Source organism: Kibdelosporangium aridum, from assembly GCF_900176515.1.
GTDB classification, from domain to species: Bacteria; Actinomycetota; Actinomycetes; order Mycobacteriales; family Pseudonocardiaceae; genus Kibdelosporangium; species Kibdelosporangium aridum.
Genome location: NZ_FWXV01000004.1, coordinates 115,344 through 171,450 on the forward strand (window position 1 = coordinate 115,344; position 56,107 = coordinate 171,450).

The window sequence follows — 56,107 nt, forward strand, 5'->3', positions numbered from 1 at the left end:
ACGCGGCGCGGGATCGGCGGCAAGGACCTCGGCAAGGTCGCGGGCCTTGGCATGCTGGGGATGTTCGGCTACAACTCGTTCTTCTTCCTCGCGCTCTCGCTCGCACCTTCCGCGGACGGCAGCGTGATCGTGCCGGTGACGGCGCCAGTGATCACGGTTGCCGTGACCGCCCTGCTTGGACGTCGGAAGCTGACGGTCAGGTCGATCACGGGGCTGGCCGTCGCGGTGGCCGGAGCGACGGTGTTCTTCGTCGGAATTCCTGGCGGTGGAACCGCTCGGCTGGCCGGTGACCTGCTGTTTCTCGGCGCTGCTGGGTGCTGGGCGGCGTACACGATCTGTGGCGCGCCTCTGCTGAGCCGGTTGCCCGCGTTCACGGTCACGACCTTCGCCACGACAGCGGGCGCGTTGGCGTTGGCTGTGGTCGCGGTGCCGTTCTTCGGTGACGTTCAGTGGTCCGCTTTGGACGCTGGATTCTGGCTCAACCAGGCGTACTTGGCTGTCTTGCCGACCGCGTTGGCGTACGTCATGTACTACGAGGCCGTTAGGAAGGTCGGCCCGGCCATGGCGTCGTCGGCGATGTTCCTGGTGCCGGTGTTCGGGTTGCTCGGGGCGTGGGCCGTGCTCGGCGAGTCGATCACGCCAGTGCAGGCGATCGGCGCCGCGGGCATGCTCGTGGGTGCGTTCCTGGCGACTGTGGCCACGTCTCGAACTGCTACTCCGCAGCTTGTGCCCGGCGGATCGCCGCGGTGATCCGCTCGACATCGGATCGTTCGGCTTTTGGCAACGGCGCACCGGCGGCTTCCCGTGCCGCGGCCGCCTTGTCCAGCAGCTCTGCCGCCCGCGCGGGTGAACCATCGAGTGCGTACGCGCCCGCGAGACCTTCGAGGGCGAGCGCCACCGCGCGGGCGTCGCCGGTTTTCTCGGCCTCCGCCAAGGATTTCCGGTGCAGGTCCATGGCTTTGCCCGCGTCGCCTTGCAACTCGGCGATGAAGCCGAGTTCGGCGAGGATCAACGCGTCGCCGGGCGTGTAGTCGGCTTGACGGTGCCAGTCGAGCACGTTTTGGAAATGCGTCTCGGCGATGTCCAGCTTGCCTTCCCGGCGGGCACCCAACGCCAACCCGAGTTCCGCGTGCACCACGCCAGGCTCGTACGAATGCTCGGCGGCCAGGCGCATCGCGCGTTCGTGCAAGTCCCATGCGCCGCGATAGTCGCCAGCGAGCAGCCGGAGACGGCCGAGACCGGTGAGCCGCTCGGCAACGTCCGTCCACAGGCCGAGGTCCTCAGCGAGTCGCAGGCCTTCGGTGTGTAACTGCTCGGCACGCTCGTAATCCCCGGTGATCTCGGCTAGCGACGCCAGCGGGGAGACCACCTGCGACTGGCCCCACTTGTCGCCGATTTGCTCGAGCAGCCGGACACTTCGCCGCCCAGCTTCCTCCACAGTGGACAGATCGCCGCGAAGCAGGGCCTGGTCGGCCCGGACGCCGAGGGCGACGGCCTCGCCCCATGGATCGTCCTTGAACCCGGCGAGGGCACGGGCGATGAGGTCCTCGCTCGCGGTCAGCTCACCGGCAGTGAAGAGCGCGTATCCCAGGAACCACTCGGCGCGGTGCAGGCCTTCCTCGGGGCCTTCGTAAGCACGCAACGCGGCTTCGCACGCGGTGACTCGGTCGGTCCCTTGCCCGGCGAGCAGATCCAAGCCCAGCTGCCAGATCCTGGACTGGGCACGCAAATGGGGGGACCCACCCAACGCGAGCGCGGAGTTCAGCGCACGGGTGGACTCAGCGCGCCTGCCCCGAAGGAACCAGTACCCGGTGAGCGCGTTGGCCAGACGCAACGCGGGATCGGCGTCACCGAACCGGATCATGGTGTCCAACGCGGCACGCAAGTTGGCCGATTCACGGTCCAATGTGGTGATCCATTGCTGCTGGCCGGGCCCATACAGCTGGTCACGCGCATCTTCAGCCAACCGGAGGTACCAGTCCTGGTGGCGTTGGCGGATTTCCCGCTCCTCGCCTGCCGCGGCGAGACGTTCGAGGCTGTACTGCGCAACGGACTCGAGCAACCGATACCGCGGCGACGGATCATGTGTCACCACGACAAGGCTGCGTTGCGTCAACGTCGTGAGCTGGTCAAGGACGTCCAGGCCGCTCACTGCCTCAGCCGCCGCCAACGTGCATCCCTCGACGTGCACGGAAAGCCTGCGCAGGACGGTCTGCTCCTGCTCGGAGAGCAGGCCCCAACTCCAGTCGAGGACCGCCCGCAGTGTGCGTTGACGAGGCGGCGCATCGCGGTAGCCATCGGTCAGCAAGCGGAACCGATCGTCAAGCCTGGCAACCAATTCGGCAACGCCCAGCGCAGGAACGCGGGACGCGGCCAGTTCCAACGCAAGCGGGATACCGTCCAGCCGCTTGCACAGCTCGGCCACCAAAGGGTCGTCGGAAAGGGTGTGTCCCAAAGCCTTCACGCGCTCGCGCAGCAACTGAACGGCATCAGGCTCGTCAAGCGGTGGCACGGGATAGCGCACTTCACCGGGCAGGCCCAGCGGTTCCTGGCTCGTTGCCAGCACACGCACACCCGGAGCAGCACGCAACAACCATGACACCAACTCCGCGGCCTCGGCAACCACGTGCTCACAGTTGTCCAGGACAAGCAGGAGTTGCTTGTCCCGCAACGCTGTCAGCACCAAGTCAGCCGGGGCGAGCTCCTGATACTCCCGCACGCCCAGCGCGACGAGCACTGCCTCGGCAACCGAGCCCGCCGCGGCCAACTCGACGAGCCAAACGCCGTCGGGAAGGCTCACCCGCCTTGCGGTCGCGAGCGCCAGCCGTGTCTTGCCAACGCCCCCAGAGCCAGTCAAGGTGACAAGTCGTTGGGACGCAAGCAATGTGCCCACGTCGTCGATCGCGGCGGCGCGGCCGACCAGCTCGGACACCTCGGCGGGCAAGTTGGTGCGGGCTCGGGTCAGGCCGGTGTCCTGGCGCAGGATCTGCTGGTGTAACTGAACGACCTCACGCCCGGGATCGATACCCAGCTCGTCCCGGAGCAACGACGAGAGCTCACGGAAGCTCGCCAGCGCCTCACTTTGCCGCCCAGCCCGGTACAACGCCCGCATGTGGACGGCCCGCAGCCGTTCCCGCAACGGGTGCGCGGCCACCAGTTCGGCCAGTTCGCCCAGATCCCAGTCGTCGAGCGCTTCCAGACGGTCCTCGATCGCGACCAGGCGCTGTTCGGTCAGCCGCGTGATCGCGGGCTGTGCGAACGCGGCGTCCGCGAAGTCGGCGTAGGCCGGCCCACGCCAGAGAGCAAGCGCTTGCTCCAGCAGGTCCACCCGCCGGGCCGGGTCTGCGGCGGCCTGCCTGGTCAACGCCACGAACTCGGCCGCGTCCACGTCCTGAGCGAGCAGCCGATATCCGGCGGGAGTGGACTCGACGAGCGTCCGGTCACCCAGGGCGGACCGCAGTTGAGCGACGCGGACCTGCAGCGCGGCGGCGGGATCACGCGGCGGCCGGGCACCCCAGATGTCCTCGATCAGCCGGTCGGCCGAGACCGGCTCTCCGGCGTGAACCAGCAGGTCGGCGAGGAGAACTCGGACGGCTGTGCGGGTGACTGTGACCGGCTCGCCGTGCGCGGTGTGCACGGTGAGCGGCCCGAGCACGCCGAATCGCATACCTTCGAGAATAGTTTGGTAAGCCCTTGGTAGGCCGTGACGCACACGCTTGCGCCCATGCAAACAACCGTGTCCCGGGCAGGTGCCCGGGAGTGGATCGGCCTCGCTGTGCTGGCCCTGCCAACGCTGTTGCTCGCGATGGACGCGACCGTGCTGTACCTCGCGGTCCCGCATCTGGCCGCCGACCTGCGGCCGACCGACACCGAACTGCTCTGGATCGTGGACAGCTACGGCTTCATGGTCGCCGGGTTCCTGATCACCATGGGCACGCTGGGGGACCGGATCGGCAGGCGGAAACTGCTGATGATCGGCGCCGCCGCGTTCGCCGTGGCGTCGGCACTCGCCGCGTTCGCGCCGGACCCGCTGCTGCTGATCCTCGCGAGGGGGCTGCTGGGTGTCGCCGGTGCCACGCTCGGCCCGTCGACGTTGGCCCTGATCAGCACGATGTTCCCGCCAGGCCAGCGTGCGTTCGCGATCGGCCTGTGGGCCACGTGTTTCTCGGCCGGGATCGCGCTCGGTCCGATCGTCGGCGGGCTGCTGCTGGAGTGGTTCTGGTGGGGATCGGTGTTCCTGCTGGCCGTGCCGTTCATGGCGGTGCTGCTGCTGGCCGGGCCCTTCCTGCTGCCGGAGTTCCGGGACACCGAGGCCGGGAAGCTGGATCTGACCAGCGTGTTCCTGTCGTTGGCCACGGTGTTGCCGGTGATCTACGGCATCAAGCAGCACGGCAGCTTCACGATCGTGGCCGGCCTGGTGTTCGGGGTGTTGTTCGTGCGGCGGCAACGCAAACTCGCCGATCCGTTGCTGGATCTGCGGATGTTCGCCAGCCGGTCGTTCAGCGTCGCGCTGATGGTCCAGGTGTTCACGATGACCACGATCGGCGGCATCTACCTGTTCGTCACCCAGTACCTGCAGCTGGTGCAGGACTTCACGTCATTGGTCGCGGGGCTGTGGCTGATGCCTTCGGCGGTGGTGCTGGTGATCAGCTCGTTGGTCACGCCGAAGCTGGCTGAACGGCTGTCGCCCGCGAAGGTCGTCGGCGCCGCGCTGGCAGTGGCCGCGATCGGGTACGCGGTGCTGGCGGCGGCTGATGGACTTGCCATGGTCGTGGTCGGTTTTTCCTTGCTGTACCTGGGAACCGGACCGGTTATGGCGTTGGGCACCGACCTGGTGATCGGGACGGCGCCTGTCGGGAAAGCCGGGTCGGCGGCCGCGATGTCGGAGACCGCGATGGAATTCGGTATCGCGTTCGGTGTCGGCGTGCTCGGTGTCGTCGGCACGGCCGTTGCCACGAACGGGCAGCCGTTGCTGGAGAGCGCACCCGCTGAATTCACTTCGGGTCTCAACGTGGTGGCACTACTGTGCGCGGTGATCACCGCGGTGCTGTCGGTGCTTGTGTTCCGGCTACTCAAGGGGAGATGACATGGCCAGGCAGAACGTCTCGTCCGGTGGGTCGTTCGAACCGGTCTACGGCTACTGCCGGGCGGTCCGGGTCGGCAACCAGATCCACGTGTCCGGGACGTGCGCGCGTGACCCGCATCTGGACGGGACGGACGCCTACCAGCAAGCCAAGAACATCCTCGAGATCATCGAGGCGGCGCTGCAGGAGGCAGGGTCCAGCCGTGCGGCCGTCGTGCGGACCGTGGCGTATGTGACGGACATCAACGACAAGATGCTCGTGGCCAAGGCGCACAGCGAGGTCTTCGGCGATGTGCTGCCCGCTGGAACGTTGGTCGAGGTTTCGGCGTTGGTCGACCCGCGGATGAAGGTCGAGATCGAGGCGTACGCGATCGAAGAGTGACCGCAGACCCATCGGGTGTCACCCAATAGGATGCGGCGATGCGATTGGGGCAGATCACGTGTCCGTCCGGCCATCTGGTCGTCGCTGACGGGGGTTACCTGGGGGCATGGTCCGGCGAGCGCTCGCCTGCCGACATCGACCCGGTGCTGCTCAACATCGACGACCCGCAGCTGATCAGGGAGATCTCCGGCGCGGTCGACTTCGACATCGTCGGGCCGGACGCGCAAGCGGCGGCGCGGGCGTACGACCGGCAGTCGGGGACTTCGCTGTACGACATCCCGATGTCGCACGTGCACGAGATGCCGCGGGACTTCTCGGTGTTCTGTCATGAGCAGGGGTTTCAGGCCCGGGCCGAGGCTCTCGCGGAGCGTGTGCCGCATCGGGAACGCGTTCGACGCTGCGTGACCAGAGGTGACGGCGAGTTCATCATGTTCGGCGTTCCTGTGGTGGCCGTCGGCGGCTTGCCCACGGACCGTGTTCTACCGGTCGAAGGGACGCAGCGCGACTACGGCGAGCACGGTGTGCGGCTGCAGGACATCTCCGTGCGAGTCAGCGACGAGCCCGTGACGCGCAGCGAGTTGCTCGGTCGCGTCGGCGTGGACTGGGCGCGGCTGTCGTTCGCTGACGCGGATGCGTTGAGCGCGTGGCGTCACTTGAAGCCGGTCGACGGCAAGGCCGATGTGGCGTTCTGGGGCCGTGACGCGGACGAAGCGGCCGAGGTGCACCAAGCCGGCAAGCTGCCGGAGGGCGTTTACGGCTGGGAGAACCTCGGGCTGGAAGAGGCGATCGAGCGGTACGAGGCGGTCGAGTCGTGGCAGGAAGCCAACGACAAGCGGATGGCGCTGGACTTCCGGCCGCATTCGCACCACTGGCAGGTCATGCGGGACGTCCGGGCCGCCGAGACCGACTCCGGTGAGATCGAGGTCGGCGGCGCGCGGATCGTGTTCGCGATGACGAGCTGGGGTGACGGGTTCTTTCCGACCTACGCCGACTACGCGGACGACAAACTCGTGGCCGTCCGGACTGTCCTGGACATCCACGTCAAGCAGCCTGACTAGGCTGACCAGTGTGATCGACCGGATCGCGGACCTGAGGGCCAAGGCGAGGCGCGCCACGAGCGTGCTCTGGCTTGCCATGCTGGTCTTCGGGTTCGCGATCATCGGCGAAGGCCTGCTGGTGCTGGTCTTGTGGGGCGTCGGCGAGCCTGCCATCGGCCCGTTCGTGTTCAGTGACTTCTACTGGCCTGTTGTCGTGCCGTTGTGCCTGGCCATTCTGGTCCACAAGGGACGGCGGAAGGCCGCTGAAGTCGGCGCGACCTATCGGTACATGCGGGTGGCTGTCGCGATCGCTGTCGTGATGTGCGTGGCCGCGGTTGTGCCGTTGGTCGCGCTTGCGGTCGATCAGCGGGTGTCCTGGATGCTGCCAGGTGGAGATCCGGGTGCTGTGCCCAGATGTGTTCTGGCCGTTGGCCTTCTCGTGTTGGCATCGTTGGAGCGCAGGTGGGGCGCGGCTTTCGTGACTGTTGTCGTGTCCGTGCTGATCGGTGGACTGTGGTTCACGACAGGGATGCTGAACGTTGTGGGGACCAAGGCCGAGTTGTTGCCGTTGTTCGCTTCGGTCGTGGCAGCCCACCTGGTTGTGCCTGGTCTGATGCTGCTGTCTTCGCGTGAGGTGGCGACGTGAACCTGACCGGCGACCTCGACGATGCTGTGCACCAACGCATCCGTCTCGGCATGCTCGCCGTGCTGCGTGAGGTCGGCCGGGCGGACTTCTCGTTCCTGCGTGACACCCTCGAACTCACCGACGGTGTGGTGCACCGGCACCTGAAGGTGTTGGCGGACGCCGGGTTCATCGAGATCGAGAAGGGCTACGAAGGCCGCCGTCCCCGCACGTGGGCGAAGCTGACCAGTGCGGGAAAGACGGCTCTGGACAAGGAAATCGCCGCCCTCAAACGGATCGTGGCACACGTCGAACGGGTCGCCGAGGCCTGATCACATCTCGCGCAGCACGTTCGTGGCGCAATGCAGACCGCCACCACCGGCCAGGTGGTGTGTGCGCCAGTGGTCGACGAATCCAACCTCGTAACCGGCTTTCCGGTACGCCTTGGTGATCGCGTCCCGGAGCGCCGAGTTGTGCGGATCTGGTGCGAGGTAACGGTGTCGGTCCAGCACGATGCCGTTCACCGCAGTCGGCACAAGCCCACCCATGCCCGCCCGGGCGATCGAGGGCTCGACTTCCGGGATGTGCTCGAACAGCGCGGGAATCCTGATCACGTCGGTGACACCGGTTTCCCGTCGCAGTGCAGCGAGATTCTCCTCGATCCGGCGAGCGGCGATCTCGTTGGCCTCGGTGTGTTCGGCCAGCACCTGAGCCACTGTGGGCGACTCACGGATGAACTCCAGCTTCGCCCAGTCGAGGAAGATCGGTTCGCCCGGCCGGAAACCGTCGACCAGCTTGGCATCACCAGGCATGCCCTTGAGCACTTCGAGGCCTGCCATGGGATCGGCAACGGCCATCCGCCAGCCGCCTGGCTTGGGCAGGAACTGGACGAACTCGTCGACATGCGCGTTGGCCAGCCAGGACGTGTCGATCAGCAGCGGGTCGTCGAACAGTTCGGTGTTCGGCGGTTCGTCCGGCCGCTTTCCCATGACCACACGGCCTTCCGGGCGCCCGGGATACGGCGGGATGGTCTCGATGTTGCCGCCCGCGTTGACACTCGTGCCCGGCCCAGCCATCCGCACGGTGCCGATATCAGGGCCGATATCGGGGCCGCGCAGGAAATCCTCGTTCGCCAGTGGCGTGCGGATGATGACGCGCATCCGTTGGTTTCCGGCGGTCACGTAAGCCGGTTCCATTACGTCCTGCGTCCAGATGTCGGCCGTCTTCACTCGCCTTACCGGCACCGGGCTGGATTCTTCGAGTTGTTTCAGAAAGCCGGGTTTGGCCGCACGCCTGAGCTTCAACAGCTCACCGACGATGCCTTCGCCCTCGGTCGGCGTGGCGAGGTCGTCGGTCACCAGGACTTCCTGTGCCTTCTGCAGGTGCGTATGGGTTCTGAGTGGCGCGATCCGCAACGGTACGACCTGGTTGCCGACCTTCACCTCGATCCGGCTGGGCTTCACCTCGGTCGCCTCAATGCCGACCGTGCCACGGACTCGGTCACCGGGGCGTACCAGCTGCCAATCGTTGCCGTGTTTGACGAAGGCACGCGCCGGGCCGGTGATTGAGATTCGAGCGCTGTACGGAATTCGGATCGTGGTCAGGTCTTCGGCGTCACGAATGCCGTTCACTACTTCGTCTGTGCTGTCGTTGCACGTCAGGGCGGCACAACGGCGCCCGTCGTCGTCGATGTTGGGTAACACCACTCCGCCCCGTGCGACTTCCACCCCTGTGTGCGGCGCGACGACCACGCTCGCCATGACCGCGAGAGCTCCCCAGAACATGCCTCTCCTTCAAAATCGAGAGTACTTCAAGAATTGAAGTTACCATGATCCAGGTAGGCGTGGAGCTCGGCAGCGGCGGCGAGCATGGCCCGGCCTCGCGAGGTGAGCCGGCCGTGCCAGTCCGCCAAAGTGGCCTGGAGCGGCTCGATCCCGCCCGCGCTGCGGACCTGGTCGAGCACGTCGGCGATCTGGGTCAGCAGGTAGCCGCCGCGGCGGAGTTGATGCGCCAGTTGGGCATCCCGCACGTCAGCGGCGGTGTACACCCGGTACCCGGTCTTGGGGTCACGCCGTGGCACGAGGACGCCCGCCCGCTCCCATTTGCGCAGTGTGGCGGGGCGGACCTTGAGCTGATGGGCAAGCGCGCCGACCGAGGCCACTTTGGACTCCGACGGCGGAGTCAGGTTCCTGAGCGCGTTCTCCACCGCGGCAAGGGTTTGCCGGTCTTTTCGGAGCAGGTCGTGGCTGTCGTCGATGATCGCGAGGGCGTTGTCGACCGCGCCGTCGTTCACGGCCTGCATGATCAGGGTCGCGGTCTGGTGGCCGTGTGCCGGGATCAGGGCCAGGAAGGTGCTCAACGCCTTCGCGTGCAGGTCCGTGTACGTGCGATAGCCGCTGGGCGTGCGATCCGCGGGCGGCAGGATGCCCGCCTCTTCATAGTTGCGGATCGCCTGGGTGGACAGGCCGTGCTGCCTGGCCAAGTCAATGGGCCTGCTCATGGCGTTGAGACTTTTCCTTGATTTTCTGGCTTCATCTTGGGCAAAGGTTTCATCGTCGGTTCAACGATACGGTAAAAGGCATGATTGTTCAGGAAATCGGAGTGGCACTGGGTGAGAAGGTCGGGCCCGCGATGGACGCTTTCCTGGGGTCGCTGCCCGGCAGTCCGCTGATCTTGGGATTGGGTGAGCCCACGCACCACGTGGAGCCCTTCCCGTTGCTGCGCAACCAGATCTTCCAGCACCTCGTGGAACACCACGGCTATCGGTCGATCGCGATCGAGAGCGACTGTCTGGCCGGCCTGGTCGTCAACTCCTATGTCGTGGACGGCATCGGGTCGTTCGACGACGTGATGCGCGACGGCTTCAGCCATGGCTTCGGTGATTTCGAATCGTCCCGTGCACTGGTGAAGTGGATGCGCGAGTACAACGAGAACCACGACGAGCCGATCAGGTTCTTCGGGTTCGACGGACCGTTCGAGGTCGCTTATGCCCACAGCCCGCGGCAGGCGATCACCGAGCTGAACTCCTACCTCGGTTCGCCGTACACAGTGGACTCGCTGATTGCCGAGGACGAGCGCTGGACCAATCCCGACGTCATCATGGATCCGACGAAATCAGTCGGCTCGTCGGAAGAAGTGAAGCAGCTCAGGCTGATCGTCGACGACTTGCGCGGCTTGCTCACCGCGCAAACCCCGCGCCTGATCGCGGACTCACGTGACGATTGGTGGCGTGCCCGGTTGTACGGCCGGACTGCCACCGCGTTGCTGCGCTACCACGAAGGAATGGCCGTCGACTCTCCTGACCGGATCTCACACCTGCTGGGTATCCGGGACGCGTTGATGGCGGAGAACCTCAAGGCCATCGCTGAATATGGCAAGACCTTCGTCTTCGCCCACAACGGACACCTGCAGCGGCCAGTAGCCTCCATGAACTTCGCCGGTGCGCACCAGGAGTGGTGGGGTGCGGGTGCGATCGTCAGCGCCGAACTCGGGGAGCAGTACGCGTTCATCGCCTCGGCGCTCGGTACCGCACCGAACCCCAACGTCGGCGCACCGGAGCCGGGCACCCTTGAAGGGGTGCTGGACACGTTGCCGGGCGACTACCTGCTGAACTCGGCGGACATCGACACCACCGGTCTCAAGCCGCGCACAACCGACAACTTCGCTTACGCCCCACTGGATCCCGCCCATATCGAGCACACCGACGGGATCGTCTTCCTCAAGACTGTTCCGCAGCTGTACGGCTAGGCATCAGCAGCAAAGCGATGACACTGAGCGCGGCGACGACGATCAACGCGGCGAAAACGTTGTGAGTCGCGTCGTACAGCGCACCGCGCACGAACGTGGCAACCGGGGAATCGTCGTGTGAGCCGAGGACAAGGCTGGTCGCGTCCAGGCTGTCTGGCAGCTGCCCGGCAACGTCGGCAGGAGGGGTGGCGAAGCGGTTGGCGAGGGTGGCGTTGGCGATCGCGCCGAACACAGCCACGCCAACCGCGCTGCCGAGCGAACGGGCGAACATGTTGGTACCCGTGGCCACGCCACGACGTTCCCAACCTACGGACGACTGCACGGCGATCACTGAAGGACTGGACGTCAAACCGAGGCCCACGCCCATGATGAACGCGGCCGCGGCGGCCTGCCAGATCGCGGTGCCGGGAGTGAGCAGGGAAGTCAGCCAGGCTCCGGCGACCACGAACACCGCGCCGATCAAAGCCGTGTTGCGCAACCCGATCCGCATGTACGCGTGACCTGACATCGTCGCCGCGATCGGCCAGCCGATAGTCATCGCCGCCAAGGTGAAACCGGCGACCAGTGCGCCCGTGCCGAGCACACCCTCGACGAATGTGGGCAGGTAGGAGCTGAGGCCCATCATCATCGCGCCGACGATCAACGCCATCAGGTTGCCGCCGATGAGCGTGCGGCTGCGGAACACCCACAGCGGCAGCACGGGTTCTTCCGCTTTGCGTTCAGCGAAACCGAATGCGATCAGCACGGCCGCCCCGGCCGCGAAGATCAGCACACTGGGCGACGAGTCCCATGCCCAGGCGACGCCGCCTTCGAGCAGGCCAAGCAGGACCAACGACAGGCCGATGGTCAGCAGGGCCGAACCGAGGTAGTCGATCTTGTGCTTGGCCTTGCTGATGTCCTCGGTGAACTTGCGCATCAGCACCAGCACCGCGAAGGCGCCGATCGGCAGGTTGATGAAGAAGATCCAGCGCCACGACACGTATTCGGCGAACAGGCCGCCCAGCGCGGGCCCGATCAGCGACGACATGCCCCACACACTGGTCACGTAGCCCTGCACCCTGGCGCGTTCCTCCAGAGAGTAGAGATCACCCAGCATCGTCATGCTGATCGGCTGGACCGCGCCCGCGCCAATGCCTTGGATGGCCCGCGCGGCGATCAGCACCGGCATGCTCCACGCGATCCCGCACAGCACCGAGCCGATCAGGAAGACCGCGATCCCGAAGAGCAACACCGGTTTACGGCCGAACAGGTCGGCGAATTTTCCGTACAGCGGGACGGTGACGGCCTGGGTAAGCAGATAAATCGAGAAAAGCCAGGGAAACTGCGAGAAGCCACCCAAATCGGCCACAACGGACGGAACAGCGGTCGCGATGATCGTGCTGTCCAACGCGACGAGTGCGGTGGCCAGCATGATCGACCCGAGTACCGGGCCTCGCTCGGAACGCAGTCCGACCGCTGCGCGGGTGACCTCAGCCATGTATTTCCTCCCAGTAGCCCGACAACCATCATCTACCTGGAGTAATTCCAGTCGGAGTGTGAACTTGGTTACTTGCTTAGGTCAAGCAATTTTGGAGCCGGGATCGCTGTCCGGCGAGGACGAGCGCAAGGAGAGGTAGCACCGCGAGAGTGGGTCCGAGGACTGTGAGTCACTCGGCCCGCAACAGCGGAAAGTGGTCGTCGACGTGCTGCGGCAGATGGCAGGCATGATCGCCAAATGGGCCGAGATCCCGACCAAGTAAGGTGACGGCCACACCGACGACGAGGGGGAGCGCCGATGTTCGACTTCACCGCCCAAGCTGTGGACCCGAGCAAGGAAAGCCCAGTCTTCCCCAGCACGTTGCCCGTGGAGGTCCCGCTCGGCATCGCGCTGTTCATCATCCTGTACGTGTTCATCGCCAAGGTCGTCGTGCCGCGGTTCGAGAAGCTCTACACCGAGCGGCAGAACCGCATCGAGGGCCGGATCGACGAAGCCGAGTCGCTGCAGGCGCAGGCGCAGCAGGCGTTGGAGAACTACCAGGAGCAGATCCACGCCGCACAGGCCGAGGCCGCCCGCATCCGCGACGAGGCCCGCGCCGAGGGCAACCAGGTGCTGGCCGAGGTGCGCGCCCAGGCGAAGGCCGAGGCCGACCAGCTGATCATGGAGACCCGTGCCGACCTGGAGACTCAGCGGGTCCAGGTCAAGGCGGAGCTCGGCCCGGAGGTCTCCCGGATCGCTGTCGAACTGGCCAGCCGGGTGCTCGGCGAATCAGCCGCGGATGTCGAAGCCGACGCCCGCCGTCGCGGCACAATCGACCGTTTTCTGGCTGAACGCGGGTGAATGAGTTCCTGGCGATAGCCCGGATGAACGATGGTCGCCGCCCAATGCCAGCGGGTGCCTCAGCGCGACGTGTCGTGCCCCGGCACGCCGGACGCGGGTTCCGAGTACGGGCGCGCAGGCCAAAGGGATGACCGCCGAAGCGGACTTCTCGAGGCTCTTCACGGTCAGGTACCGTCCGGCCGTGATCGACCCACGCAGTGACCTCGCCGCTTTCTGGCGGGAACGCCACCTCTGCACCTTCACCACGATCCGGACGGACGGCACGCCACACGTCGTCCCCGTGGGTGCGACTCTGGACATCCCTGCGGGAATCGTCCGAGTCATCACCTCAGGGGACTCGGTCAAAGCACGTCGTATCCGGGCGGCCGGCGCATCCGGTTTGCCTGCAGCGCTTTGCCAGCTCGACGGTCGTCGTTGGTCCACCATCGAAGGCGCAGCCGTGCTCCTGGATGACGCCGAGTCGGTCCGTGAAGCCGAGCGGCGCTACGCCGAGCGTTACCGCGTTCCTCGGGTCAACCCGAAGCGCGTCGTTCTCCAGATAACTGTCAACCGCGTGCTCGGCAACGTGTCAGGCCATGTAGACGAGCAGTAGGTACAGGCTGATCATCGTGCCGCAGAGGATGGCGTGTGCGATCTTGTTCTCCCGCATCAGCGCGATGACCTCACGCAGGAACGCACTCGGCAGGAAGTAGTTCGCGGTGGGCGCGCCGATCGCCTCGACGGGCATGCCAAGCCTCCGCGCGGTCACCGCGGCGCGGAACGCGTGATAGTTGTTGGTCACCGCGGCAACCGTGCCCTGGACGTTGTTGTTCTTGAGCAGTTCCATGCTGTAGCGCAGGTTCTCCTCGGTCGTGGTCGACTTGTCCTCGACCAGGATCCCGCTCTCCGGCAGTCCTTTTTGGACAAGATAGTTCCGCATCGCCGTGGCCTCGGCGACCTGCTCGTCCGGCCCTTGGCCGCCGGACATCACCAGAACCGGTTTCGGTTCCTGGCGAGCGTGGATCGCTGCCGCCTTGTCGAGCCTGCTGGCCAGCAGTTTCGGTACCCGATCGCCGATCACGCGCGACCCGAGCACGATCAACGCGGAGAACTGCGTGCCCCGCATGAACAGTCCGTACAGGATCGAGTAGAGCAGCACGCTGGTGCAGAAGAAGCCGACGTACCCGGCGAGCAGGACGCCGATGCCGAGCACGGTCTGGATCGGGCCGATGCCGCCTGCGGCGACCACGATGAACGAGATGTCGACGACGACGATCGCGATTCCCGCGATGAACGACAGCAGGTTGGCCAGGGTCCTGCGCTCTCGTTGCAGCATCTCAAGGCCGTTGAAGATCAACGCGATCGGCAGCACCACGCCGATGCCGAGCAGCGCCAACGCGAACGTCCAGCCGGCGAGCGGCGACGTGCTGCCCAACGCCGAGAACACCAGCGTCACACCAAGCCACATGGCGTTGGACACTCTGCGCCGGTCGCGCCGGAACCCTCGGACGAACATCACTGCGGGGATCAGGGCGATCAACCAGGACACGCGGGCACCCTAGTCCATATCGGACTATTCACCGGCGGGGCGGCGAGAATGTGTCGTCAGCGGGTGCTGACCGGCGCGAGCCAGAGCCCGGCGAGCGCGTCGATCATCCCGTCAGCCGTGTCCTGCCAGCTGGACCGCGGCGTCGGCGTACCGTCGGCCAGCGCGCGTTCCCGCTCGGCGACCATGTGCACGATCAGCAGCCTGGACATGTCCCGGCGTTCGGCCCTGACCTCGTCGGGCATGTCGGGGAGCAAGCCGTTGATCGCGGCGGAGATCCGGACGAGCGACGGCGACGAGCGCGACTCCTCGTACATGATCTGCCGCAGCGTCGGATCGGTCGTCACCTGCGCGGCGAACCGGCCGTACCAGGTCGGATTGCCCAGATCTGCCAGGTGCTCGGTGGTCGGGCGGATCAGGCAGGCGAGCCACGCCCTGAGGTCGGCGTCGGCGCCGGCCTCGGCGACCATCCGCTGGCGGATCTCCTCGATCTGCACGGAATGCTTGCGTGCGATCGCCCGCACCAGGTCGGCCTTGGTGCCGAAGTGGTAGCCGACGGCTGTGTTGTTGCCCTGCTCGGCCGCCTCGCTGACCTGGCGGTTGGACACGGCGAACACCCCGTGCTCGGCGAACAGCCGTTCCGCTGCCGTCAGGATCAGTTCGCGAGTCGCGCTGGCCCGTGACGCTCTCATGATCACCACCATCCCGCAGGTGAGCTTATTCTCTCGATGTTAAGTCAGTCGACTGACTTAACATATGATCGGGAGCATACGCCGAGACGGAGGCTTTCCGAATGTCCCAACTTCCCGCGGTCGCGCCGCGGACATCCATCGTCGTGCCGGTGCTCGCGGCGGGCGGCGTGGTCGTCTCGCTGATGCAGACCCTGGTGATCCCGCTGCTGCCGGTGCTGCCGAAGCTGCTCAACGCATCCGCTGCCGACACGTCATGGGTGATCACCTCGACGCTGCTCGCCGGTGCGGTCGCGACGCCCGTCGTGGGGCGGCTCGGCGACATGTACGGCAAGCGCCGCATGCTGCTGTTCAGCGTGGCGCTGCTGATCATCGGGTCGGTCATCGCCGGGTTGTCCGACACTGTGCTGCCTATGGTGGTCGGCCGTGCCCTGCAAGGCGCTGCGGCGGCCGTGATTCCGTTGGGCATCAGCATCATGCGTGACGAATTACCAGCGGAACGCCTCGGCTCGGCGACGGCCGTGATGAGCGCTTCCCTTGGTGTCGGCGGTGCTCTTGGCCTGCCCGCGGCGGCCTTGCTGGCCGAGTACACGGACTGGCATGTGCTGTTCTGGACGTCCGCAGGCCTTGGTGTCGTGGTTTTCGCTCTGGTGCTGGCTTTCGTGCCCGAGTCGAGCGTGCGGACCGGTGGGCGGTTCGACCTCATCGGAGCGGTGGGGCTGTCCGTGGCATTGGTCTGCTTGTTGCTCGGGATCTCCAAAGGCGCTGACTGGCCAGCCGGGGTGACGTTCGCGCTGTTCGGCGCCGCGGCTGTGGTGTTGCTGGTGTGGGGCTGGTTCGAATTGCGCATGCGGCAACCACTTGTGGACCTGCGCACTACCGCCCGGCGTCAGGTCCTGCTGACGAACCTGACATCCATCGTGTTCGCCTTCTCGATGTTCGCGATGTCGTTGGTATTGCCGCAGATCCTGCAGCTGCCGGTGCAGACCGGTTACGGCTTGGGGCAGTCCATGCTGGCCACCGGGCTCGTGCTGGTTCCGTCCGGCTTGGTGATGATGGCGACCGCGCCGGTATCCGCGCGTATCTCCCGGATGTATGGCCCCAAGGTCACGTTGATGGTCGGCGCCTTGGTCGTCGGTGTCTCTTACGGCCTCGGAGTCGTGATGATGTCCGAGATCTGGCAGCTTGTGCTCATCTCGGCCTTGGTCGGTGGCGGTATCGGTCTTGGCTACGGCGCGATGCCCGCGTTGATCATGGGGGCGGTGCCGGTTTCCGAGACCGCGGCGGCCAACAGCCTCAACACCTTGATGCGATCCATCGGTACGTCGGTCTCCAGTGCGGTGTCCGGTGTGATCCTCGCGCACCTGACCATCTCGTTCGGACAGCTGGAAGTGCCGTCGCAGAACGGGTTCCGTCTGATCATGGGGATCGGCAGCGCCACTGCACTCGCCGCGCTGGCCATTGCCGCGTTCATCCCCGCCCGACGGGCCGATCCCGCCGTCGCGCCGTCCCTCAGCGTCGCCGGTACCCCTCGTCGGTGATGCGCGGCCTTTAATGGGATTTCCAGCCCCGGTCAACGCGCTGAACGAATCGGGCGACAGGTCGTCCATCGTCAGGGTTAATCGGTGACCTTCCGTGATATCGCGCCACCCGGCCGGTTAATTGCTCTGCCACGGCATATCCGCGTACCTTCTCCAGTGTCCGCCAAGGAAAGGAAAGATCGTGCGAAGGTTCATCGCGCTTGCCGCGGCAGTGGTGTTTTCCGTATCAGCTTTCGCGGGCAGTGCCGTCGCGTCGCCGGTCAAGCCGCCGCGATGCGACGCGCACTACTTCGGTTTGGGCAACGGCGAAGGCGTTGCCGTGTTCTGTGAATTCGGTCCGTCGGACAGATTCCGGGTCATCGCACACTGCGAGGCCGGGATCAGCTCGTGGAACGACCACGGGACGATTGCGTACACCGGTTTCGAATCGTCCGAGGCGCAGTGCCGTGGCCTTATCGGTATGCCGCATGTTGCCGGATATCGCATTGACTGGCTCTGATCGGTGACCGTGAATATCGCCGTAGTCAATTTCTGATTTGGTTCACCTCGAGCGCTTTGCCCCGTGCGCACTTTCGCTGACCTGCTCGTATGGTTGAAGGGCTATGTGTCCTGGCGGAAGGATGACCGGTGCCCGAGGTCCGGTTCGCGGTACTAGGGCCGCTTCGCGTGCGGCTCAACGGTGCGCAGCTGGCACTGGGCCCACGGCAACAGCGTGCTGTCCTGGCGATGTTGCTCGTGAACGCCGGGCAACCGGTGCTGGTCAGTGATCTTGTCGACGCGTTGTGGCCGGACAAGGCGCCGCGCAGTGCGGTGAACGTGATCCATCGGTATGTCGGCCAGCTGCGAAGACTGCTCGAACCGGAGCTGCCGCCGCGCGCCGAAGGGCAGTGGATTCTCCGCAGTGGCGGCGCCTACCGGCTCCACGTGGACAGCGAGTCCGCTGACATCACGCGGTTTCGTGCGCTGATAGAACAGGCGCGCGCCGCGGACGGACGCGAGGCCGTCAGGTTGTTCGTGCAAGCGCTGGGCCTGTGGCGTGGCCGCTGCGCATCGAGTGAACGCCTTGATACGAAGGCGGATGCGCTCTATGCCGGAGTGGACCAGGAGTGCCTGGCGGCACTGGTCGAGGCGGCCGATGTAGCGCTGGCGAACCACATGGCGGCGGAGATTCTGCCTGAGTTCAGGCGGATCGCGCCGTACGATCCGTTGAACGAGGTTCTGTACGCGCGATTGATGGTGTTGCTCGCGGCCGTCGGCAGACAGTCCGAGGCGCTCACCGTGTACGAGGAGATCACGCAGCGGCTGGCTGACGAACTCGGCGTCGACCCAGGGCCGGACCTGCGTGCCGCCCAGCAGAAAGTCCACCGTCAGCACCCGTCCCTTGCGGTGGCGAGACCGGCCCAGTTGCCCAGCGATCTGCGGACGTTCAGTGGCCGGGAGGCCGACCTCGAACGGATGCTCGTGGCTGCCGGATCCATTTCGGTGGCGTTGATCGAGGGGATGGCCGGTGTCGGCAAGACGACGATGGCCATCCGGCTCGCGCACGAACTGGCTCCTCGGTTTCCGGATGGCCAGCTCTTCGTCAACCTGCGCGGTTTCGATCCCGGTGGTGTCACGACCGCTCCCGAGGAGGCGTTGCGGCACTTCCTGTACGCGCTTGGCGTCCCCGGCAACCGTATCCCGCAACGTCTGGACGACATGGCTGCGCTGTACCGAAGCCTGTTGCGGGGCAAGCGAATTCTCGTGGTGCTGGACAACGCACGGGACGGCGCGCAGGTGATGCCGTTGCTGCCCGGTTCGGCCACGTGCCTGACCGTGGTGACCAGCCGCAACCGGCTGACGAGTGTGATCGCCCAAGTCGGGGCGAACCCGTTCATCCTGGAACCGATGCCGGCCGAGGAAGCCCGTGCCATGGTGGCCGCCCGGCTCGGCGATGACCGCGGTGAACTGGAGCCGCGCGCCGTCGACCAGATCGTCACCATGTGCGCACGCCTTCCATTGGCGCTGGCCATCATCGGTGCCAGGGCCGCGATGCATCCAGGTTTGCCGTTGAGCACGATCGCCCGCGAGTTGACCGGCGCCTCGGCCAGTCTCGACGCGTTCAGCCGCGACGGTGACGCGGCGGTCGATCTGCGCGCGGTGTTCGGTGCGTCGTACCGGACGCTCAGCGCGGATGCCGCGCGGATGTTCCGGTTGCTGGCATTGCATTGGGGGCCGGACGTTTCGGTCGCGGCGAGCGCGAGCATGGCGGGCATGACGCCGAGTTCGACGCGGGACGCGCTGTCCGAGCTGACCAAGACCCGGCTGCTGACAGAACATGTTCCTGGCCGGTTCGAGTTCCACGACCTGGTGCGCGTCTACGCGATGGAACTGAGCCACGAGATGGACGACCCCGCGGACCGCGACGCCGCGGTTCGCCGAATGGTCGACCACTACCTGGTCAGCTGTACCAACATGAGCACAATGGCGCCATTGTGGCCGATCGCGGACGTGTTCCTGACCAATACCCGTGTGGACGGTCCGGAAACGCCTACCAGTACGGCAGATGCGACGAAGTGGTTCGCCACGGAACGGCACGTGCTGGAGAACGTCGTGAAGAACGCCCTCGAGGTTGGCTTCTACGAACAAGCCTGGCGACTCGCGCTGGCGATGTTGTTGTTCTTCCAGAGCCAAGGGCGGTTCCCGTCGTGGGTGGCCACCCTGCACGCAGGGCTCGAGGCAGCGAAGGCGGCCGGGGACGTGGCGGCCGAAGCCCGTACCGCCCGAGGACTCGCCGGTGGATATCACCACGCCGGCGACAGCGAGAACGCCTTGCGCTACTTGAAACTCGCCGCCGACCTGATCGAAGACCTCGGCGGGACAACGGAAAAAGCACACATCCTGCGCAACATGGGCGACGTGCTGTCCGGTCTGGGACACGCCACGTCAGGCGACTACCCCAAAGCCTATGCGTTCTACGAGAAGGCTGCCGAGCTCTACCTCGAGTTGGACGAACCACGGGGGCTGGCGAACGCACGCCTGGGCATGGGGACGTGTCTGTACCGGATGGGAGCGCCAGAGCGGGCGTTTGCCCTGCAATGGGAGGCCATCGAGACGTGCAAGGTGGCGCAGGACATCGTGGGGGAGTCGGTGGCATGGGCGCAAGCCGCCGACGGCCGCCACGAAGTCGGCGACTACACCACTGCGGTCTCGTACTACGGGCACGCCGCCGAAATATGCCGCTCGACCAACCACGACATGGGATTGGTCAGAAGCCTGCGCGGCCTAGGCGATGCCTATGCCGCGTTGGGAGATCGTGACAGCGCCCGTGCCGCATGGGAAGAAGCGTTGTCCCGCACAGACGACCGGTTCCTGTCCGTGGAGATCCAGGCCCGATTGGCAAATCCACAGTAGACGTTCGGGTCCGCGGTACATCATTTGGGGACCGCTCCCAGGGTGGGTCGCTAGCGTCGGAATCGACATCTCCTTGGTGTCTTTCAAGGTGCACAAGCCGAAAGAACGGAAGGATCATGACGAAACTCCTACGGCTGGCGATCGTCTCTGTCCTGGCGATCGTCACGGCCGTGCTCGGCACACAAGGCAGCGCAGTCGCCGCCGAAACCGCGTACAACTCCAAGCGCCAGTACCTTTCCGCAGACCCCCCAGGCTCAGCGCCGGCGTCGTGCATGCAACGCAGCATCTACCTGGCCAATGGCACGTACGAATGGCGCCAGTTCCTAGGCAAATACACCGGTGTCGGCACCACCATGCGCATCCCCGCCGGTAACTACACGTGGCGGGATTGCCTGTATCCGATCGACGGGGCGGACGGCTGGGACTACCGCCATCAGACGGAGCTATACCGACAGGGGAACCCCGGATTTCACCTCGACGGCCTGTGGGGACTCACGAAATCGACCGACTACACCTGGGGATCGTTTCTCGACCCAGACTTCTGAGCGATTTCTCAACGCCATGACCGGTTAGTCCTCGCGCCTTAGCGCCAAGCGGCCCTCTGCCAGTCCATTCGCTGGTAGGGGGCCGTTTCGCGCAGTGAAGACGAGTGCCCCACCAGCAAGGGCAGAAGCATGCACGCGTTAGCGTGCTGGCGTGGCGGTCGAAGGCGCATCCGTGGACGGGTTCAGGTTCGAGCAGGACCTGGTACGAGCACTGCTGCGGGAACAGCATCCGGATCTCGCAGACCTCGAACTGCGTGAAGTGAACGGTGGCTGGGACAACCAGCAGTGGCGTCTCGGGGCGGAACTGGGCGTGCGCCTGCCGCGCACCGAACGCGCCCCCGATCTACTGCGCACCGAGCAGAAGTGGCTGCCCGTCCTCGCGGAGCGCCTGCCGCTGCCGACGCCCACTGCCGTGCGCATCGGCGAACCCTCGGCCCTGTTCCAGCACACGTGGACGATCACGCGCTGGGTTCACGGCGAGCCGGCGGACTACACGCCGATCACCAGCACTGACGCGGCCGAGACCCTCGCAGGTTTTCTGAAAGCCCTGCATCAACAGGCACCCGCGGAAGCCCCAGCCAACCCAACCCGCGGTATCCCGCTGGCCAAGGTGCAAGACGGTTTCACCAACTCGTTGAAGGTCATAGCCGACGACGCGAACGCTGACGCCGCCCGAGAGATCTGGGAGAAGGCCGTCGCGGCGCCCACGTGGGCCGGGGCACCGACGTGGCTGCACGGCGATCTGCACCCAGCGAACGTCGTCGTGCGGAACGGAACACTCTCCGGAGTGATCGACTTCGGCGAGATGTGCGCAGGCGATCCCGCAACCGACCTGTCAGCCGCCTGGATCCTGCTGCCCACAGGCTCAGCGAGCCGGTTCTTCGACGCCTACGAAAACGCCGACGACGCCACGATCGCACGGGCTCGCGGCTGGGCGGTCCTGCGATCGCTGAACCTGCTCAGCATCGGACGCAACGGCAGGCTCGGCCTGCCCGGAGGCAAACCGACGTGGGAACCAGCAGGCCAAGCCGCACTCGAACGCGCACTGACCACAAACTGACCCGCCAAGTGCCTACACGAAACGGAGAAGGCCGCCCAACAGCTCATTCAGGAGGCCACGCGGTAGCCGCTGCGTAGTGCGTGTGCGGCGTATTTGTGGTGAACCCTTGTTCCGTCTGTCCGAACCGAACAAGACCGGACAACATGTTAGCGGCCCTCTACCGGCGTTTCCGCTGGTAGAGGGCCGTTTCGCCCGGTGAAAGACGAGTGCCCCCGGCAGGAATCGAACCTGCGACACACGGTTTAGGAAACCGGTCACCGGCCGAAGCGTGGCAAGGCGGTGACCAGCGATGATGGCGCGGAGACATCGTCCTGGCGCAGGCAGTCGCCACGTATTCGCCACAGAGGGCAGGGACGAGCCGCCAAGCCACCTCCTAGGCGTCTTCGGTCAGGCAGCCCCGTCGCGACGTTCACTACCTCCGCAATCAGGCAGGCGAGGCATCTGGGCGTGGCGGCTTCTGGGTGGGCTGGGGCAGTGCGGGGAGCGCTGGGTGAAGCTGACCGACATCACTCGTGCAGTGAAAGGACGAGTGCCCCCTTGGTTCGCACCGTCCGGACCAAGCGCCACTCGAAGAGCAGGCCGACGGCCTTGTGAACGGTTTGAGGCGAGACGGCGTACTCCCGAGCAAGGTCCCGCTCGCCTGGCAGCCAAGTACCAGGGGGAATGTCCCCAAACGTGATCCGGGCCGCGAGGTCGTCGGCGACTCGTTCGTACAAGGCGCGAGGCAACACCACGGCGAGGCATCTTACCCCGGATAGAACGCTTGTTCGACGTGCAAGAATTGGGCACGTGGCCAACCTCGTACTGACCGAAGAGCGTCGCAGCGAACTGGCGGCACTACTAGATGACGACCAACGTCTTCATGCCGAGTATCCGAAAGTGGCCGAATATCTCGACGCGGCCCCTTCTTTGCGGGGTACTGGTGACGACGTAGCAGACGCCGCTTTTGATCTGAGGTTCGTCCATTACGCGACCGGCGGTGTGGAGCACAGTCAAAACCCGTACTGGGACATCGTCGCGCCTTCTGTATCCGAGCAAGATGGACGCCGCGTCGTAAACGGCGGTAGTGCCAACGGCAGTCCGCGGCTTGCCTATGCGCAGATGTTGCTCCAGGCGATGTACGCATACGCGATCCCATCACCAGAAACACTCGATTGGGTGTGTCAGTTCTGTGATGGTAAGCCAGTAGTGGAATTGGGCGCTGGCCGGGGGTACTGGGCGGCGCAATTGAGCCATGCCGGAATTGTGATTGACGCCTACGACTCCGAACCGCCCGACAAGGCGGACAACGTCTCTTTCCCTGCGACGTCCGGCCAGAAAGACGTTTGGAGCACTGTAGGCACCGTGCAGGAATACGCACAACGGCTTGCCGCCTCGGTGGATTTCGTCCTACTCCTTTGCTGGCCCCCCGGTTGGGGCGCAACGATGGCTTCGGAGGCCCTTGCGACCTTCGCTGACGCAGGTGGTGAGCGGGTCGTGTTCATTGGGGAGCCACAGGGCGGCAAGACCGGTGATGACGCCTTTTTCGAGGATCTGTCCGCCCGGTGGAGCCTAGAGTCCGCGGACGAAAAGTACGTATCGTGGTGGAACTTGGGCGACTCCGCTCAAGGCTGGATAAAGAAGTGAGCCCGGTTGCGGCCCGCACCGGGCGTGCAACCAGGCTCACATACGTCGACCTTTTAGCAAAATGTCAGCGAAGTTTCATCCGACAAACGAACGCTTCATAACGGTTCCATGGGTACGACACATCAGACACCATGATCACTCGACCATCTGCCGTGATAAACCGCTGATGAATGGTTTTAACGAGTTCGCCCGATGGGGTCTTTAGCCATTCGGCATGTGCTGGGACTGGAATTTTGTCCGCGTACTTGTGTTCTAGATCGGTCGCATCCTCTATGCCTGTTACATCCATGGGTTGATAGGTGTCCGAGATTGATATCGGTCGCCCGTCTTCTGACGCCCGTGTGACGACATGCGAGATTGCATCGCCGGGCGCAACGTCGAGAATTCCCGCGATTTCGTCGTTTGCGCGCACAAGCCCTGAAACACGGTCGACTTTGATTGCCTGACCAGATTCGTTACCAAACGTCGTTTCCGGGCTTTCCATCTGACGTTCAGGTGAGATGTGAATCAGATTAGGGCGGTCCGCGACGAAAATACCCCGCCGCGGCACCTTCCGAATGAGCCCTTGCCCCTGAAGTAGGTCCAGAAACTTCCGCACAACGGCATCGGATACGCCGTGACGCGTTGCAAGCTCCGCATAGCTCGGTAGCTGGACACCTGGAGGTAGTTCACCGCCGCGGATCTTTCGCGCGTACTCGCCCGCGATGGTGACGTACGCCGGGTCTGCCATGAAGCTGATCCCTTCCACTGTGCGCGCGGCTTGTCCGTGCTGCGCGACCCGAGTCTACCAGCTTCGTATACGCAGGATGACCTGCGGGTTCGTAACTACGTATACGCAAGGGCTTGTGCGTATACGTAACTTCGGATACGTTGACGTCATCAACCCAGACGGGCCAGAAGCGTCAGAGACTTGGAGGGGTTCAAATGGCCAGGACCAAGACCGCGATGCCGAAAGTGCGTCTCGCTAAGTCAGGCGGTGGTCGGCGGAAGCTGATCACGTTGCTGGTTCTTGGTGCTGTCGTGTTCTGGGTCATCAAGGACCCGGTTGGCGCGGCTGACTTCGTGTCGACCGTGTGGAACGGGTTCGGCGAGTTCTTTTCGAACCTGAACATCACCCGCTGATCTCTCTCCTGAGTTTGTGTCCGGGTTACCGGATGTCTCGCCCTGATTGTTCGGGCCGCTGAAATCCCCCTTTCGCTTTGCTGGGTGTCTTTTGGCTGCGCTCTTGCTCTTTGAATAACTCCACAGTGGATAGACGCCAGTTAGGGCAGCCTGCCGCGCGATGACCCCCTCACGTTGGGAAACCGTTGGGGCGCTTAGCCATCGAAGAAGGCTGCCGCCGCACCGTTGGGTGCCGTTCCTTCGCGTTGCCTGTCGACTTGTCCGGGATGACGCGAAGGTTCGGGAACCAACGGCAAACGTCTAACGAGGCTGACTCTCCAGAAAGGACAACTCATGGCTGATGACGAGCTGACCGACGACCAGGCCGCCATGGTGACCGCAGCGCTCTGGGACAACCTTCCGTCAGACGCGCGCAACGCGATCCGCGCCGGGTTGGACTTCGAGGACCTGCACCTTGTCCGTGACGCGGTCCAGCACGGCCGCCGGTTGCAGCGCAAGAACAAGTAGCGACTTCCCCGGCCCGGCGGTCCATCCGACCACGAACGTGCCCGCCGGGCCGTTCCTTTCCCGACTCACACCTACCTGTCAGGAGCGTATTTCCGATGTACAGCAACCACTTCCCGGATGGTTTGACCCGCGACATCATCGACGCCTTGATCGCGGAAGCGTTCGACACGATCGACGAGGCCGCCGCGGAACCGACCTCCGCCTTGTTGGACGGCCCGGCGGCGCGTCGCTGGACGCGGCGAGTGGAGCGCCGCACGATCACCGGCACGGTGCGCACGCTCCCGGTGTCTCGTCCCCTGCACATCGGGCCGGATGGCGAAGAGGCCGCGTGATGGGCAGGAGGCAATACCCGTGGGTCTGGGCTGATGTGCCGTGGTCGGAAGCGCAGCTATTGACCCGGGGCAAGCATGACGGGTTGCCGTTGCTGTCCAAGGGACTTGCGGACCGCGCGATCCTGGCGACCAGGCGACAGTTGCGGCGCCAAGGGTTGCGACCAGGTGGTCAGGACCCCGTCGCCATTTTGTACTTCTATAGCCGGAAAGCAGGCGGGAAGGTCTTCGCGAACCTGTACCTGATCGCTAAAGCCAAACCGGTTCGTCCGATGACTCCGGCGAAGTGGCACGCACTGAACAAGGCCAACCTCGCCCGGCGAACCTGTCCCGAATGCCATCGCGACGTGCTCTACGTGATCTACCCGTCTGTTGGCATGTGCTTCGCATGCCTGGAAACCAGCGAAACCACCAAGGCAGCACAGACCGCTGCGTAGGTCCAGAAAGGACACCTGATCACCATGGCCAAGAAGACCTCCGTCCTTGCCGACTTGCTAAGCATCCGTCCCCGCGACATCGACCCGTGTTCACAGCGCGTGGCCTGGCTGATGGACATGGCCGACGCGATGGAGTCCGAGCTGAACACCGATGAGGCGCGCGAAGCCGCCGCAGAAGCCCGAACCGCCGCGTTGCGACTGCTCACCATCGCGATCTCTGACGTCGCCGGTAGTACCGCCACGTTGACGATTGATGGGTGAGCTTTTCCAGCCCTTACTTCGAACCCATGAAGGGAATTTGAGCATGTCCAGCGGATACAAGCATTGGGCCGTCGAGAAAAGCTGGTGGCACGGCACCGTCACCACGGCATGCGGCCTGGTGCTCACGAAGCCGGAGAGGGCGAGCTGGTTTGCCACCGAATGCCCCGCTTGCAGGCGGATCAGGAAGCAACTTGCCCGGTAGCTCTGCCCCGGCCCGGCGGTCCATCCCGCCAAGAACGTGCCCGCCGGGCCGGGTCTCCCAACCCACACTTTCTAGCCAGGAGAAGCTCATGGTAGCCACCGTCAAGGTGACCGCGCGGTTTGACACCCCGCGCACATGCCAACACGCCCACGGTGTCCATTGTGGCCGCTGTATTGACACTGACCCCGAGTACCGCGCGCACGTGGCCCATGGCGGGCCGACGCGTGATGCCTGCCCGTACTGCCCGGACAGCGCGGACATCGAACCGGCCGCGAGTCCAGTCGACCCGTTCGACCCGCTCGGGGTGCTCAACGGGTCGCATGTGAGCAACTGTCCGGTGCTGACCGACCCGGACCCCGTGCCCGACGACTGCATCTGTGTGGGGTGACCAGCGATGACCGTAAGCACTGGAAGTGCGTACCCGCCGTCGGTTGAGGACTTGTTGCCGCGGGTTCGTGAGCGTGTGGCCGAACTGGGTGAGGTTCCGTCCCGTAACCAGATCATGCGCGAGTTCAAGGTGGGCGCGCGGAAAGCGTCCATGGTCCGCGAAGCGCTTGCCGACGGGCCACCGGCCGAGCCAGCGCAGCCACCGGAGCATGCTGACCGGCAGACCCGGCCGCTACGTTCGGTCTCCCAACCCACGGACGAGACGATCCCGGACTCGGACACGCCGGACCCGGCGGGTCTGGACCCGGTGGCCGTGCGCGACCTGACCGCCCGGATTGGCCAGTGGGCGACGGAGTTGGGCCGGTATCCGTCGGTGGACGAGATCCTGGCCCGGTTCGAGCTCACCGACCGCGACATCGCCACCCGGATTCACTCCGTGATGTCGCCCGGGTGGACGGCCAGCGAGACCGCACAGGTCACCGAACGCCCGACGGTTGCCGAAGTGCCGCAGGTCACGCCGGTCGCAGACCCGGATACGGCACAGCCTGCGCCACAGGGCGCTCCGGCCGCCGATACGGGACCGGTGCGCACGTTTCGGCGGTGGCCGCTGGTGTTGCTGGCCCTGCCTGCGTTCGTGTCGATCTGGGGCGGCTGGGTGGGTCTGGGTCGGATGACCGGGTTCGGTCCGATCGTGCTGTTGCCGGGCATCTGGGACGAGCTGGTTATCAACTCGGCCATCACGTTGCCGATCGGTGTCGAGGCGTATGCCGCATTCGCGATGAGCGTGTGGCTGTCCAGCAAAACCCGCTCTGCCCGGACCCGGGCCTTCGCGATGTGGTCCGCGCTGGGCTCGCTCGCGCTGGGCATGGCCGGACAGGTCGCGTACCACCTGATGTCCGCCGCCGGGATCACCACTGCCCCGTGGCAGATCACCACGTTCGTGTCCAGCCTGCCCGTTGTTGTCCTGGGGTGCGGCGCCGCCCTGTTGCACCTGATGCATGAGGAGGGGAACCAGTGACCACCACCGAAACCGGCGTGTCCACACCGGGCCCCGACCAGCCCCGTGACGACGCCCAAGTCATCAATTTCCCTCGCGGCGCAACGGAAACCACCGGCCGTCCGCAGGACCCGCCGCCGATGGTGGTGGACGGTGAGGTAGTCACCGCGGGCGCGGACACCGCCTATGAGATCGAGCTGGACGAACAGCCCCCGGCCGGGCCGCCGACCCTAGTGGACACCACAACACCGGCCGTGGTGGTCGCGTCCGGCCCGGCGGCCGGGACCGCACGGCCGATCATCCCGCCGCAGCTGCGCCCGGAAAACCTCAAGGCGACGCTTGCGCGTCTCGGGGGCCGGGCGTGGCACATCTCCCGGTACCACGCGGTCCGATCTCCCTGGTACACGCTGAAAGCGGCCGCGTTCGCCACCCGCGGCCTGGTCCGGCTGTTGGCCGGTCAGGTGCGGTGGTGGTGGGTGCGCAACTCGTTCACGCTGGAACAGCACGCCGCCGACACCAAGCAACTGCTGGAGTGGGAACGGATTCACCGGCAGATCAAGGCCACCCGAGCCTGGCGCGGGTGTGTCCTGGCCGTCGAAGCCGCCGCGGTGCTGATCGGTGGTCCGTTGCTGTGGTCCGCGCTGCCCTCGTTCTGGCTGACGGTCGGGGTGGCCGGGGCTGTGGTGGCGTTGGCCCGCTACGGCCGCCCGGCCGGGCAGACCGTGCTCGGCACGGCCACCGTGGCGCCGCGGTTCCGCAAGCTCAACGCGGACATCGTGCTGCGTGCCTACTACGCGGCCGGACTCGGGCATCCGAGCAAGCCGGACCAACAGATCCAGTTCGGGTCTCCGATGGCACGCGACGCGCGCAACATCGGTTCCCAGGTCGTGATTGACCTGCCGTGGGGCAAGGGCTGGTCGGATGTGATGAACGCCAAGGAAAAGCTCGCGTCCGGTTTGGACGTGCACGTCAACCAGGTGTTCCTTACCCCGGACCGGTCCTCGACCCGGCGGCACACGTTGTTCGTGGCCGACCAGGACCCGCTGGCCATCCCGGCCGGGCGTACGGACATGCTGGACTGCAAGCCCCGCAGCATCTGGCGGCCGGTCCGGTTCGGCAAGGACGAACGCGGCGCCCTGGTCGAGCTCGTCCTGATGTGGGTGTCGGTGCTGGTCGGTGCCCAGCCACGCAAGGGAAAGACGTTCTCCGCACGGTTGATCGCGTTGCACGCCGCGCTGGACCCGTACGTCAAGCTGTTCATTGTGGACGGTAAGAACTCGCCGGACTGGGCCAAGTTCCGCTTGGTGGCCCACCGGATCGTGTTCGGCACCCACCCCAACCCCAACGACGACAACCCGGTAGAGAACTTGCTCGCGGTGCTGGACGAGATCCTCGACCACATCGAGAAGGTCAATCAGGTTCTGGCGACGTTGCCGGTCACGGTGTGCCCGGAGGGCAAGCTCACCGAAGAACTGGCCCGGGACCCGCGCTACCCGGACCTGCGGGTGGTTGTGCTGGTGATGGAAGAGTTCCAGGTCTATTTCGAGACCGAAGACCAGGACGTGAACAAGCAGATCGCCGCGAAACTGTCCCGCATCCAGGCCGTGGGACCGTCCGCCGGGGTGTGCATCCTGTCCAGCTCCCAGAAACCGTCCGGGGTCGGCGCGGGCGACGTGGGCCGGTTGTTCAACCGCTACCGCGACAACCACGCCGTGCGCTTCGCGCTCAAGTGCGGCAATCGTCTGGTCAGCGAGGCCGTCCTGGGTGGCGACGCGTACGCCGAAGGTTATGACGCGTCCAGCCTTCCGGTCGGCAAGGAGTACCTGGGTGTGGGCTTGCTCTACGGGCAATCCGATGAAACCCCTACGGTGCGGACGTTCCTGGCCGACCACGCCGACGCGGAAAAGATCCTGATCGCCGCCCGGGCACACCGGGAACGGGTCGGCACGCTCACCGGCATGGCCGCGGGTGAGGAGATCGAGCGGCAGGTGCGGGACGTGCTGGCCGACGCACGGACCGCGTTCGGCACCGACACCCGGCTGCCGTGGCAGATCCTGGCGTCCCGCATGGCGGAGTCGATGTCGGAGCACTACGCCGACCTGACCGCCGACGCGATCAGCGCGCAGCTGCGCGGGCTCGGGGTGCCCAGCGTGAACGTCAAGTGGGACGGCCAGGTGCTCAAGGGCGCCAAGGCCGCCGACGTGACCGCCGCGGCCACCCGCCGCGACACAGAAAAGTAACCCACCGTAACCGGCGGGAAGGGCGGGGCGGTCGCCGGTGGGTAGCGGCTGCTCCGCTACCGGTAGCGGCTGCGCTACCCCCTCCCGCTACCCACCACACATCACCTGATCAGGCCGTATTTCCGCAGGTAGCGGGTAGCGGCCACACCCCCGCTTGCCCTGAAACCCGCCCATGGAGGCCTCTTGTGCCTATCCACGCCGCTACCACCATCCCGATAACCGCTACCTACAGTAGCGCCCTGAGTGGGCTGGTCGCTGTCGGCCTTCTCGCCCTGGTGATCACCACGCTGGGCTACCTGACCGTGTGCTGGCTGCGTCCGTTCACCCGCTGCCGCCACCGCCACCCGCTACGCCGCCGGGCCACGCGCTGCACCCGATGCGACGGCACCGGCTACCGCGTCCGGGCCGGTCGTCACCTCCTCAACCGGCTACGTGACTCCCACCGCCGCCACGGCCGACACCGCGACTGGCGTGACGGCACCTGACCACTATCCCGTTTGGAGCGACCCATGAACGTCAGCACGTTCAAGCACATCCTCATCGCCGCCACCGCCATCAGCCTCGCGGTCACCGGCTGCCGCAACCCTTCTGCCGACGACGCTCCGATACCCGCGGCTGCCACCGTGACCGAACAGGCCCTTGCTGCGTTGCCCGTGCGGGACGAGGACACCGGCGCGCACTACAACCGCGACGACTGGGGCGACTGGACTTCGCCCGGCCGAACCTGCTCGACTCGTGTCGTCATCCTGCAACAGCAAGGCCGGGACGTCAGTCTCGGCAAGGGATGCCGTGTCCGCAGTGGAACGTGGACCAGCCCGTATGACGGTCTTGTCCTGACCGACCCCAACCAGGTCCAGATTGACCACCGCGTGCCGGTCAAGGAAGCCGTCCGCTCCGGCGCCCGCGACTGGACACCCGAGCAGCGACACCGGTTCTACAACGACCCGAACAACCTCATCGCCGTCTCAGCGAAGTCCAACACCAGCAAAGGCGACCGGGACCCCGGACGGTGGACACCCCGCAAACGCGACGCCTGGTGTGACTACGCCACCGCCTACATCACCACGAAAACCACCTACCGCCTGTCCATCGACACCCGCGAGCGCGACGGCCTGGCCACGATGCTCGCCACCTGCCACTAACCCGCCTGCCTGTTCCGTCCGCCACTGACGCAAGGGAAACCTCCGTCATGACTGCCAACCTCACGAGCATCACACCGCCCGACCGCCCGACCGAACCTGCTCGGTTGCTGCCCACGTTGCAGCTGGGAGCCACCCGGTCCAGCCACCGCTGGACCGAGCAACCGGGCAACTGGGACCGGCTCAACACCCGTGCCCTGTTCGACTCGGACAACCAGTGGGGAATCCCCGCCCTGCCACCAGCCCGGTTCGAACCGGCTCGGCTGGTGGCCTACAACGACCGCCGCGCCTGCACCACCGCCACCGGAACGGGCGCCGCAGTGCACTTTTTCTTGGACGACTACCGGTTCGAAACCGTGTGGTCCAAACCAGAACGTGGCCTGTCGCGCTGCCGCACGGTCGGCACCGCGTTAACCCCGGACTTCTCGCTGTGGTCCAACATGCCGCGGGCCATGCAGCTGTGGCAGGTCTACCGCTCCCGGTGGTGTGGCGCCTGGCTCCTGCATCACGGCATCACCGTCATCCCCACCGTGAGTTGGTCCACGCCGGAAACCTATGACTTCACGTTCGCCGGAATCGCTACCGGCTCGGTAGTGGCGGTGTCCACCGTCGGCACCCGCCGCGACCCGGACGCCCGACAGCTGTTCGCCGCCGGGTTCACCGAGATGCTCACCCGTCTGCGACCGTCCACAGTGCTCTGCTACGGCACTCTGTCAACCTGCTCGGTTGGTGTGGACGTGCCGGTGGGCACGACGATTCGCTGTTACCCGTCCCGATGGGACGGTCGGGCCGGTGACCGGTGATGGGTGGCCGCGGCAGCAAAGGACGCGTTCGAGCGCACGGGCCGGTGGTCGCAGTGCACGGCGGACCTGTGGACGAGAACCTCGAACAGAAACAGGACGAGACACCCATGCCATCGATAGCGGACACCCGCGCCGACGACTACCACGCAGGCGCACGAACCCCCACCGAACCAGAACAACGCGGCCGGGACATCGAACGCCAAATCCGGCAGGCCTATCAGAACATCGTCGAACGCGACGGGCTGAACCCACAACACGCATTGGTCAACTTGGCCGACCTGCGTAGCCATCTCAACTGGGACGTCAACAAAGCCGAGGTCGACGCCGTGCTCCGTCAGATGGACGGCCCTGGAGTCACACTCATGCCCGAAGCCCGTTGGTGGGTGCGCCGTGAATCGGCCACGCAAGCTGGCGCGGTGCGCGTCGGCAACGAAGACAACCACGTCATCAAGATCTGGGGTGGACCTGACCGCTGACCGCGCGAGCACGGACCTGCTCGGTTGCTGCCGCTGACCGGGTGGGACGGCAAACCGAAAGCGGTGCGGCTGCGCCGCCGCACTCACTGACCAACGCACACCTACCACTTGCTCTCGCCACCCACGGCGGCCACCGGGTCGCCGTGGGTTTCCTTTGGGGAGACTGTCATGTCTGATCTGCTGACGTCCGCACTGGACGCCGTCGGCCGCGGGTGGCCGGTGTTCATCCTGGGACGCACCAAACGCCCCCTGGCCAACTGCAAAGCCTGCCGCGACACCAATCCGGTCGAGCATGACCCGGCCGCGTGTGAATGCCTGACCTGCCACGGGTTCTACGCGGCCACCACCGACCCGGCCCGTGTCACCGCCATGGTCACCCAGCATCCGCGCGGCCTGCTCGCCGTACGGACCGGGGCTGTGTCCGTCCTTGTGGTCGTCGACATCGACCCCAGGAACGGTGGACGCCTAGACACCACGCTCATGCCGCCCACAACGGCCGTAGCGACCGGAAACCACGGCTGGCACCTCTACTACCGCCACCCCGGTCACCCGGTCCTCTCGCGAGGTCTCCCGGGCTTCCCCGGGGTGGATATCAAGGCCGACGGCGGCTACGTCGTTCTGCCGCCGTCGATCCACCCAGTCACCCGTCTGCCCTACCGGTGGCTGCGGGTCTGTGGCCGGGTGAATGAGATGCCCCCGCGCCTGCGTGACGCGGTCAGTCAACCTGTCGAGCCGCGACCCGGCCCAGCGGTGGCCACAACCGCTGGCGGATGTGGCGCCGGGCTGATGGCCGGGGCGGGGGGCATCTCATCCCCAGCCGCACTGCTGGACGCGCACCTGGCCGCGGTCGCCCGTGCGCAGGAAGGCCGTCGCCGAACCACCCTCTACGGCGCCGCTCGCGGCGTGGCCCGGATGGTCGGCGCCAAAGCGCTGGACACGGCCACCGCCATCGCCGCGCTGACCGACGCCGGACAGAAGGCGCAACAGTCCGAACGCGACATCCGCAAAGCAATCGCGGGCGGATTCCAGGCCGAAGGGGTCCCGTTGTGACCCCACCACACGACCCGAGCAGGTACGTGTATGCGTGGCGCGACCCGGCCAGTGACCTGGTCGCGTTGCGCGGCGGACCGCGTAATCTGCGCTGGTACACCTATCGCGACTGGCTCACCGCCCGGCAGGCCAGCCGCCGACTCGGCTACCGCCTATCGCATGCGTGCGGCTCTGACCGCTGCTACGCGCCAACCATTCAGTGGGCCAAGCGCACCGACGAGCCGGAATCGTCCATGCAGGCCCGCGTCTGGGCCTACATCCCACCCGCTCAATGGAACGCGTGGGGCCGGGAATACCTCACCCCTGAGGAACAAACCCCCTGCGCACCAACAATTCCCGCACCACGCACCCGCGCTCAAGCCACACGACCAGCGGCACGCCCGGCCATGCCCCAACCGGTTGATCCGCGGCCGGACGGCGAGACGGCGATGTTGCCGCTGTGGACAACAGAAGAGGTGACGCCATGACTACCAGACGGATTCTCGTCACCGGAAGCCGGAAATGGGGCGACGTCCACCGAATCCGGTCCGTGTTGGCCTATCACCGGGTCGCCTTCCCAGACGCGATTCTGGTCCACGGCAACGCCCGCGGCGCTGACCGCATCGCCGCCCAGATCTGGAAAAGCTGGGGTCTGCCGACCGAAGCACACCCGGTCACCAACACCGAATGGGCCGTCAACCGCGGCGCCGGGCACGCCCGTAACCGCCGCATGATCGAGGCAGGCGCTGACATTTGCCTTGCCTTCATTCGCAACAACTCGCCCGGGTCCACCCACTGTGCCCGGTGGGCCATGGATGCCGGAATCCCCACGTATCTGCACGTCCACACCGATTCGTAGGAAGGCAGGCAGTCATGGACGTCGTCGCCGTTCCCGGCCGCCCTATGGGCGCGGCCATTCTGGACAGTCTGCACGCCGCACTCACCCGCTACGTCATTCTCCCGTCCCCGGCCGCGGTAGACGCGGTCACGCTGTGGATCGCGGCCACCCACGCGCAACCAGCCTGGGCACACGCGCCGCGGCTGGTCATCCGGGGACCGGAAAAGCGGTGCGGCAAATCAAGACTGCTCGACGTAGTCGAGTCCACATGTCATGACCCGTTCATCACCGTCAACTCCAGTCCCGCCGCGATCTACCGGTCCCTCAACGACGACCCGCCCACAATGCTGGTCGACGAAGCAGACACCATTTTCGGTCAGGCAGCAGGCGGCAACGAAGAGTTGCGCGGCCTGCTCAACGCGGGCCACCAACGCAACCGACCAGCCAAACGCTGGGACGTCAACACCAACACAGTGGAATCCATCCCCACGTTCGCCATGGCCGCACTCGCCGGAATCGGCGCCATGCCCGACACCATCGAAGACCGCGCCGTCATCATCCGCATGCGTCGCCGGGCACCCGGCGAAACCGTCTCGCCCTACCGCCACAAACGTGACCGGCCACGCCTACGGGCCATCGCCCACCAATTGCGGACATGGCTCCGCGCCGACCTGCCCGCACTGGAGGCCGCGGAACCGGAAATGCCCGTCGAAGACCGCGCCGCGGATACGTGGGAACCTCTGATCGCGGTCGCCGACCGCGCCGGAAGCCACTGGCCCAAACGGGCCCGCGCCGCCGTTCTCGCGCTCACCGCAGAGGCCGCCAGCGACGACCGAGGATCTATCGGTGTCCGGCTGCTGGTCGACTGCCGCACCGCATTCACTGGCCACACAGCCCTGTCCACCGCGAACCTGTTGACCCGACTGAACAGCGACCCGGAAGCACCCTGGCGGGAATACGGACACGGCGGACTGACCGCAATAAAACTGGGCAAGCTACTGGCCGAATACGACATTCGATCGTGCAACGTCCGGTTCACCGACGGCACCCAGGCCAAAGGCTATTTGAAATCCCACTTTGTCGACGCTTGGAACCGGTACTGCCCGACCCCGCTCACCGCCGTGAACACGGCTGAGGAGGGGGAGCCGTCCCAGCCGTCCCAGCCGTCGCATCCCTGGTCAGAGCGGGACGGCTACACCGCGTGGGACGGCTTGAGCCGTCCCACGGACCCACATCCCCCTGCCGTTCGGCAGGCACCCAAATAACCCTTGGGACGGCTTAAGCCGTCCCAGCCAACCAAGCCGTCCCAGGGCTGACCTGCGATGGGACGGCTGGGACGGCTGGGACGGCTTACCCCCTCACCCCTGTGCAGGCGCCGTCTGGGACCGGTCGCCTGCTCCGAACCGTCAACGAACTTGTCATGGAGTACAACCATGCCTGCGCACAAGCACATCAAGGTCGCGCAGATATGCGCCGATCTTGGAATCTCTCGGTCCACCTTTTATGAATGGCGCGCCAAGGGGCGGGCGCCACGGTGTAGCAGACTGCCAAACGGTGAAATCCGAGTCAGCCTCACTGTCTATGAGGAGTGGCTGGCGTCGCTTGAGGAGTCGGCGTAGTGGACACCACATACGACGTCAAAATTTGGTCCATCCGCGTCTACAGAGGCGCCAAGGTGACCACTTATACGGTCCGGTGGAAGACAGGCAACTCCGTGTGGCCCATGACCTTCACTCACCGAGGGCAGGCGGACAGCTTCCGGTCAGATCTCGTTTCTGCCGCACGTAAGGGTGAAGCGTTCCGGCTGTCGGACGGACTCCCCGTGTCCATGGGACGGTCGGACAACGACATGTCCTGGTATGAGTTTGCGTGCTCCTATGTGGACATGAAGTGGAAGTCAGCTGCGGCCACTTACCGACGCAGCATCGCCGAAGCGTTGGTAACGGCAACTGCTGGCATGCTGAAGTCAGCCCGGGGAAAGCCTGATGACAGGGTGATCCGGTCAGCGTTGCTGCGATGGGCTTTCAACACGCAGCGGAGGAATGACCCCGAAATGCCGCAACAGGTTGCGGAGGTGCTCAGGTGGGTGGAGCGCAACACCAAACCAGTGTCCGCCTTGGCCGATCCGCAGGTGCTGCGCTGTGTGCTGAACGACATCGCCAGCAGGCTAGACGGTAAGGCGGCTTCGGCCACAGTGGTCAACCGGAAGCGGGCGGTTCTGTCGAATGCGATGGAGTACGCCGTACTGGAGTTGAAGCTCCTTGAGAAGAACCCGATACCGGCCCTCAAGTGGAGGGCACCGAAGGTTACGCATGTTGTGGATCGCCGGACGGTGGTCAACCCTGTTCAGGGGCGAACGCTACTCAACGCCGTGGCGGAGGTTCGTTGGAGCGGCAGGCGGCTACAGGCGTGCTATGCCTGCTCGTATTACGCCGGGCTTCGGCCAGAAGAGGCTGTCAACCTTCGCGAGCACAACCTTGCGTTGAAACCGCTGGTGTGGAACGCGGCTACGCAGAGCTGGGAACGTCCAGAGGACGACTGGGGCGAGTTCCTTCTTGAACGGGCCACGCCTCACGCAGGTAAGGAGTGGACCGACACTGGTCGGGACCGTGACGAGCGAGGCTTGAAGCACAGACCGGTAGGTGAAGTTCGCAGGGTGCCGATCCCACCTCCGCTGTCGGGGATGCTCCGTGACCACATCGACGCGTTTGGGATCGGTCCGGACGGCAGGCTATTCCGAGGAGAACGAGGCGAGGAGGTTCCAGTCATCACCTACCTGCGTGTGTGGCACCGGGCTCGCGCTTTGGCGTTCACCCCGGAGGTGGCCGCGGGGCCACTTGCCAGGCGGCCGTACCACCTCCGGCATGCGGCGCTGTCCACGATGCTCAACGCGGGAATTCCGGCAACGCAGGTGGCTGAATGGGCGGGCAACTCGGTGGACGTCCTTCTCGCCGTCTACGCGCAATGCATGGACGGGCAGTACCAGCAGGACCTGAACCGGATGGGAAAGGCGTTCGGCTGCTGAGTCGGTGCGACGTGGCGACGTCGCCACGTATTCGCCACGAACAGCCGTTGATCATCGGATACAGCCGGACACAACCGGACAACACGTTAGCGGCCCCCTACCGGCGTTTCCGCTGGTAGAGGGCCGTTTCGCCCGGTGAAAGACGAGTGCCCCCGGCAGGAATCGAACCTGCGACACACGGTTTAGGAAACCGTTGCTCTATCCCCTGAGCTACGAGGGCGTGCCTCCGATCATACGGGGCACCGCCACCGCGTTACCGCCCCCCTCTGGGCCTACGTTGGACCTGTGTTGATCGTGTTGTGTGGGCTGCCGGGAGCTGGGAAGAGTGCGATGGCGGAGGCGTTGGGGCGGGCATTGCCTGCGCCTGTGCTGTCCGTTGATCCGGTTGAGGCTGCTATGTGGCGGGCGGGGGTGGGCAGGGAGCAGCCGACGGGGCTTGCGGCCTATGTGGTGGTCGAGGTGCTCGCCAAGGAGGTGCTGAGGCTGGGGCAGACGGTCATCGTCGATGCGGTCAACGATGCCCTGGAGGCTCGGCAGCAGTGGGAACGGCTAGGTGCTGAGCCGCGCTACATCGAGGTGATCTGCTCGGATCAGGCCTTGCATCGTGAAAGGTTGGAGAGGCGTCGCAGGGGCATCGAGGGGTTCGATGAGCCGACCTGGAGTCAGGTTGAGGAGCGTCGTAAGAACTTCGAGGCTTGGCACGGCGAGCGGTTCACCGTCGACTCCGTCAACGACCTGGGCGAGAACGTGAAGCTGGTCCTGAACCACCTACGCAGTTCAGGACCAGCGACAACTCAGTACGAGTAGAGCTCCAGCTCGTACAGCGAGTAGCCCCAGTTGGTGCCGCGCTGCACTCCGACGAAGCGCACATAGCGAGCGTCAACCGCGGCGAAGGAAGCAGTGTCCACGCCGCCGTCGCCTGCAGTCGTGGAGTACGCCGTCCGCCATGTCGAGCCGTCGGTCGATGTCTCCAGGCGGTACGACTTGCCGTACGCCGCTTCCCATCGCAGCACCGCACGGGACACTCGCTGGACTGAGCCGATGTCCACGGTCAGCGACTGGTTGTCGGACCAGTCGCTGGCCCAGCGGGTTTTCATGTCGCCGTCGACGGCGTTGCGAGCCGGTGAGGGATAGGCGCCGGTTTCCGCGCTTGTTGCCGACACCGCCGCCGTACGGGACAGGTTGGCGATGTTCTGGCCTCGGCGCGCGGGGAATTCCACCACTTGCTGGAACGTCGGCCGGTTCTGCCAGGTGATCTTGTCGTGGGTGATTCCGCCCAACGGGCTGTGGATGATGCTGTCCGCGCACCACTGGTCTCCGGCCGCGCATGAAGCGTCGCCTGGGTAGACCTGGTTGAGGGGTGCCGCGACGGCTTGGCCGAGGGTGGTCAGCAGGACTTGGCGGCAGCCGGAAACCGTTCCGCCACCGCAGTATTTCTGCGACAACGGGCCTGCCACCTGGTCGCCCAGCACCGACCTGAGGTCCTTCTGCACGTAGCCCCACCAGCCGTATTGGAACGACGAACCCTTGTGCGGCTGGCCGCTGTGGAAGTCCGGCTGTCCATTTTGGAACCCTGATGGTGACTCGTTGATCCCCATGACGCCAACGAGTGCGTTGTAGGCCGCGTCGCCCAGCCCTGGCTGGAACTGCCCGCGAACCAGCAAAGGCCACCAGGCGTCGAGGATCTTGATCGCATCCGCGTGCCCGTACTTGTGGCTGCCCTGTGCCGTTTCCTTGCGCAGCGAGCCTGCGGATGCCCATGCCTTCAAAGAGGACACAGCCTGGGCCAACCGGGTGTCAGTAATCGGTTGGCTCTCCAACACGCGAACCAGGTATGGCAGGACGCGTTCCGCGCGCAGGTCAGCCAATGCCGCATCGGCCATCGCCTGGGTCAAATTCACCCGGGTGACCTTCTTGCCGCCCGAGATCAACGCGCGCACGCGGGAGTCGAGCAGGTCACCGCGGTGCACCGAGCTCTTGTCGTACCCCGCGTTGGCGTAGTCCTTCGCCTGAGCGTTGTTCCAGGAGATGAAGTAGTCCTGGTTGATGGCCTGCGGGTGCTGCTCGAACGGGGTGTAGGAAGCGCTGTTGGTTGCCGGGGTCCAGCCGTTCCATTCGTAGGCCTGCTGCGCCCACACCGGCATGTTCGGGTCCACATTGGCCTTACGCGACGGGTTGGCGCCCGAGTTGAAGTACGCCGTGTCACGGGAGTCCACGTAGAACCAGTTGAACGTGTAGTTCACGTGCGAAGCCGCGCGCTGGAAATCCTGCGCCGAGGAGATCACGTCCGGGTCGTTGAACTCCTGGAAGCCGATGATCGAGTCGATCTCGTGCTGGTAGGTCGAACGCAGGCTCGCGTACGCCACCGGCTTTCCGCCGACGGTCGCGCGGTGCGTGATCGGGCCATAGGCCGTGCGGAAGCTGACCAGGCGGTACGAACCCTCCGGCGTGCCGTCGGCAACCGTTGGCTTCCAAGCGTTCTTGCGCTCGATCGTCTCGATCGGGGTACACACGCCACGCAACAGGTAGTGCGTCGAGTTCTTTGTCGGCGCCTTTCCGGAGGGATCGCACAATTCGACCGCGTAGGTGTCGATGATGTCCTGCGCCGAAGTCGTCGCGCTCCAGGAGTAGTCCTGGCCGCGTCCTAGCAACACGTAGAAGCTGATTCCGGCGAACGACGCACCGCGGGCACTGATTCCGGGACCCTGGATTTCCTGCAGGATCAGCAGCTGCGGGGCGAAGTAGCCGGTCTGCGGCCCGAACACGGCCACCGGGTTGCCGCTTGCCGTGTGCTGGCCGGAAACCACCAGTGCGTTGGACATCCCGTGCTTCTCGCTGACCAGATTCCCTGGCAGCACACCGGAGTTGAACACGCCACGGGCCGGCTCCAGCTCCTTGGGGGCGGGAACATCGACAGTGGCGGGCGAAGCCGAACCGGCTGACCCGGTCGGGTCGAAGATCAGCTGCTGCGGGGAGACGGATCCCTTGTCGGGCAGGGCCATTCCGGCTGGGTTCGCGGGCGCCTGGCCGTACGGGAAGCTCTGGCCGTTGTGGAGCGTGTTGACCGTCTCCGGGTCGTTCTGCGAGCGGAACGCCTGCCAGGCTTTCTCGCCTTCGACCGCGCCATAACGTTCGTGGAACGCCATTCGCGTGATGGCGGACTGCACCTCGCCGCCACCGCCGCCGCCGAACTGCGCACCCACCACCGATGCCAGGATCACCAGGTCGGGCAGGGTGAACGGGTCGATCTTGCCGGCGTTGGTGATCGAGTCGATGTGCCCGGTCAGCACGTACTCGCCGGGGAAGTACCGGCCACTGTGCGACTGCTGGATGTAGAGGTTGATGCCCTCGACATATGACCGAGCGTCGGCGAGGGCCCGTGCGCCCGCCGGGCTTGAAGAGGCCGCACGGTCGATCTGGGCCTGCAGTTCGGCCTCGTTGTACGGCGCCGCCCGGAAGAAGTCCTGCTCGAGTTGCCGGTTGGACGGCGCGCCGCCCGCGAAGGGCGTCAGCTGGCCGCGCCCCACCCGGCGGAACAGGTCCATCAGCCAGAGACGGTCCTGCGCGGCGGCGTAACCCGCGCCGAACATCGTTCCCGCCCTGGTGGTGCCGGTGATGTGCGGCAGCCCGAGCTTCTTGTCACGCACGATCGTGACGTCCGCGCGGGGCTTGGTCGTGCTCTCGACCTGGTCCGCGGGGACACCGAAGGAGGAGTCGTTGAAGAACTGCCCGATTTTCTCGGTGGTCAGCGCGCCGTAGCCGGACGCGAGGGTGTCGTACTTGGCCAGTTGGTCCGACGCGTGCGCGGGCCGTGTGCCGAGCACCCGGTGCGCCAGGATGTCGGCCAGCGTGGCGTTGCCGTTGGCTCCCGGTGGCAGCACGTCACCGCACTGGCCGAGGCAGAAGTCGATCGGGGCCGCCGCCTCTACCTGCGGTTCCGCGACTCCGGACGGCGCGGCGGCGACGAGTCCGGTGACAGTGGCGAGAGCGGATAAGGCGGCGAGTAGGCGTCCGCGCGTCATTGCAGGGCTCCTCTCAGGGCGTGACATTCGCCACGTTACCTTCGAGTAGGATATTGCGAAAGAGCCTCACGTTTAACGGTCCGCAACGGGTTACGATCACTGAGTAGATAAATGTGACCCGTTAGGGATTGACCTTCAGCCTATTGGGTGAGAAAAAGGGCCATTGGACTCCTGTCGGACCGAAGGAACCGGTTCCGGCAGGACCCTGACCGGGGAGGCGCCAAAGGTGATCAAGGTGATGCTCGCGGACGACGAGGACCTCGTTCGTTCGGGACTTCGGACGATCCTGACCAGCGCGGGGGACATCGAGGTGGTCGCGGAGGCCGATGACGGTCTGCACGTGGCCGACCTCGCCAGGCAGCACCGGCCACACGTGGCCCTGCTCGACATCCGGATGCGCTCGGCGGACGGTCTGTTCGCGCTGCGCAGGCTGCGTGCCCTACCGGAACCCCCGAAGGTCGCCATGCTGACCACGTTCGACGTGGACGAGTACGTGACAGAAGCCCTGCGCATCGGCGCGAGCGGCTTCCTGCTCAAGGACACTGAACCCGCCGTGCTGGTTCGCGCCGTCCGGGATCTGGCGGCAGGCGGCGCGGTACTCGACCCGGGCGTGGCCGCCCGGGTGCTCTCACAGGTCGCGGACGGCGAGCGGGCCGCGGAGCCGGCACGGCGCCTACTGGCGTCGCTGTCCGAGCGCGAGCGTGAGGTCGTCGGCCTGATCGGCCAGGGCCTGTCCAACGCCGAGATCGGAAGCGCACTGCACCTGTCCGAGGCGACCGTCAAGGGTTACGTCTCCGCGGTGCTCGGCAAGATCGGCGCGGTGAACCGCGTGCAGGCCGCGCTGGTGGCCTATCGCGGTGGGCTCATCGCCTGATTCAGATCCGGCCATTCGACCCGGTTGCGGCCGTTTCGTTTTGCCAGATAGAGAGCCGTGTCCGCGGCGGCGAAGAGGTGTTCGAGGCTGCCGCGGCCATGAGCCACCCCGATACTCACGGTCGGGCGCCGTGCCGCGCCCAGCCGTGAGCGCCAGTCGTGCCCGTCCACTGCCGCCCGGATCCGCTCGGCCACGATCACGCCGAGGTGTCCTTCGCCGACGAGCAGGATGATGAACTCGTCCCCGGCCCATCGGGCCACGAGGTCGTTCGCCCGGCACTCACCGCGCAGCAGCTCCGCGATCTCCCGCAGCGCGCTGTCACCGACGGCGTGCCCGGCGTCGTCGTTGATCTCCTTGAACCAGTCCACGTCGATCACGATCAGCCACGGCGTCGCGCCGGTCGTCGCCGCGTGCGCGAGCACCTCCGGCGCCGCGCGTTCGAGGCCGAGCCGGTTGGTCAAGCCGGTCAACGGATCGCGCACGGCGGCTTCCTGAGCCGCGGTGGCGAGGCGTTGCGCCTGGATGGCGAACCGCCGTTGTTCCAGCGCCTGGCCGAGGCCTTCCTGCATGGTGGCCATCGCGGTGGTGCGGGCGTTGACGTTGCGCCGCAACGCGGTCGCTTCACCGGCGAAGTCGTTGAGCCGCGCGCAGATGTCCGCGAGGTCGGCGGAAAACCGTTGCAGCAGCGAGATGTCATTGATCAACTCGGCTTGCCGGACGGCCTGGCTCGCGTGCGTCCGCGCTTCCACGAGCCGGTCCTGGTTGCGGCGCACCATGGACAGCACCCAGTTGCCGACCGCGATGCTCCACCGGTCGCCGTCGGACAGTCCCGCTTCGAGGGTCGCCTGCGCGGCTTTCTCGCCCTCGTCGAACTCTCCGCAACCGACCAGTGCCGCGCCGTAGGCAGCGAGCAATGTCCGATGCGTGCGTTCGGTCGCCTCAAGGGTGAGGCCTTCGGCGAGAACCTTGCGCGATTCAGTGAACATCGGCAGGGCTTCGGCCGGTGACCGTTCCATCGCCTCGAAGTTCAGCGTGCCGCCGAGTCGTTGCAACGCCAGTGCGAGCTCGCACGAGTCGCCGCTCGCCCGCGCGGTCTCCACGGCGTGGCGCAGCATCGGCAACGCCGCCCGGACGTGCCCGATGCCGTTGAGCAGATAGCCGAGCAGCCCGATGGCAGTGGCGGCACGGGATCCGGACGGCGGTTCGCTGTCGATGTCCGTCCAGCCCTCGGCGGCCAGTTCGAGGGCGAGCGGGATCCGCCCGAGTCGCCACGCGATGACGGCCCGTCCGGTCAGGATCGCGGCCCGTGACCACGTGTCCACGTCGGCGGGCATGACCTCAAGGGACTTGTCGAACCGGGCGGCCGCCTCCGCGAGCTGGTCAGTGTTCAGCAGCAGGCGGATCTCCCGGTCCTCCCGGAGAATCTCGCCAGCCTTGTCCTGCTCGTCGTGGTCCAACCCGGCCTCGGCAACCTGTAGCCCCTCGCACACCCCGGGCCGAGATTACCCGGGTAAGCCGTCAGATCGGCACCACGACTGCCCAATGGGCTTGATCTGTAACTCTTTCGGACTAACGCTGCCGGGGCGTGGGGTACGGCAGTAGTGCCATCTCCCTGGCGTTCTTGATGGCTGTCGCCACTTCGCGTTGCTGCTGTGGGGTGAGGCCGGTGACCCGGCGTGCCCTGATCTTTCCCCGATCGGAGATGAACTTGCGCAGCAGCGCCGTGTCCTTCCAATCTACTGTGGACACCCCTTCGCGGAGCAGCAGATTGCCGCGGGTTTTCCTACGCTGGGGTCGCAAAGTCACCGGTCCTCCTTGAACTCGACGTGCCTTCGCGCGATCGGGTCGTACTTGCGCAGCACCATCCGATCTGGATCGTTGCGGCGGTTCTTGCGGGTCACATACGTGTACCCGGTGCCCGCGGTGGACTTGAGCTTCACGATCGGCCGGATCTCGTTGCGGGCCATCAGACCTGGACCCCCTTGCGCCGAAGTTCGGCGACCACGGCTTCGATTCCCCTGCGGTCGATCGTCTTGATGCCCTTCGTGGACACCGTGAGCGTGATGGTCCGTCCTTCTGAGGGCAGCCAGTAGCGGCGCCGCTGCACGTTCGGGTCCCAGCGGCGCTTGGAACGCTTGTGGGAGTGCGAAACGCGGTTGCCGAAGCCCGGCTTGCGCCCGGTGACCTGGCAGATCGCAGACATCCAGCCTCCTGAAAATGACAGTCGTTTTCAATTACGATAGCATGCGGATCGAGGAAGGGAGTGGCATGGCATGGGTTGGCCTTGTGATCGTCGCCGGTCTGCCGCGCAGGCAGGCGTCGGCTGTCGCGACGAGACTGATGCACGCCGAACCTGGCAGCGTTGTCGTACACCACGATTTGCGCGACATTGCCCAGGGTTTCGTTGTGCGCAGGCAAAAGTCGGCGGCAGGTGAGGAGGTGACCCGGCTGGAACTGGCCCACGGTTGCGTCTCTTGCACTCTGCGGGAGGACTTGCTGCCGTTGCTGGCGAAACTGGCCGATTCGGACGGTGTGCACCGGATCGTCGTCCACCTTGACCCGACGATCGAGCCGGAGCCGGTCTGCTGGGCCATTCGCGACTTGCCGGTCCGGGTGACCGGTGTGGTCACTGTTATCGACACGGCGACCTGGCTCGCGGACGCGACTGGCGACGAGGAACTCGCAGAGCGTGGATTCGGCGTGGCTGAGGGAGATGACCGGACGGTCGCGCAGGTCGCGGTCGGTCAGGCGGAGTTCGCCGACGCCATTGTGTTCGCCGGGTCCGGCGCCGACGCGTGGACCGAGGCCCGTACTTCCGCCGTCTTGCAACGGATCGCGCCGATGGCCAACAAGGTGTCGTTTGCCGACGCCGTCTACGCGCTGCGCGATCTACCGGGCGCTGCGAGGCGCGGCAAGCTGGACCGCTGGTTCGATCCGCTCCTTTGTGGACAACCGCCGCTCGAGTCGGACTGTGGCGTGTCGTTGACCGTCTTCACCGCACGCCGCCCCTTCCATCCGCACCGGCTGCATGATGCGATCGGCGTGTTGCTGGAAGGAGTCGTCCGGGTCCGCGGCCGGTTCTGGCTCGCCAGCCAGCCTGACGTGGCACTGTGGTTCGAGTCCGCTGGTGGCGCGCTGCGGATCGGCCAAGGTGGCCCCTGGCTGGCCACAATGGACGATTGGTCCGGCGAATGCCCGCAGCGGACCGTCAAAGCCTCACTCGAATGGCATCCGAGGTTCGGCGACCGGGCGCAGGAGCTGACTATCGTCGCGCACCAGGCGCTGCCGGACGAGCTCACCGAGGCGCTGAACGCCGCTCTGCTGACCGACGAGGAACTGGCCGAAGGTGAAGAAGCCTGGTTGCGGTACCCGGATCCGCTTGTGGCTATTGAGTAGTACCGTCCGGTGACGGCCGCCACTGCGGGAAGGGCCGGTCCAGGCTCCAGCTTCCGTTGTGCAGCGTGAGAATCCGCGGCTCGACCTGGTTCGGGTTGGACAGTGACTCGAACAGGTCGATGCTCCACGAGAACACCCGGCGGCACAGCAACCGCATGGTCAGGCCGTGCGTCACCAGCAACACGATGTTCGGGTGGTCGAGGTCTTCCTTCATCCGGTCCTTGAGCTCGGCGAGGAACGCGGCCACCCGGTCGTCCACGTCGGCGCCGGACTCGCCGTGCGCGAGGCGGTAGAAGAAGTGCCCGAACTCGTGCCGCTTGAGCTTCTGGATCTCCTGCTCCACCGGGTCCTGCAGGTTTCCCCAGTCCTGCTCGCGCAGCCGGGGCTCGGCGACGGTCCTGGTGACGATGTCGCCGAGCTCCAGCAATTGCAGCGTTCGCTGAGTACGCACGTAAGGACTGACATAAGCCGCCACCGGCCCGGCGCCGAGCAGCTCGCGCACGACCGGGCCGGCGGCGCGAGCCTGCTCTTCGCCCTTGGGCGTCAGCGGCAAGGCGTGGTCAGGGATGCGGCAGTACGCCAACTCGTCGACGTTGCCGAGACTCTCGGCGTGCCGTAACAGAATGATCCGCACCCCTTCATCGTGCCGTCACCGGCCATGGCCTGCCCGGGTGAGGAGTGTCACGGTCGACGCGTCACCGACGACGGCCTTGTCGACCGAGCGCGGGACCTGCCGGGTGTGCGTGCCCGTCCTGGCGCCCAGGACCTTGCTGATCTCGTTGGCCACACCGACCATTCCGGACTTGAACGGGTGGTACTGGATGGCCTTGAACAGGTTGTTCTCCTTGCCCTGGATCCACGCGTCGCGTCCGGCACACGCGTCGTGGCCAAGACTTGCCGGGTACATGTCGACGAATGTCGTGCGACCGTCGGCATTGGCCGCGTTCTCCAGTGCGCCGTTCAACGCCTGCTCGACGTCGTCGAGCCAGCGCAGGTCGCCGTCGGCGATCGGCAGGACGTCCGGGCAGTTGCCTTGCGGCGGAACGATCCTCGGGTAGCCGATCAGCAGGACCTTGGCGTTCGGGGACCGTTCGTGCACGCCGGCGAGCACGGCACGGACCCGGTCGCCGGTCGCGGCCACCTTCTGTTTCATGGTGTCCACACCGTCCACGGTGAAGTGCCTCTGGCACGGTGCCCCGGTCGGGTCGGAGGAGCGCAGTTCGGGGCATTTGCTGGTGAGGTCACCGAAAACGCCGAAATCGTTGCCGCCGATGCCGATCGTGACCAGGTCGGTGTCCGCGCGCAGGAAGCTGAACTGCGGCGGGTGCTGGCCCAACGGCAGCGGAGGTGTCTGCGGGTTGAGCATGTTCGTGGTGTCGGCGCCGCCGCAGCTGCCGTCGGTGTATGACCGCAGGCCGAGGTTGTCGGCCAGCAGCGCGGGGTAGTTGTTGGTCGACGTGACACATGCGAGCCGGTCCAGGCGTGGCCACGGGATGCCTGGGCCGGAGGTGTAGGAGTCGCCGAGGGCGACGTATCTCTCGTAGGTTCTGGCCTTCGGTGCCGCTGCCGCGACTGGGGTCACCAGCAGGAAGGCGAGCAGGGAAGCCATGATCACGCGCAGTGTGTTCACCGTCACACTCCAGCATCGCCGCCGACCGTTTGTCCAGGTCAGTCGCCCGGTCGGAGCTATTTAGACTCACTCGCCATGCTCTTGGTAGTGCTCGACCTCGCCGGGATCGCGGTGTTCGCCATATCGGGTGCACTCGCTGGGGTGAGAGCCAGGCTGGACGCCTTCGGCATCGCCGTGATCGGTGTGACGACCGCGCTCGGCGGCGGGATCATCCGGGACGTGCTGCTGGGCGCGCAACCGCCGACGTCGCTGCGGGACTGGCGCTATCTGCTCGTGCCGATCGTCACGTCGCTCGCGGTGTTCTGGCTGCACCCGCAGTTCGCGAAGCTGCGGCGCGGTGTGTTGCTGGCGGACGCCGTCGGGTTGGGGTTGTTCACCGTGTCGGGGACCGCGACTGCGCTCGCGTACGGGGCTCCGTCGTACACCGCGTGCCTCATCGGGATGACGGCCGGTATAGGTGGTGGGGCCCTGCGAGACGTGCTGCTCCGGGAGATCCCGATGGTGCTGCGTAAGGAGATCTACGCGCTCGCGGCCCTCGCCGGTGGAGTGGTCGTGGTCGTCGGGGCGCGGCTCGGTTTTCCGGCCGTGCCGACGGCCGTGGCGGGTGCTGCCCTAATCGTGACCATTCGCTTGATCGCGCTCTGGCGCAGGTGGAACGCGCCGACAGCCCGAGGTATTGGCACCTGATCAGTGCTTTCTCAGGCATATCTCAGTCCGACCAGACACACTGCTCCCATGCGCATACTCGTAGTGGACGACGACAGGGCTGTACGTGAGTCCCTTCGGCGGTCGCTGCAGTTCAACGGATACCAGGTGGAGACCGCGAGCGACGGCCAGCAAGCACTCGACACGATCAAAGGCGGCGACCGGCCGGACGCGATGGTGCTCGACGTGATGATGCCGAGGCTGGACGGCCTCGAAGTCTGCCGCCAGCTCCGTAGCACCGGTGACGACCTGCCGATTCTCGTGCTGACCGCGCGGGACTTGGTATCCGACCGGGTGGCCGGTCTTGACGCGGGGGCGGACGACTACCTGCCGAAGCCCTTCGCGCTGGAGGAGCTGCTGGCCCGGCTGCGGGCGTTGCTGCGGCGGACCCAGGCCGACGCGATGGCGGCCGAGAAGCAGGAGCCGTCGCTGAAGTTCGCCGATCTCGAGCTGGACCCCGGTACCAGGGAAGTCCGCCGCGGCGACCGCTCGATGAGCCTGACCCGCACCGAGTTCTCCCTGCTCGAGCTGCTGCTGACGCACCCGAAACAGGTGCTCACGCGCAGCCGCATCCTGGAAGAGGTATGGGGCTACGACTTCCCGACCTCGGGTAACGCGCTTGAGGTCTACATCGGCTACCTGCGCCGCAAGACCGAGGCGGCGGGCGAGCCACGGCTGATCCACACCGTGCGGGGCGTCGGCTATGTGTTGCGGGAGACCCCGCCGTGATCTTTGCGCCACAGGAACACGGGCGCAGGCAACGCGTATCGCTGAGAAGTCGAGTAACCCTCCTGGCCGCGATCTGTGTGGCCGGGGCGGTCGCGCTCGTCTCGCTCGGTGCGTATCTGACCGTGCAGCAGAACCTTTACGACCAGGTCGACCAGAACCTGCGTGACCGCGCGACGAACGCGCTGAACCTGCGCAACTTCGGTGATGTCGACGACCCGTCGACCCCGATCTTCACGCTGGCCGTGGCGTTGAGCGACGTGAAGTTCACGATCATCGACGCGTCCGGCCGCGAGCTGATCGAGTCACCCGTGCTGTCTCCGCCGTTCGGCGACCCGGAACGCGCTGTGGCGGCAGGCGTCCACAACGAGTGGTTTCGGACGGATCCGCGTACCGACACGCGCGTGTACTCGATCCGTGTCTCGCTGAGCGGCAGGGCCGCCGCTTTGGTCTTGGCGCAACGACTCGCGCCGACGAAGCAGCTGTTGAACGACCTGGCCCTGGTGCTGGTGTTGATCAGTGGCGCCGGTGTCGTGGTCGCCGCGCTCGCCGGAACCGCCGTCGCGAGGACCGGTCTGCGGCCGGTGGAACGGCTGACCCGGGCGACCGAACGTGTTGCCAGGACAGGTGATCTGCGGCCGATCCAGGTCAGCGGTGACGACGAGCTCGCCCGGCTGACCCACAGCTTCAACACGATGCTCGGCGCTGTGTCGGACGCCAGGGACAGGCAGCGCAGCCTGGTCGCGGACGCCGGGCACGAGCTGCGGACGCCGCTGACTTCGTTGCGTACCAACCTGGAACTGCTGATGGCCTCCGAGGCGCCCGGCGCGCCGAAACTGTCCGATGAGGACAAGGCGGAGATCCAGGATGACCTGCGCGGCCAGCTGGACGAGCTGACCACGTTGATCGGTGACCTGGTCGAGCTCGCCCGTGAGGAAGGCGCGCAGGCGGTATGGGAGCCGGTCGAGCTGGTCGAGGTCGTCGAGCAAGCGCTTGATCGCGCGCGGCGGCGGGCCGGTGACGTCGAATTCGACGTTTCCCTGCAGCCATGGCGGCTGATCGGTGACGCGGGCGCGTTGGAGCGCGCGGTGTTGAACCTGCTGGACAACGCCGTGAAGTTCAGCCCACCGGCCGGGACCGTCCGGGTGCGGCTGGGATCCGCGGGTGACGGGTTCGCCGTGCTCGAAGTGGCCGACCAGGGGCCGGGCATCGCCGACGAGGACCTGCCGCGCGTGTTCGACCGCTTCTACCGTTCGCAGGAAGCACGGACATTGCCGGGATCAGGGCTCGGGCTCGCGATCGTGCAACAGGCCGCGTTGCGGCACGGCGGTGAGGTGCTCGCCGGCCGATCGCCGGAAGGCGGCGCGCTGTTCAGCTTGCGGCTGCCGGGGATGCCCGGCTGACCGAAGTGGTCGCGCCGAATACGCCCAGCGATCTGCCGCTCGCAACCACTAGGGTGCCCGCCATGGCGGTTGACGCGATCGAAGTGAAGCTCGACGAGATCGAGAAATGGGCGGCGGGCAGGCCGGTCAACCGCGATGAGCTGCGGCTGATGTTCGAGCTCGCCCGTGACCACCTCGGTCACCGCACACCGGGCAGCTTCGAGCCCGGTGACCTCGACGAGCTGCTGCTGGAGGTCTACCCGCGACGGGTGGAGATTCCGAGCGGGACCGACGCGGTGCAGATCGTCGAGGCGGCCAGGGACCTGGTCGACTTCATCGAGGAGACCACCGACACGACCGGCGAGCTGCTGACGGAGCTCGAGGACGCCGTGCCGGAGTTCATGGAGATCGTCGCGGAGAACGCGCCGGCCAGCCACGGCTTGGCCGAGATGCTCGAAGAACTCGGGCTGCCGAGCGACCGCATGCCCGGCATCCGGCTGCCGTCGGCCGACGTACTTCTCGCCGCCGCCAAGCAAAGCAAGCTCTTGGCCAGGGCACACGAGCTGGCCGCGTGGGCGGGCGACGGCAAGGAAGTCGACGACGATGACGAGCTGACCGACGAGGCTGTCGCGCAGGCCGCAGCCGCGCTTGGCGTCGATGACCAGCTGGAGATCAGGGTGCTGGCGGACTTGGCCGAGTTCGCCGGGTTCGCGTCGACCGAGTCCGGCTCGTTCGCCCCGCTGCCCGGCGGGTTCGAGCAGTGGCCGGACGGCGGGAACGTCGCGGAGATCTGGCAGACCGGGTTCATCTCGACCTTCGGGTTCGTCCTCGACCGCGTCGCCGATTTCCGCGGTTCGGACATCGACTTCGCCGACGTGCCGGCGAACCTGCTGATCATGCTGTTCCTCGCGCGGGACGTCGGCTTGCCGCGCACCGAGATCAGCGAGCTGATCCACGAGCTGACCGAGGACGAGTGGCACGGCTACGTCGAGCAACACGGCGATCCGGCGGACTTCTTCATCCACGTGATGACCGAGATCGGCGGCCTCGAGGTCGATGGCGAGAACGTCAGGTACACACCGTTGGCGTTGAATGCCGTGCGAGAACACTTCATGGCCAACGGGGTCGACGTTCCGCTGTTGCCGCCGTCCGCCGAGATGACGGCCGCGGATCTGGCCGCGCTCGCGATGGATCTCAGTGGCCCGGAGATGGCCGCTGAGCAGGCCGCGTGGCTGTCGTCGCGGGAAACGGTGCCTGCCGCGCGGGAACTGCTGGCGGTGGCGGCCGATGGGCCCGCGCGTGTCCGGGTCTGGGCGACTGGCGTGGTGACCGAACTCGGCGTGGCCGAGGTTTGGCGTGAGGTGCTGGACGTCGATGCCTTGCGGCCGTATGCCCGCTATGCGCTGGGTGAGACCGAGTTGGAGCTGTCCGAGCTCGGCTGGATCACCATCGACGGGCTGACGTTGTTCGTCGAGGCCGACGAACAGGGCATCCCTGACCTCGGGCCCGCTGTGGCGCCGCTGTTGCCGACGGGCAATGAGGTGGAGTTGCTCGACGTCATGTGGCGGTTGCCACATCCGGACGTGGTCGCGACGTTGAACCTGCTCGGCAAGTACCACCCGGACAAGAGGATCGCCAAGCACGCCCGCAAGGTGGCACACAAGGCGACCACACTTCACTCGCAGGAGTGATTCGGCCGGTTCGCGAGAAACCGGGGCGCTTTTTGTCGGTGGTCGGGTGCAGGATGACCGGCGTCACACCGAACGCCTTGGGGAGCGGACATGGCACATGCGATCCTCGCGGAAGGCCTGGTCAAGCGCTACGGCTCGATCGTCGCGCTTGACGGGCTGGACCTGGAGGTCGAAGAAGGCACCGTGATGGCCTTGCTCGGGCCCAATGGAGCGGGCAAGACAACGGCCGTACGGGTCTTCACGACACTGTTACCACCGGATGGCGGCAAAGCGACCGTCGCCGGGCTCGACGTCGTCGCCGACGCGCGCCAGCTGCGCAAGCAGATCGGGGTCTCCGGGCAGTACGCGGCCGTCGACGAATACCTGACCGGGTTCGAGAACCTCGACATGGTCGGCAGGCTGTACCACCTCGGCGCGAAACGCAGCCGGGCGCGGGCACGCGAGTTGCTGGAAGCCTTTGACCTGGTCGATGCGGGGGACCGGCCGGTGAAGGGCTACTCCGGCGGCATGCGCAGGCGCCTGGACCTGGCGGGCGCACTCGTCGGCAGCGGCAAGGTGCTCTTCCTCGACGAGCCCACGACAGGCTTGGATCCACGGGCCCGCTTCGGGTTGTGGGACGTGGTCGAGGACTTGGTGCGTGGCGGCGCGACGCTGCTGCTGACCACGCAGTACATGGAGGAGGCCGAACGCCTGGCCGACCAGATCTCGGTGATCGACCACGGCAAGGTGATCGCGCAGGGCACGGCGGACCAGTTGAAGGGCCAGGTCGGCGGCGAACGGCTGGAACTGGTGCTGGTCGACGCGAACGACCTGGAGACCGCACGGACCGCGTTGGCGTCCATCGCGGTCGGGGACATCCAGATCGACGTGAGTTCCCGCCGGATGACCGTGCCGGTCAGCGGCGGCTCCGCCGTGCTGGTCGACGGCCTCGGCCGGCTGTCCGAGGTGTCGGTCAAGGTGCAGGACGTCGGTCTGCGACGGCCCACTTTGGACGACGTTTTCCTGGCGCTGACCGGTCACGAAGCCGAAGTCGAAGGGACGGAAGGCACATGAGCGACGACGGATCGGCGGTTGTCGACGTGGTGTCGGGGCGCGAGGTGGCGGTGCGCGACGACACCGGTGCCTGGGTGATCCTGCCGGTCGGCGGGGTGCTTGACCGGATTTTCGATACTGGGGAGGGGAAATGAGCACGATCGCGCTGGCTTTCAGCGACGGGATGACCATCGCGCGGCGGAACCTGATCAAGATCAAGCGGGTGCCGGATCTGATCGTGTTCACGCTGCTCTCGCCGATCATGTTCGTCCTGCTGTTCGCATACGTCTTCGGCAGTTCGATCTCGATCCCCGGGGTGTCCTACCGGGAGTTCCTGATGGCGGGCATCTTCGTGCAGACCGCGGTGTTCGGGGCGACGTGGACCGGCCTCGGGCTGGCCGAGGACATCCAGAAAGGCATCGTCGACCGGTTCCGGTCCTTGCCGATGGCCCGGTCAGCGGTGCTCGTCGGCCGGACCACCAGCGACGTCGTGATCAACCTGATCAGCCTGGTCGTGATGTCCTTGACCGGACTGCTCGTCGGCTGGCGGGTGCACACCTCGCTGCTGGAAGCGTTGGCGGGCTTCGCTTTGCTGCTGCTGTTCGCCTACGCGCTGTCGTGGATGATGGCCGTGATCGGCCTGTGGATCCGCAGCCCGGAAGTGTTCAACAACGCCAGCTTCATGGTGATCTTCCCGTTGACGTTCGTCGCCAACACCTTTGTCCCGTCGAACAACCTGCCGGGCGCGTTGAAGGTCATCGCCGAGTGGAACCCGGTCTCGGCGATCACGCAGGCGGCCAGGAACCTGTTCGGCAACACGCATCCGGCATTACCCACACCGGACGCGTGGCCACTGCAGAACCCGGTACTGGCGACGCTCGGCTGGACCGCGATCATCCTGCTGATCTTCGTTCCCTTCGCGATCAACCGATACCGCAAGGCGGTGAGCCGCTGAGCTACTTGAGCCGTTCGGCCAGCCACGGCAGGACGGTGTCCCACGTCTTGTGTGCTGGGTTGATGACGTCGAAGTGGTTGGCGCCAGGTACTTCCACGTACTTCGCGTCAATTCCTTTGGCGGTCGCGCCTGTCACGTACACGCTGCCGTAGCTCGGCGGCACGACGTCGTCGGCGCTTCCGTGCACGACCAGCAGCGGCACTCGGCCGTTGTCCAACGCGGTCGGTGACGTGACGGCGTACCGCTCAGGCACCTCGTCTGCGTGGCCACCCAACAGGGCGTTGATCGCACCTTCGCTGAGCAGCTTGGAGACCACGGGAATCATGTCCGCGCGGGGCTCCGCGACAACCCCAGCGGGCGGTGGAACATTGGGATCGGTCAGGTCGTGACCGGCGCGGTTGGCATCGCCCGCCGCGAGGTCGAGGACGCCCGAAAGGGAGACCGCGCCCAGCGGAACCACTTTCGGGTTCGCGCCCGGTGCGTCTGTCGGCAGGACTGCACGATGCGCTACCCAGCCTGCGAGGTGTCCACCCGCCGAGTGGCCCACGACGAGCACCCGGCTCGGGTCCACCTTGGGGTCCAGTTCAGCGATCCTGTCCGTGGCCGTGGCGATGTCCAAGAACGTCCCGGGGAAGCCCGCGCCGTCCTCGCCGATGCGCCGGTACTCGATGTTCCAGACCGCGTACCCGTTCGCGACCAGGGCTTCGGCGACCGGAACGACCTGGAACCGGTCGAACAAGGCCGTCCAGTAACCGCCGTGGATCAGCAGCACGACCGGGAACGGCCCCTCGCCCTCGGGCAAGTACAAGTCGCCGACCTGCGACGGTTCCGGGCCGTACGAAATCGTCGATACCGGCATCACAGCTCCTTTGGTAGCTCCAAATGATAGTCAGAATTAGTGACTATCAACTGGAGCTACCAACAAGGGTGACTGCTCGTTTATGCCAGAGCCGCTGTGACGTAGCCGATGCTGATCGGGTCGTACGCCAGTTGGATGTGTCCGACGAACACGCCGGGGTGCTCGTCCTGAATCACGATGTTGCGCACGTCCGGGCCGGTCAGGAAGGACGTGGAAGTCGGCGTGACCAGGAAGTCCGTTGTGCTCACGATGACCGTGTAGCGCACGCCTGGCTGAGTTTCGCCACCCGCGTTGAGGTCTCGGATGAAGTCCGAGTCGCGGATCAGCTGAAGGCAGGACTTGCAAAGCCCGCCGACGAGCAACTGGGCCGCGCCAGGGAAGAGCTTGGCGAGTTCGGCGATCCCGCTCATGGTCGTGCCGTGGTTGGGCGGCGCCAGCGCGACGAAGTGGTTGACCTTGGCCGCGCCGCCGAGGTTCTTGAGGTAGTAACGCGGCATGATGCCGCCCTCCGAATGGCCGACGACGTCCACTTTGGCCGCGCCGGTCGCGGTGAGCACCTTGTCTATGTAGGACCCGAACTCCTTTGCGGAGTTCTGGACGTAGTCCGTACCACCGATTCCGGGGATGACGGACTGGCCGTACGTCGGGGTGAAGACGCAATAACCCTTGCTTGCCAGCAAAGGTGCGATTGCCAGGAAGTTGCCTGGGCCGTTGCCGAACAGGCCGTGTGCGGTGACGACCGGTCGTGGGTGAGCCGCCGACGGGCGGCACGAGAAGTCGTTGACGCCACCAGAAGCCTCGGCGGCGGTGGCGGGGGTGGCGGCGAAAAGCAGGCCGGCGGCGGACAGGGCTAGGACCCGCCGGAGTACCCGATTCATCTGCACTCCTCACTGAGCGTGGGAATCCGGTTACGCGCTGGACGCTACACCGGACTTGGAAGAACTTCCAAGAACTACATCCAAGAAATTTGTTCGGTACCGTTCCAGGTATGGCTCGCAACCGACGCAAACAGCCCCGCCGGGACGCCTTGCTGGAAGCCGCCGTCGAGGTGGTCGGCGAAAGGGGCGTAGCAGGGACAACGCACCGCGCCGTGACGGAACGCGCCGAGGTGCCCTTGGCGACGGCGAGCTACTACTTCTCGTCGATCGACGAGCTCATCGCCGAGGCGCTGACCGCGTTCGTCAAGCAACGGGCCGAGGAGATCGGGCTGCCGCACCAGGGCGATGTCGCACCCGCGCAGGTCGCCGAGTGGTACGCCCAGCAAGTCATGGGTCTGGACAAGTCCAAGCGGCTGGCGTTCTACGAGGTGCTGTTGAACGCGGCCCGCACTCCGGAACTGGCTGAGGCGGCCCGCAACGCACTGGCCAGCTATCAGGATTGGGCGGTCGCCGGGCTCAACGCCGCGGGCGCGCCAAGGGGAGTAGGTGCCGCACGCGCGTTTGTCGCATTGGGACTCGGCTTCGGTCTGCTCCATCT

General features: G+C 66.0%; 60 protein-coding genes and 1 tRNA gene (2 of these 61 only partly in view). 43 read left to right on the forward strand and 18 right to left on the reverse strand.

What is annotated here, in order from left to right; genetic code table 11:
* Positions 1–750 carry the 3' portion of a DMT family transporter gene (locus B9C43_RS24290; RefSeq protein WP_160096666.1) on the forward strand. The gene continues 150 nt to the left of window position 1, outside the view, so only the last 750 of its 900 coding nucleotides appear in the window; its start codon lies off the left edge, out of view; the stop codon is at positions 748–750.
* Here B9C43_RS24290 and B9C43_RS24295 read toward each other — a convergent pair.
* Complete coding sequence (locus B9C43_RS24295) at positions 713–3,667, reverse strand: ATP-binding protein (protein WP_084429370.1); 2,955 nt, start codon at positions 3,665–3,667, stop codon at positions 713–715. The genes B9C43_RS24290 and B9C43_RS24295 overlap by 38 nt on opposite strands.
* A gap of 36 nt (positions 3,668–3,703) precedes the next feature.
* Here B9C43_RS24295 and B9C43_RS24300 point away from each other — a divergent pair, with 36 nt between their 5' ends.
* The 5 genes from B9C43_RS24300 to B9C43_RS24320 are packed head-to-tail and all read left to right on the forward strand — an operon-like array spanning position 3,704 to position 7,456.
* Positions 3,704–5,086: an MFS transporter gene (locus tag B9C43_RS24300; protein WP_407657117.1), complete on the forward strand. Its 1,383-nt coding sequence runs from the start codon at positions 3,704–3,706 to the stop codon at positions 5,084–5,086.
* 1 nt (position 5,087) lies between these two features.
* On the forward strand, positions 5,088–5,465 hold the full coding sequence (locus tag B9C43_RS24305) for a RidA family protein (RefSeq protein ID WP_084429373.1): 378 nt from the start codon (positions 5,088–5,090) through the stop codon (positions 5,463–5,465).
* Between the two features lie 38 nt (positions 5,466–5,503).
* Positions 5,504–6,523, forward strand: a complete 1,020-nt coding sequence (locus B9C43_RS24310; RefSeq protein WP_051895440.1) for a hypothetical protein — start codon at positions 5,504–5,506, stop codon at positions 6,521–6,523.
* A 10-nt stretch (positions 6,524–6,533) separates the two neighbouring features.
* Positions 6,534–7,148 (forward strand): hypothetical protein, encoded by a 615-nt coding sequence (locus B9C43_RS24315; RefSeq protein ID WP_084429375.1) that lies wholly within the window; start codon positions 6,534–6,536, stop codon positions 7,146–7,148.
* Positions 7,145–7,456, forward strand: a complete 312-nt coding sequence (locus B9C43_RS24320) for a winged helix-turn-helix domain-containing protein (protein WP_033383325.1) — start codon at positions 7,145–7,147, stop codon at positions 7,454–7,456. Before B9C43_RS24315 ends, B9C43_RS24320 begins: the two co-directional genes overlap by 4 nt.
* Here B9C43_RS24320 and B9C43_RS24325 read toward each other — a convergent pair whose 3' ends face one another.
* Together B9C43_RS24325 and B9C43_RS24330 are read right to left on the reverse strand one after the other, a co-directional pair.
* Positions 7,457–8,908: a protein-arginine deiminase family protein gene (locus B9C43_RS24325; RefSeq protein WP_084429377.1), complete on the reverse strand. Its 1,452-nt coding sequence runs from the start codon at positions 8,906–8,908 to the stop codon at positions 7,457–7,459.
* Positions 8,909–8,934: 26 nt separating this feature from the next.
* Entirely contained in the window at positions 8,935–9,624 is a 690-nt protein-coding gene (locus B9C43_RS24330; protein WP_084429379.1) for a TioE family transcriptional regulator, read from the reverse strand.
* An 80-nt stretch (positions 9,625–9,704) separates the two neighbouring features.
* Between B9C43_RS24330 and B9C43_RS24335 the strand changes: the two genes are divergently transcribed.
* Positions 9,705–10,871, forward strand: a complete 1,167-nt coding sequence (locus B9C43_RS24335) for an erythromycin esterase family protein (RefSeq protein WP_084429382.1) — start codon at positions 9,705–9,707, stop codon at positions 10,869–10,871.
* Here the strand turns inward: B9C43_RS24335 and B9C43_RS24340 are convergent.
* Positions 10,843–12,348 (reverse strand): MDR family MFS transporter, encoded by a 1,506-nt coding sequence (locus B9C43_RS24340; RefSeq protein ID WP_084429383.1) that lies wholly within the window; start codon positions 12,346–12,348, stop codon positions 10,843–10,845. The two genes, B9C43_RS24335 and B9C43_RS24340, sit on opposite strands and share 29 nt — an antisense overlap.
* A 297-nt stretch (positions 12,349–12,645) precedes the next feature.
* Here B9C43_RS24340 and B9C43_RS24345 point away from each other — a divergent pair, with 297 nt between their 5' ends.
* Both B9C43_RS24345 and B9C43_RS24350 read left to right on the forward strand, forming a co-directional pair.
* Positions 12,646–13,188 carry a F0F1 ATP synthase subunit B gene (locus tag B9C43_RS24345; RefSeq protein ID WP_084429385.1) on the forward strand — a complete coding sequence of 181 codons (543 nt, stop codon included), beginning with the start codon at positions 12,646–12,648 and terminating at the stop codon, positions 13,186–13,188.
* Positions 13,189–13,369: 181 nt separating this feature from the next.
* Complete coding sequence (locus tag B9C43_RS24350) at positions 13,370–13,780, forward strand: TIGR03618 family F420-dependent PPOX class oxidoreductase (RefSeq protein ID WP_380144689.1); 411 nt, start codon at positions 13,370–13,372, stop codon at positions 13,778–13,780.
* Here the strand turns inward: B9C43_RS24350 and B9C43_RS24355 are convergent.
* Positions 13,757–14,716, reverse strand: coding sequence for a YdcF family protein (locus B9C43_RS24355; protein WP_051895443.1), 960 nt, complete (start codon positions 14,714–14,716; stop codon positions 13,757–13,759). The two genes, B9C43_RS24350 and B9C43_RS24355, sit on opposite strands and share 24 nt — an antisense overlap.
* A gap of 56 nt (positions 14,717–14,772) precedes the next feature.
* Positions 14,773–15,405 (reverse strand): TetR/AcrR family transcriptional regulator, encoded by a 633-nt coding sequence (locus B9C43_RS24360; RefSeq protein WP_235038808.1) that lies wholly within the window; start codon positions 15,403–15,405, stop codon positions 14,773–14,775.
* 101 nt (positions 15,406–15,506) lie between these two features.
* Here B9C43_RS24360 and B9C43_RS24365 point away from each other — a divergent pair, with 101 nt between their 5' ends.
* The 5 genes from B9C43_RS24365 (at position 15,507) to B9C43_RS24385 (ending at position 21,941) form a co-directional block, all read left to right on the forward strand.
* Positions 15,507–16,943: an MFS transporter gene (locus B9C43_RS24365; RefSeq protein ID WP_084429391.1), complete on the forward strand. Its 1,437-nt coding sequence runs from the start codon at positions 15,507–15,509 to the stop codon at positions 16,941–16,943.
* A 181-nt stretch (positions 16,944–17,124) separates the two neighbouring features.
* The gene (locus tag B9C43_RS24370; RefSeq protein ID WP_033383352.1) at positions 17,125–17,442 is read left to right on the forward strand and encodes a hypothetical protein; all 318 of its coding nucleotides are present in this window, start codon (positions 17,125–17,127) and stop codon (positions 17,440–17,442) included.
* A gap of 128 nt (positions 17,443–17,570) precedes the next feature.
* A complete protein-coding gene (locus B9C43_RS24375; protein ID WP_084429393.1) occupies positions 17,571–20,336 on the forward strand; it encodes an AfsR/SARP family transcriptional regulator in 2,766 nt (921 codons plus the stop codon).
* Between the two features lie 116 nt (positions 20,337–20,452).
* Positions 20,453–20,881, forward strand: coding sequence for a hypothetical protein (locus B9C43_RS24380; RefSeq protein WP_033383355.1), 429 nt, complete (start codon positions 20,453–20,455; stop codon positions 20,879–20,881).
* A gap of 151 nt (positions 20,882–21,032) precedes the next feature.
* Positions 21,033–21,941 carry an aminoglycoside phosphotransferase family protein gene (locus B9C43_RS24385; RefSeq protein ID WP_235038809.1) on the forward strand — a complete coding sequence of 303 codons (909 nt, stop codon included), beginning with the start codon at positions 21,033–21,035 and terminating at the stop codon, positions 21,939–21,941.
* Between the two features lie 506 nt (positions 21,942–22,447).
* Here B9C43_RS24385 and B9C43_RS24390 read toward each other — a convergent pair.
* Positions 22,448–22,675 carry a winged helix-turn-helix domain-containing protein gene (locus tag B9C43_RS24390; protein ID WP_235038810.1) on the reverse strand — a complete coding sequence of 76 codons (228 nt, stop codon included), beginning with the start codon at positions 22,673–22,675 and terminating at the stop codon, positions 22,448–22,450.
* Positions 22,676–22,730: 55 nt separating this feature from the next.
* On the opposite strand from B9C43_RS24390, the gene B9C43_RS24395 reads away from it, so the two are divergent.
* Positions 22,731–23,567 carry a hypothetical protein gene (locus tag B9C43_RS24395; RefSeq protein ID WP_084429395.1) on the forward strand — a complete coding sequence of 279 codons (837 nt, stop codon included), beginning with the start codon at positions 22,731–22,733 and terminating at the stop codon, positions 23,565–23,567.
* A gap of 64 nt (positions 23,568–23,631) precedes the next feature.
* Here B9C43_RS24395 and B9C43_RS24400 read toward each other — a convergent pair whose 3' ends face one another.
* Positions 23,632–24,297: a GntR family transcriptional regulator gene (locus B9C43_RS24400; RefSeq protein ID WP_084429820.1), complete on the reverse strand. Its 666-nt coding sequence runs from the start codon at positions 24,295–24,297 to the stop codon at positions 23,632–23,634.
* 194 nt (positions 24,298–24,491) lie between these two features.
* Here B9C43_RS24400 and B9C43_RS24405 point away from each other — a divergent pair, with 194 nt between their 5' ends.
* The 17 genes from B9C43_RS24405 to B9C43_RS24485 all read left to right on the forward strand — a co-directional run bounded on the left by B9C43_RS24405 (position 24,492) and on the right by B9C43_RS24485 (position 37,359).
* Entirely contained in the window at positions 24,492–24,689 is a 198-nt protein-coding gene (locus B9C43_RS24405) for a hypothetical protein (protein ID WP_084429405.1), read from the forward strand.
* A gap of 333 nt (positions 24,690–25,022) precedes the next feature.
* On the forward strand, positions 25,023–25,196 hold the full coding sequence (locus B9C43_RS56820) for a hypothetical protein (RefSeq protein ID WP_160096668.1): 174 nt from the start codon (positions 25,023–25,025) through the stop codon (positions 25,194–25,196).
* Between the two features lie 95 nt (positions 25,197–25,291).
* Positions 25,292–25,528, forward strand: coding sequence for a hypothetical protein (locus B9C43_RS24410; protein WP_084429406.1), 237 nt, complete (start codon positions 25,292–25,294; stop codon positions 25,526–25,528).
* On the forward strand, positions 25,528–25,962 hold the full coding sequence (locus tag B9C43_RS24415; protein ID WP_200825678.1) for an RRQRL motif-containing zinc-binding protein: 435 nt from the start codon (positions 25,528–25,530) through the stop codon (positions 25,960–25,962). Before B9C43_RS24410 ends, B9C43_RS24415 begins: the two co-directional genes overlap by 1 nt.
* A gap of 24 nt (positions 25,963–25,986) precedes the next feature.
* Complete coding sequence (locus B9C43_RS24420) at positions 25,987–26,223, forward strand: hypothetical protein (RefSeq protein WP_084429408.1); 237 nt, start codon at positions 25,987–25,989, stop codon at positions 26,221–26,223.
* Positions 26,224–26,513: 290 nt separating this feature from the next.
* Positions 26,514–26,813: a hypothetical protein gene (locus B9C43_RS24430; RefSeq protein WP_084429412.1), complete on the forward strand. Its 300-nt coding sequence runs from the start codon at positions 26,514–26,516 to the stop codon at positions 26,811–26,813.
* A gap of 6 nt (positions 26,814–26,819) precedes the next feature.
* A complete protein-coding gene (locus tag B9C43_RS24435) occupies positions 26,820–27,830 on the forward strand; it encodes an ABC transporter permease (protein WP_235038811.1) in 1,011 nt (336 codons plus the stop codon).
* The gene (locus B9C43_RS24440; protein WP_200825679.1) at positions 27,827–30,049 is read left to right on the forward strand and encodes a hypothetical protein; all 2,223 of its coding nucleotides are present in this window, start codon (positions 27,827–27,829) and stop codon (positions 30,047–30,049) included. Before B9C43_RS24435 ends, B9C43_RS24440 begins: the two co-directional genes overlap by 4 nt.
* Before the next feature lie 185 nt (positions 30,050–30,234).
* Positions 30,235–30,534 carry a hypothetical protein gene (locus B9C43_RS24445; RefSeq protein WP_084429414.1) on the forward strand — a complete coding sequence of 100 codons (300 nt, stop codon included), beginning with the start codon at positions 30,235–30,237 and terminating at the stop codon, positions 30,532–30,534.
* A gap of 24 nt (positions 30,535–30,558) precedes the next feature.
* Positions 30,559–31,191 carry an HNH endonuclease family protein gene (locus B9C43_RS24450; RefSeq protein ID WP_084429416.1) on the forward strand — a complete coding sequence of 211 codons (633 nt, stop codon included), beginning with the start codon at positions 30,559–30,561 and terminating at the stop codon, positions 31,189–31,191.
* A gap of 47 nt (positions 31,192–31,238) precedes the next feature.
* A complete protein-coding gene (locus tag B9C43_RS24455; RefSeq protein WP_084429418.1) occupies positions 31,239–31,991 on the forward strand; it encodes a DUF4417 domain-containing protein in 753 nt (250 codons plus the stop codon).
* 107 nt (positions 31,992–32,098) lie between these two features.
* Entirely contained in the window at positions 32,099–32,467 is a 369-nt protein-coding gene (locus B9C43_RS24460) for a hypothetical protein (RefSeq protein WP_143446556.1), read from the forward strand.
* 168 nt (positions 32,468–32,635) lie between these two features.
* The gene (locus B9C43_RS24465) at positions 32,636–33,517 is read left to right on the forward strand and encodes a bifunctional DNA primase/polymerase (protein WP_084429422.1); all 882 of its coding nucleotides are present in this window, start codon (positions 32,636–32,638) and stop codon (positions 33,515–33,517) included.
* The gene (locus B9C43_RS55735; RefSeq protein WP_143446557.1) at positions 33,514–33,984 is read left to right on the forward strand and encodes a hypothetical protein; all 471 of its coding nucleotides are present in this window, start codon (positions 33,514–33,516) and stop codon (positions 33,982–33,984) included. Before B9C43_RS24465 ends, B9C43_RS55735 begins: the two co-directional genes overlap by 4 nt.
* The gene (locus tag B9C43_RS24470) at positions 33,981–34,355 is read left to right on the forward strand and encodes an SLOG family protein (RefSeq protein ID WP_084429424.1); all 375 of its coding nucleotides are present in this window, start codon (positions 33,981–33,983) and stop codon (positions 34,353–34,355) included. Before B9C43_RS55735 ends, B9C43_RS24470 begins: the two co-directional genes overlap by 4 nt.
* 14 nt (positions 34,356–34,369) lie before the next feature.
* Positions 34,370–35,599, forward strand: a complete 1,230-nt coding sequence (locus B9C43_RS24475) for a DUF3631 domain-containing protein (protein ID WP_235038812.1) — start codon at positions 34,370–34,372, stop codon at positions 35,597–35,599.
* Between the two features lie 788 nt (positions 35,600–36,387).
* A complete protein-coding gene (locus B9C43_RS24485; RefSeq protein WP_235038813.1) occupies positions 36,388–37,359 on the forward strand; it encodes a tyrosine-type recombinase/integrase in 972 nt (323 codons plus the stop codon).
* A 147-nt stretch (positions 37,360–37,506) separates the two neighbouring features.
* Here the strand turns inward: B9C43_RS24485 and B9C43_RS24490 are convergent.
* Positions 37,507–37,579, reverse strand: a tRNA-Arg gene (locus B9C43_RS24490).
* A gap of 74 nt (positions 37,580–37,653) precedes the next feature.
* Between B9C43_RS24490 and B9C43_RS24495 the strand changes: the two genes are divergently transcribed.
* Positions 37,654–38,166, forward strand: coding sequence for a P-loop nucleotide/nucleoside kinase family protein (locus tag B9C43_RS24495; RefSeq protein ID WP_268811590.1), 513 nt, complete (start codon positions 37,654–37,656; stop codon positions 38,164–38,166).
* On the opposite strand, the gene B9C43_RS24500 is transcribed toward B9C43_RS24495, so the two are convergent.
* The gene (locus B9C43_RS24500) at positions 38,154–41,381 is read right to left on the reverse strand and encodes a penicillin acylase family protein (protein ID WP_084429431.1); all 3,228 of its coding nucleotides are present in this window, start codon (positions 41,379–41,381) and stop codon (positions 38,154–38,156) included. The two genes, B9C43_RS24495 and B9C43_RS24500, sit on opposite strands and share 13 nt — an antisense overlap.
* Before the next feature lie 226 nt (positions 41,382–41,607).
* Between B9C43_RS24500 and B9C43_RS24505 the strand changes: the two genes are divergently transcribed.
* Positions 41,608–42,255 (forward strand): response regulator, encoded by a 648-nt coding sequence (locus B9C43_RS24505; RefSeq protein ID WP_037254530.1) that lies wholly within the window; start codon positions 41,608–41,610, stop codon positions 42,253–42,255.
* On the opposite strand, the gene B9C43_RS24510 is transcribed toward B9C43_RS24505, so the two are convergent.
* From B9C43_RS24510 to rpmB, 4 genes are all read right to left on the reverse strand, one after another.
* Positions 42,231–43,745 carry a GGDEF domain-containing protein gene (locus tag B9C43_RS24510; protein WP_235038815.1) on the reverse strand — a complete coding sequence of 505 codons (1,515 nt, stop codon included), beginning with the start codon at positions 43,743–43,745 and terminating at the stop codon, positions 42,231–42,233. The two genes, B9C43_RS24505 and B9C43_RS24510, sit on opposite strands and share 25 nt — an antisense overlap.
* 79 nt (positions 43,746–43,824) lie before the next feature.
* Positions 43,825–44,061 carry a 30S ribosomal protein S18 gene (rpsR, locus tag B9C43_RS24515; protein ID WP_033383365.1) on the reverse strand — a complete coding sequence of 79 codons (237 nt, stop codon included), beginning with the start codon at positions 44,059–44,061 and terminating at the stop codon, positions 43,825–43,827.
* Positions 44,058–44,222: a 50S ribosomal protein L33 gene (gene rpmG / locus B9C43_RS24520; protein WP_084429433.1), complete on the reverse strand. Its 165-nt coding sequence runs from the start codon at positions 44,220–44,222 to the stop codon at positions 44,058–44,060. The genes rpsR and rpmG overlap by 4 nt, the downstream gene beginning before the upstream one ends.
* A complete protein-coding gene (gene rpmB / locus B9C43_RS24525) occupies positions 44,222–44,458 on the reverse strand; it encodes a 50S ribosomal protein L28 (RefSeq protein ID WP_084429435.1) in 237 nt (78 codons plus the stop codon). The genes rpmG and rpmB overlap by 1 nt, the downstream gene beginning before the upstream one ends.
* Positions 44,459–44,523: 65 nt before the next feature.
* Between rpmB and mrf the strand changes: the two genes are divergently transcribed.
* Positions 44,524–45,651, forward strand: coding sequence for a ribosome hibernation factor-recruiting GTPase MRF (gene mrf / locus B9C43_RS24530; RefSeq protein WP_143446558.1), 1,128 nt, complete (start codon positions 44,524–44,526; stop codon positions 45,649–45,651).
* Here mrf and B9C43_RS24535 read toward each other — a convergent pair.
* Complete coding sequence (locus B9C43_RS24535) at positions 45,641–46,285, reverse strand: histidine phosphatase family protein (RefSeq protein ID WP_084429439.1); 645 nt, start codon at positions 46,283–46,285, stop codon at positions 45,641–45,643. The two genes, mrf and B9C43_RS24535, sit on opposite strands and share 11 nt — an antisense overlap.
* A gap of 15 nt (positions 46,286–46,300) precedes the next feature.
* Positions 46,301–47,281 (reverse strand): SGNH/GDSL hydrolase family protein, encoded by a 981-nt coding sequence (locus B9C43_RS24540; protein WP_235038816.1) that lies wholly within the window; start codon positions 47,279–47,281, stop codon positions 46,301–46,303.
* 75 nt (positions 47,282–47,356) lie between these two features.
* On the opposite strand from B9C43_RS24540, the gene B9C43_RS24545 reads away from it, so the two are divergent.
* The 7 genes from B9C43_RS24545 to B9C43_RS24570 all read left to right on the forward strand — a co-directional run bounded on the left by B9C43_RS24545 (position 47,357) and on the right by B9C43_RS24570 (position 53,772).
* Entirely contained in the window at positions 47,357–47,968 is a 612-nt protein-coding gene (locus tag B9C43_RS24545) for a trimeric intracellular cation channel family protein (protein WP_084429441.1), read from the forward strand.
* Positions 47,969–48,016: 48 nt separating this feature from the next.
* Positions 48,017–48,715 (forward strand): response regulator transcription factor, encoded by a 699-nt coding sequence (locus B9C43_RS24550; protein WP_084429443.1) that lies wholly within the window; start codon positions 48,017–48,019, stop codon positions 48,713–48,715.
* A complete protein-coding gene (locus tag B9C43_RS24555) occupies positions 48,712–50,115 on the forward strand; it encodes a sensor histidine kinase (protein ID WP_084429445.1) in 1,404 nt (467 codons plus the stop codon). The genes B9C43_RS24550 and B9C43_RS24555 overlap by 4 nt, the downstream gene beginning before the upstream one ends.
* 62 nt (positions 50,116–50,177) lie before the next feature.
* Positions 50,178–51,785, forward strand: a complete 1,608-nt coding sequence (locus tag B9C43_RS24560) for a hypothetical protein (RefSeq protein ID WP_084429447.1) — start codon at positions 50,178–50,180, stop codon at positions 51,783–51,785.
* A 90-nt stretch (positions 51,786–51,875) separates the two neighbouring features.
* The gene (locus B9C43_RS24565; protein WP_084429449.1) at positions 51,876–52,838 is read left to right on the forward strand and encodes an ATP-binding cassette domain-containing protein; all 963 of its coding nucleotides are present in this window, start codon (positions 51,876–51,878) and stop codon (positions 52,836–52,838) included.
* Positions 52,835–52,972, forward strand: coding sequence for a hypothetical protein (locus tag B9C43_RS56825; protein WP_160096670.1), 138 nt, complete (start codon positions 52,835–52,837; stop codon positions 52,970–52,972). Before B9C43_RS24565 ends, B9C43_RS56825 begins: the two co-directional genes overlap by 4 nt.
* Positions 52,969–53,772, forward strand: coding sequence for an ABC transporter permease (locus B9C43_RS24570; protein WP_033383378.1), 804 nt, complete (start codon positions 52,969–52,971; stop codon positions 53,770–53,772). Before B9C43_RS56825 ends, B9C43_RS24570 begins: the two co-directional genes overlap by 4 nt.
* Position 53,773: 1 nt before the next feature.
* On the opposite strand, the gene B9C43_RS24575 is transcribed toward B9C43_RS24570, so the two are convergent.
* The gene (locus tag B9C43_RS24575; protein WP_084429451.1) at positions 53,774–54,631 is read right to left on the reverse strand and encodes an alpha/beta hydrolase family protein; all 858 of its coding nucleotides are present in this window, start codon (positions 54,629–54,631) and stop codon (positions 53,774–53,776) included.
* Between the two features lie 80 nt (positions 54,632–54,711).
* Positions 54,712–55,509 (reverse strand): esterase/lipase family protein, encoded by a 798-nt coding sequence (locus B9C43_RS24580; RefSeq protein WP_084429453.1) that lies wholly within the window; start codon positions 55,507–55,509, stop codon positions 54,712–54,714.
* A 110-nt stretch (positions 55,510–55,619) separates the two neighbouring features.
* Between B9C43_RS24580 and B9C43_RS24585 the strand changes: the two genes are divergently transcribed.
* Positions 55,620–56,107, forward strand: partial view of a TetR/AcrR family transcriptional regulator gene (locus tag B9C43_RS24585; protein ID WP_051895447.1) — the 5' portion only. 130 nt of this gene lie beyond the right edge of the window; 488 of the gene's 618 nt are visible here — the first part of the coding sequence; the start codon lies at positions 55,620–55,622; the stop codon falls past the right edge of the window.

Bases quoted from the DNA above. Each gene is read 5' to 3' on its own strand.
- B9C43_RS24450 (WP_084429416.1), top strand. From the start codon at position 30,559: ATGAACGTCAGCACGTTCAAGCACATCCTCATCGCCGCCACCGCCATC.
- B9C43_RS24420 (WP_084429408.1), top strand. From the start codon at position 25,987: ATGGCCAAGAAGACCTCCGTCCTTGCCGACTTGCTAAGCATCCGTCCC.
- rpmG (WP_084429433.1), bottom strand. From the start codon at position 44,222: ATGGCCCGCAACGAGATCCGGCCGATCGTGAAGCTCAAGTCCACCGCG.
- B9C43_RS24365 (WP_084429391.1), top strand. From the start codon at position 15,507: ATGTCCCAACTTCCCGCGGTCGCGCCGCGGACATCCATCGTCGTGCCG.
- B9C43_RS24330 (WP_084429379.1), bottom strand. From the start codon at position 9,624: ATGAGCAGGCCCATTGACTTGGCCAGGCAGCACGGCCTGTCCACCCAG.
- B9C43_RS24305 (WP_084429373.1), top strand. From the start codon at position 5,088: ATGGCCAGGCAGAACGTCTCGTCCGGTGGGTCGTTCGAACCGGTCTAC.
- B9C43_RS24345 (WP_084429385.1), top strand. From the start codon at position 12,646: ATGTTCGACTTCACCGCCCAAGCTGTGGACCCGAGCAAGGAAAGCCCA.
- B9C43_RS24475 (WP_235038812.1), top strand. From the start codon at position 34,370: ATGGACGTCGTCGCCGTTCCCGGCCGCCCTATGGGCGCGGCCATTCTG.
- B9C43_RS24570 (WP_033383378.1), top strand. From the start codon at position 52,969: ATGAGCACGATCGCGCTGGCTTTCAGCGACGGGATGACCATCGCGCGG.
- B9C43_RS24455 (WP_084429418.1), top strand. From the start codon at position 31,239: ATGACTGCCAACCTCACGAGCATCACACCGCCCGACCGCCCGACCGAA.
- B9C43_RS24405 (WP_084429405.1), top strand. From the start codon at position 24,492: ATGGCCAGGACCAAGACCGCGATGCCGAAAGTGCGTCTCGCTAAGTCA.
- B9C43_RS24565 (WP_084429449.1), top strand. From the start codon at position 51,876: ATGGCACATGCGATCCTCGCGGAAGGCCTGGTCAAGCGCTACGGCTCG.
- B9C43_RS24460 (WP_143446556.1), top strand. From the start codon at position 32,099: ATGCCATCGATAGCGGACACCCGCGCCGACGACTACCACGCAGGCGCA.
- B9C43_RS24550 (WP_084429443.1), top strand. From the start codon at position 48,017: ATGCGCATACTCGTAGTGGACGACGACAGGGCTGTACGTGAGTCCCTT.
- B9C43_RS24325 (WP_084429377.1), bottom strand. From the start codon at position 8,908: ATGTTCTGGGGAGCTCTCGCGGTCATGGCGAGCGTGGTCGTCGCGCCG.
- B9C43_RS24310 (WP_051895440.1), top strand. From the start codon at position 5,504: ATGCGATTGGGGCAGATCACGTGTCCGTCCGGCCATCTGGTCGTCGCT.
- B9C43_RS24335 (WP_084429382.1), top strand. From the start codon at position 9,705: ATGATTGTTCAGGAAATCGGAGTGGCACTGGGTGAGAAGGTCGGGCCC.
- B9C43_RS24575 (WP_084429451.1), bottom strand. From the start codon at position 54,631: ATGCCGGTATCGACGATTTCGTACGGCCCGGAACCGTCGCAGGTCGGC.
- B9C43_RS24485 (WP_235038813.1), top strand. From the start codon at position 36,388: ATGCCGCAACAGGTTGCGGAGGTGCTCAGGTGGGTGGAGCGCAACACC.
- B9C43_RS24500 (WP_084429431.1), bottom strand. From the start codon at position 41,381: ATGACGCGCGGACGCCTACTCGCCGCCTTATCCGCTCTCGCCACTGTC.
- B9C43_RS24340 (WP_084429383.1), bottom strand. From the start codon at position 12,348: ATGGCTGAGGTCACCCGCGCAGCGGTCGGACTGCGTTCCGAGCGAGGC.
- B9C43_RS24545 (WP_084429441.1), top strand. From the start codon at position 47,357: ATGCTCTTGGTAGTGCTCGACCTCGCCGGGATCGCGGTGTTCGCCATA.
- B9C43_RS24435 (WP_235038811.1), top strand. From the start codon at position 26,820: ATGACCGTAAGCACTGGAAGTGCGTACCCGCCGTCGGTTGAGGACTTG.
- B9C43_RS56825 (WP_160096670.1), top strand. From the start codon at position 52,835: ATGAGCGACGACGGATCGGCGGTTGTCGACGTGGTGTCGGGGCGCGAG.
- B9C43_RS24465 (WP_084429422.1), top strand. From the start codon at position 32,636: ATGTCTGATCTGCTGACGTCCGCACTGGACGCCGTCGGCCGCGGGTGG.
- B9C43_RS24430 (WP_084429412.1), top strand. From the start codon at position 26,514: ATGGTAGCCACCGTCAAGGTGACCGCGCGGTTTGACACCCCGCGCACA.
- B9C43_RS24380 (WP_033383355.1), top strand. From the start codon at position 20,453: ATGACGAAACTCCTACGGCTGGCGATCGTCTCTGTCCTGGCGATCGTC.
- B9C43_RS24410 (WP_084429406.1), top strand. From the start codon at position 25,292: ATGTACAGCAACCACTTCCCGGATGGTTTGACCCGCGACATCATCGAC.
- B9C43_RS24560 (WP_084429447.1), top strand. From the start codon at position 50,178: ATGGCGGTTGACGCGATCGAAGTGAAGCTCGACGAGATCGAGAAATGG.
- B9C43_RS24470 (WP_084429424.1), top strand. From the start codon at position 33,981: ATGACTACCAGACGGATTCTCGTCACCGGAAGCCGGAAATGGGGCGAC.
- B9C43_RS24580 (WP_084429453.1), bottom strand. From the start codon at position 55,509: ATGAATCGGGTACTCCGGCGGGTCCTAGCCCTGTCCGCCGCCGGCCTG.
- B9C43_RS24415 (WP_200825678.1), top strand. From the start codon at position 25,528: ATGGGCAGGAGGCAATACCCGTGGGTCTGGGCTGATGTGCCGTGGTCG.
- B9C43_RS24295 (WP_084429370.1), bottom strand. From the start codon at position 3,667: ATGCGATTCGGCGTGCTCGGGCCGCTCACCGTGCACACCGCGCACGGC.
- rpmB (WP_084429435.1), bottom strand. From the start codon at position 44,458: ATGTCTGCGATCTGCCAGGTCACCGGGCGCAAGCCGGGCTTCGGCAAC.
- B9C43_RS24400 (WP_084429820.1), bottom strand. From the start codon at position 24,297: ATGGCAGACCCGGCGTACGTCACCATCGCGGGCGAGTACGCGCGAAAG.
- B9C43_RS56820 (WP_160096668.1), top strand. From the start codon at position 25,023: ATGGCTGATGACGAGCTGACCGACGACCAGGCCGCCATGGTGACCGCA.
- B9C43_RS24360 (WP_235038808.1), bottom strand. From the start codon at position 15,405: ATGAGAGCGTCACGGGCCAGCGCGACTCGCGAACTGATCCTGACGGCA.
- mrf (WP_143446558.1), top strand. From the start codon at position 44,524: ATGGCATGGGTTGGCCTTGTGATCGTCGCCGGTCTGCCGCGCAGGCAG.